This window comes from Paenibacillus sp. FSL E2-0190, assembly GCF_037992965.1.
Classification (GTDB): Bacteria; Bacillota; Bacilli; order Paenibacillales; family Paenibacillaceae; genus Paenibacillus_AQ; species Paenibacillus_AQ odorifer.
Genome location: NZ_CP150306.1, coordinates 691563 through 749233, shown reverse-complemented (window position 1 = coordinate 749233; position 57671 = coordinate 691563). Strand labels below are relative to the sequence as shown.

The 57671-nt window shown below is 46.7% G+C and carries 41 protein-coding genes, 3 rRNA genes and 3 riboswitches (2 of these 47 cut by a window edge); of the genes, 9 read left to right on the top strand and 35 right to left on the bottom strand.

All coding sequences use genetic code 11. From position 1 onward, the window contains the following. Window positions 1-1171, bottom strand: partial view of a DNA topoisomerase 3 gene (locus NST25_RS03255; RefSeq protein ID WP_340393301.1) — the 5' portion only. 965 nt of this gene lie to the left of the window's left edge; only the first 1171 of its 2136 coding nucleotides appear in the window; its start codon is at window positions 1169-1171; its stop codon lies off the left edge, out of view. Window positions 1172-1298: 127 nt separating this feature from the next. On the opposite strand from NST25_RS03255, the gene tsaA reads away from it, so the two are divergent. Both tsaA and NST25_RS03245 read left to right on the top strand, forming a co-directional pair. Beyond that, window positions 1299-1745: a tRNA (N6-threonylcarbamoyladenosine(37)-N6)-methyltransferase TrmO gene (gene tsaA / locus NST25_RS03250; RefSeq protein ID WP_076128454.1), complete on the top strand. Its 447-nt coding sequence runs from the start codon at window positions 1299-1301 to the stop codon at window positions 1743-1745. Window positions 1746-1795: 50 nt separating this feature from the next. Then, window positions 1796-2713: an AraC family transcriptional regulator gene (locus NST25_RS03245; protein ID WP_339189441.1), complete on the top strand. Its 918-nt coding sequence runs from the start codon at window positions 1796-1798 to the stop codon at window positions 2711-2713. A 106-nt stretch (window positions 2714-2819) separates the two neighbouring features. Here NST25_RS03245 and NST25_RS03240 read toward each other — a convergent pair whose 3' ends face one another. From NST25_RS03240 to NST25_RS03155, 18 genes are all read right to left on the bottom strand, one after another. Further along, on the bottom strand, window positions 2820-4007 hold the full coding sequence (locus NST25_RS03240) for a DUF4179 domain-containing protein (RefSeq protein ID WP_076128451.1): 1188 nt from the start codon (window positions 4005-4007) through the stop codon (window positions 2820-2822). Continuing rightward, window positions 3982-4569, bottom strand: a complete 588-nt coding sequence (locus tag NST25_RS03235) for an RNA polymerase sigma factor (protein WP_340393300.1) — start codon at window positions 4567-4569, stop codon at window positions 3982-3984. The genes NST25_RS03240 and NST25_RS03235 overlap by 26 nt, the downstream gene beginning before the upstream one ends. 195 nt (window positions 4570-4764) lie before the next feature. Further along, window positions 4765-5517, bottom strand: coding sequence for an acyl-ACP thioesterase domain-containing protein (locus NST25_RS03230; RefSeq protein ID WP_340393299.1), 753 nt, complete (start codon window positions 5515-5517; stop codon window positions 4765-4767). Between the two features lie 239 nt (window positions 5518-5756). Then, a 5S ribosomal RNA gene (gene rrf, locus NST25_RS03225) occupies window positions 5757-5873 on the bottom strand. A 128-nt stretch (window positions 5874-6001) separates the two neighbouring features. Beyond that, window positions 6002-8927: ribosomal RNA gene (locus tag NST25_RS03220) — 23S ribosomal RNA — on the bottom strand. Between the two features lie 262 nt (window positions 8928-9189). After that, window positions 9190-10747, bottom strand: a 16S ribosomal RNA gene (locus NST25_RS03215). Together the 16S, 23S and 5S rRNA genes form the textbook arrangement of a ribosomal RNA operon. A gap of 367 nt (window positions 10748-11114) precedes the next feature. Continuing rightward, window positions 11115-11924, bottom strand: coding sequence for a transglutaminase-like domain-containing protein (locus NST25_RS03210; protein ID WP_340393298.1), 810 nt, complete (start codon window positions 11922-11924; stop codon window positions 11115-11117). 13 nt (window positions 11925-11937) lie between these two features. After that, window positions 11938-12018, bottom strand: a riboswitch (cyclic di-GMP riboswitch). Between the two features lie 74 nt (window positions 12019-12092). After that, window positions 12093-12175, bottom strand: a riboswitch (cyclic di-GMP riboswitch). A 113-nt stretch (window positions 12176-12288) separates the two neighbouring features. Further along, window positions 12289-12954 carry a class D sortase gene (locus NST25_RS03205; RefSeq protein ID WP_254848855.1) on the bottom strand — a complete coding sequence of 222 codons (666 nt, stop codon included), beginning with the start codon at window positions 12952-12954 and terminating at the stop codon, window positions 12289-12291. 102 nt (window positions 12955-13056) lie between these two features. Further along, the gene (locus tag NST25_RS03200) at window positions 13057-13464 is read right to left on the bottom strand and encodes a GtrA family protein (protein WP_339281643.1); all 408 of its coding nucleotides are present in this window, start codon (window positions 13462-13464) and stop codon (window positions 13057-13059) included. Beyond that, window positions 13451-14431 (bottom strand): glycosyltransferase family 2 protein, encoded by a 981-nt coding sequence (locus tag NST25_RS03195; protein WP_038568643.1) that lies wholly within the window; start codon window positions 14429-14431, stop codon window positions 13451-13453. Before NST25_RS03195 ends, NST25_RS03200 begins: the two co-directional genes overlap by 14 nt. A gap of 97 nt (window positions 14432-14528) precedes the next feature. Continuing rightward, window positions 14529-16307 carry a phospholipid carrier-dependent glycosyltransferase gene (locus NST25_RS03190; RefSeq protein WP_076130537.1) on the bottom strand — a complete coding sequence of 593 codons (1779 nt, stop codon included), beginning with the start codon at window positions 16305-16307 and terminating at the stop codon, window positions 14529-14531. Then, window positions 16297-18552, bottom strand: a complete 2256-nt coding sequence (locus NST25_RS03185; protein WP_340393297.1) for a glycosyltransferase 87 family protein — start codon at window positions 18550-18552, stop codon at window positions 16297-16299. Before NST25_RS03185 ends, NST25_RS03190 begins: the two co-directional genes overlap by 11 nt. 400 nt (window positions 18553-18952) lie before the next feature. After that, window positions 18953-20353 carry an NCS2 family permease gene (locus NST25_RS03180; RefSeq protein ID WP_036679893.1) on the bottom strand — a complete coding sequence of 467 codons (1401 nt, stop codon included), beginning with the start codon at window positions 20351-20353 and terminating at the stop codon, window positions 18953-18955. Window positions 20354-20475: 122 nt separating this feature from the next. After that, a riboswitch (purine riboswitch) is annotated at window positions 20476-20575 on the bottom strand. Between the two features lie 202 nt (window positions 20576-20777). After that, window positions 20778-21242: a hypothetical protein gene (locus tag NST25_RS03175; RefSeq protein ID WP_076106071.1), complete on the bottom strand. Its 465-nt coding sequence runs from the start codon at window positions 21240-21242 to the stop codon at window positions 20778-20780. A gap of 145 nt (window positions 21243-21387) precedes the next feature. Next, window positions 21388-22926, bottom strand: coding sequence for a glutamine-hydrolyzing GMP synthase (guaA, locus tag NST25_RS03170; RefSeq protein ID WP_036679874.1), 1539 nt, complete (start codon window positions 22924-22926; stop codon window positions 21388-21390). A 162-nt stretch (window positions 22927-23088) separates the two neighbouring features. Beyond that, entirely contained in the window at window positions 23089-25428 is a 2340-nt protein-coding gene (locus tag NST25_RS03165) for a transglutaminase domain-containing protein (protein ID WP_076277882.1), read from the bottom strand. Beyond that, on the bottom strand, window positions 25397-26755 hold the full coding sequence (locus tag NST25_RS03160) for a DUF58 domain-containing protein (protein WP_076186321.1): 1359 nt from the start codon (window positions 26753-26755) through the stop codon (window positions 25397-25399). Before NST25_RS03160 ends, NST25_RS03165 begins: the two co-directional genes overlap by 32 nt. Window positions 26756-26887: 132 nt before the next feature. Beyond that, window positions 26888-28261, bottom strand: a complete 1374-nt coding sequence (locus NST25_RS03155; protein ID WP_340393296.1) for a polysaccharide deacetylase family protein — start codon at window positions 28259-28261, stop codon at window positions 26888-26890. 107 nt (window positions 28262-28368) lie between these two features. Between NST25_RS03155 and NST25_RS03150 the strand changes: the two genes are divergently transcribed. Beyond that, entirely contained in the window at window positions 28369-29037 is a 669-nt protein-coding gene (locus NST25_RS03150; protein WP_076106058.1) for a DedA family protein, read from the top strand. A gap of 14 nt (window positions 29038-29051) precedes the next feature. Here NST25_RS03150 and NST25_RS03145 read toward each other — a convergent pair whose 3' ends face one another. Continuing rightward, window positions 29052-30314: an MFS transporter gene (locus NST25_RS03145; protein WP_340393294.1), complete on the bottom strand. Its 1263-nt coding sequence runs from the start codon at window positions 30312-30314 to the stop codon at window positions 29052-29054. Between the two features lie 150 nt (window positions 30315-30464). Between NST25_RS03145 and NST25_RS03140 the strand changes: the two genes are divergently transcribed. Both NST25_RS03140 and NST25_RS03135 read left to right on the top strand, forming a co-directional pair. Continuing rightward, window positions 30465-31406: a YafY family protein gene (locus tag NST25_RS03140; protein ID WP_340393293.1), complete on the top strand. Its 942-nt coding sequence runs from the start codon at window positions 30465-30467 to the stop codon at window positions 31404-31406. Window positions 31407-31501: 95 nt separating this feature from the next. After that, the gene (locus tag NST25_RS03135; RefSeq protein WP_052096752.1) at window positions 31502-31807 is read left to right on the top strand and encodes a zinc ribbon domain-containing protein; all 306 of its coding nucleotides are present in this window, start codon (window positions 31502-31504) and stop codon (window positions 31805-31807) included. 84 nt (window positions 31808-31891) lie between these two features. On the opposite strand, the gene NST25_RS03130 is transcribed toward NST25_RS03135, so the two are convergent. From NST25_RS03130 to bcp, 4 genes are all read right to left on the bottom strand, one after another. Beyond that, entirely contained in the window at window positions 31892-33403 is a 1512-nt protein-coding gene (locus NST25_RS03130; protein WP_076106051.1) for a DHA2 family efflux MFS transporter permease subunit, read from the bottom strand. Beyond that, window positions 33400-33852 carry a MarR family transcriptional regulator gene (locus NST25_RS03125; RefSeq protein ID WP_076130529.1) on the bottom strand — a complete coding sequence of 151 codons (453 nt, stop codon included), beginning with the start codon at window positions 33850-33852 and terminating at the stop codon, window positions 33400-33402. Before NST25_RS03125 ends, NST25_RS03130 begins: the two co-directional genes overlap by 4 nt. A 216-nt stretch (window positions 33853-34068) precedes the next feature. Beyond that, a complete protein-coding gene (locus tag NST25_RS03120; RefSeq protein ID WP_340394353.1) occupies window positions 34069-38352 on the bottom strand; it encodes an acyl-CoA dehydratase activase-related protein in 4284 nt (1427 codons plus the stop codon). Window positions 38353-38475: 123 nt separating this feature from the next. Next, window positions 38476-38943 carry a thioredoxin-dependent thiol peroxidase gene (gene bcp, locus NST25_RS03115; RefSeq protein WP_076186308.1) on the bottom strand — a complete coding sequence of 156 codons (468 nt, stop codon included), beginning with the start codon at window positions 38941-38943 and terminating at the stop codon, window positions 38476-38478. Between the two features lie 105 nt (window positions 38944-39048). Between bcp and NST25_RS03110 the strand changes: the two genes are divergently transcribed. Both NST25_RS03110 and NST25_RS03105 read left to right on the top strand, forming a co-directional pair. Continuing rightward, on the top strand, window positions 39049-40095 hold the full coding sequence (locus tag NST25_RS03110; protein WP_340393292.1) for an LCP family protein: 1047 nt from the start codon (window positions 39049-39051) through the stop codon (window positions 40093-40095). 124 nt (window positions 40096-40219) lie between these two features. Beyond that, complete coding sequence (locus NST25_RS03105) at window positions 40220-41536, top strand: glutamate-1-semialdehyde 2,1-aminomutase (protein ID WP_340393291.1); 1317 nt, start codon at window positions 40220-40222, stop codon at window positions 41534-41536. A 454-nt stretch (window positions 41537-41990) separates the two neighbouring features. Here the strand turns inward: NST25_RS03105 and NST25_RS03100 are convergent, their stop codons facing one another. From NST25_RS03100 to NST25_RS03060, 9 genes are all read right to left on the bottom strand, one after another. After that, window positions 41991-42611 (bottom strand): hypothetical protein, encoded by a 621-nt coding sequence (locus tag NST25_RS03100; protein WP_076130525.1) that lies wholly within the window; start codon window positions 42609-42611, stop codon window positions 41991-41993. Between the two features lie 167 nt (window positions 42612-42778). Continuing rightward, on the bottom strand, window positions 42779-43330 hold the full coding sequence (gene def, locus NST25_RS03095) for a peptide deformylase (RefSeq protein ID WP_036679906.1): 552 nt from the start codon (window positions 43328-43330) through the stop codon (window positions 42779-42781). 101 nt (window positions 43331-43431) lie between these two features. Continuing rightward, window positions 43432-44724 carry a stalk domain-containing protein gene (locus NST25_RS03090; RefSeq protein ID WP_076130539.1) on the bottom strand — a complete coding sequence of 431 codons (1293 nt, stop codon included), beginning with the start codon at window positions 44722-44724 and terminating at the stop codon, window positions 43432-43434. Between the two features lie 95 nt (window positions 44725-44819). Further along, window positions 44820-45086, bottom strand: a complete 267-nt coding sequence (locus NST25_RS03085; protein ID WP_340393290.1) for a hypothetical protein — start codon at window positions 45084-45086, stop codon at window positions 44820-44822. Window positions 45087-45101: 15 nt separating this feature from the next. Next, window positions 45102-45986 carry an inositol monophosphatase family protein gene (locus NST25_RS03080; RefSeq protein WP_340393289.1) on the bottom strand — a complete coding sequence of 295 codons (885 nt, stop codon included), beginning with the start codon at window positions 45984-45986 and terminating at the stop codon, window positions 45102-45104. A gap of 268 nt (window positions 45987-46254) precedes the next feature. After that, window positions 46255-47262, bottom strand: coding sequence for a UV DNA damage repair endonuclease UvsE (gene uvsE, locus NST25_RS03075; RefSeq protein ID WP_248549058.1), 1008 nt, complete (start codon window positions 47260-47262; stop codon window positions 46255-46257). After that, window positions 47259-47576, bottom strand: a complete 318-nt coding sequence (locus NST25_RS03070) for a hypothetical protein (protein ID WP_036679853.1) — start codon at window positions 47574-47576, stop codon at window positions 47259-47261. Before NST25_RS03070 ends, uvsE begins: the two co-directional genes overlap by 4 nt. Before the next feature lie 45 nt (window positions 47577-47621). Continuing rightward, window positions 47622-48713 (bottom strand): D-alanine--D-alanine ligase, encoded by a 1092-nt coding sequence (locus NST25_RS03065; RefSeq protein ID WP_076130522.1) that lies wholly within the window; start codon window positions 48711-48713, stop codon window positions 47622-47624. A gap of 20 nt (window positions 48714-48733) precedes the next feature. Continuing rightward, the gene (locus NST25_RS03060; RefSeq protein ID WP_076305531.1) at window positions 48734-49768 is read right to left on the bottom strand and encodes an amidase domain-containing protein; all 1035 of its coding nucleotides are present in this window, start codon (window positions 49766-49768) and stop codon (window positions 48734-48736) included. Between the two features lie 451 nt (window positions 49769-50219). Here NST25_RS03060 and acnA point away from each other — a divergent pair, with 451 nt between their 5' ends. Next, window positions 50220-52961, top strand: a complete 2742-nt coding sequence (acnA, locus tag NST25_RS03055; protein ID WP_340393288.1) for an aconitate hydratase AcnA — start codon at window positions 50220-50222, stop codon at window positions 52959-52961. A 1386-nt stretch (window positions 52962-54347) separates the two neighbouring features. Here acnA and NST25_RS03050 read toward each other — a convergent pair. Continuing rightward, window positions 54348-55091, bottom strand: coding sequence for an IclR family transcriptional regulator (locus NST25_RS03050; protein WP_036676839.1), 744 nt, complete (start codon window positions 55089-55091; stop codon window positions 54348-54350). A 296-nt stretch (window positions 55092-55387) separates the two neighbouring features. On the opposite strand from NST25_RS03050, the gene NST25_RS03045 reads away from it, so the two are divergent. Continuing rightward, window positions 55388-56428, top strand: a complete 1041-nt coding sequence (locus tag NST25_RS03045) for an alpha/beta hydrolase (RefSeq protein ID WP_339189418.1) — start codon at window positions 55388-55390, stop codon at window positions 56426-56428. Here NST25_RS03045 and NST25_RS03040 read toward each other — a convergent pair whose 3' ends face one another. Next, window positions 56429-57671, bottom strand: partial view of an MATE family efflux transporter gene (locus NST25_RS03040; protein WP_339189416.1) — the 3' portion only. The gene runs 134 nt beyond the window's last position; the window shows 1243 of its 1377 coding nt (coding positions 135-1377); the start codon falls outside the window, past its right edge; its stop codon occupies window positions 56429-56431.

Below are 57671 nucleotides of genomic sequence, written 5' to 3'. Positions count from 1 at the left end.
GCACAATCAGATCATACAACTTACGTTCTTCAGTACTCAGACCATTTAACAATACGGTCTGTTCTGTAGGAATAATAGCGTGGTGATCACTGACTTTACTGTCATCCACGATTCGCTTCGTAATCGGCAGCTGCTTGCGCAGCAATGGACGTGCTAACGCTGCATATGGACCGACCGCAACACTATCCAGTCTTTCCTTGAGTGTGCCCGTCATATCTGAAGTTAAGTAACGACTGTCCGTACGCGGGTATGTGACAAGTTTATGCTGCTCATATAACCGCTGCAGCACACTGGAGGTCTGCTTCGCGGAGAAGCCGAACTTCCGGTTCGCATCACGCTGCAGTTCAGTCAGATCATAAGCCAGTGGATGAGGTTCACTTTTCTCACTCTTCTGTACCTTAATAATACGGCCGCTGCGTCCTGTAAGCTTATCCTTTAAGCTGGCTGTCTTATCCTTTTCGAATATTCGACCATCACCGTTACTGGCCCGCCATGCCGCTTGGAAATCCCCAAAATCAGCAGTCAGCGTCTCAAAATCGACGGAACGGAAACCCGTAATCTCCTGTTCACGATCCATGATCATCCCTAATGTCGGCGTTTGTACCCGTCCTGCTGAGAGCGGCGAACCGAACTTACAGGTCAAAGCTCTTGTGACATTCAGTCCAATCATCCAATCCGCCTCTGCGCGGCAACGTGCAGATTCATACAACCGATCAAATTCCCGGCCCGGACGGAGTTTTGCAAATCCCTCTTTAATTGCCTTATCAGTCTGCGAGGATATCCATAACCGCCGGAATGGCTTTTTCCACCCTGCCATATTCATAATCCAACGAGCCAGCAGCTCCCCTTCACGGGCAGCATCTGTAGCAACAATAAGCTCCTCAATGTCCTGACGCTTCATTAGGTGCTGGACAGCTTTATATTGCTGGTTGGTCTCCCGCAGCACCTTCAGCTTGGTCTTCTCCGGCAAAATCGGCAGATCCTCCAAGGCCCAAGTTGCAAACTTTTTATTATAATCCTCTGGCTCTGCCAGGCCGACCAAATGACCCAGCGCCCAGGTAACCACATATTTTGGACCTTCAATATAACTCTTCTGTTTATTATTGCATCCCATGACCCGTGCAATCTCGCGTGCAACAGACGGCTTCTCCGCCAATACTAGTGTCTTCATAATGCTCCCCTTTCCACATCAAATTTCATTATAGCATTAAATGAATGTTAGCAAATATCGTCAGGCTTTACCGTATGCCTCTGTTATACACTAGATCATATCTGATACCCGAAAGGAGTCATAGTCAATGAATGAACAAGAAAGCTATAATATATTATCTATAGGATCGGTTAGAGGTACAGCACATAATTTGCGGCTTGAAATCAACCCGGAATTCAGACCAGCGCTTAAAGGTTTATCTCAGTTTAGTCATTGCCAAGTACTTTGGTGGCTGCATGAGTTTGCAGAGGATCATTTCCGGCAGACTACACAGATTCAGCCTCCTTATGATGCGACCTTAACTGGAGTATTCGCTTCCCGTTCCCCTATTCGCCCTAATCCGATTGGGCTAAGTGTAGCAGCAATCCTGTCTGTCGATGTAGACTCTGGAATAGTAGAGGTGGCCGGGCTTGATGCCTATCCGGGCACACCGGTTCTCGACATCAAAGCCTATTTTCCTAGTGCAGATCGCGTAATGGAAGTGACTGTTCCCGATTGGGCTGCTGCTTGGGGCGACTGGACAGCAAATCATTGAAGTAATCGTGCTAGACACCATTTCTATTAACTGTTATGGGAGGACATCTCTTGAACAATCGCCAACTAATCATTCAAGCCTTAGATCTCATTGAGGATCGCTTAACCACGTTTCTTCCTGTAGCTGTCCTCTCCAAAGAAATGGGATACTCCCTTTATCATTTCACCCGTCTATTTCAAGCAGTCACTGGGATAGCACCCGGCGACTATATAGCCAGACGCAAAATCACTGAAGCAGCCTTAGACATTCATCGAATGCCAGAACGTTCACTCCAAGACATCTCCTTAGACTATAACTTTAGTAACTATGAGACCTTTACGCGTGCCTTCAAAAGAATGCTGCACACGACTCCCTCTCTTGTTCGAAAAAGACTTACTGAAACGAAACTCCCTTTGCTCCCTAGACTATATGAACAGGATCTACTTCAAGTCCTTTCTGATAGTGATCTCTCCCTTCAGCTCGTTGATTTCGGAGAAATTATACTTCAAGGACCCGTAGTTAAAGTAGACCTAGACTTCTCCGTCATTTCTGATACTTGGCCTTTGCTTTTCAATAAGGTAGCCACTATATCGGATAGAATACAGCCTGAAAAATATTATCAGCTTGGCTTCTGGCCAGATGACTATGAGAGTAATGGGTTTTCGATCATGTGTGCCTGCGAGCTTAGTCCTATAAAAGCAGACCACAATCAGACTTTCCCCCTTCAGATCTTACCACCCATACGTTATCTGAAATTCATCCATAAAGGCCGCTCTTGTGATATCCCTTCTACCTATAAATATATCTACGGAATCTGGCTGCCGAAAACAGAATACAGGATGTCCATTCCATTTGAATTGGAATATTATGGTGAATTGTACCTTGGACCAGATAACGAAAACTCGGTGAGTGAAATCTACATTCCATTAGAATTTTTACAAGAAGAGACTACGTTGTCGTCTTTTATAGATGACAACCGTTACTCTTAGAAATATAAAGATATTATAGTTTTGCAGCTTATAAATTCTCATTTTTTAACAAAAAGCCCGTATCTGCTATGCAGACACGGGCTTTTTTTGCTTATGGGATTAATAGTTACTTTTGCTCCACCTGAATCGTTTGTTCAAGCTCCGGATAATAATGTTTAACTTGTTTTCCTTCTTCATCCCTTAATGCTTTATGATTTTCATCAATGGAGTAAGTAAACGGCTTAACTGTAATTGTCTTTGGTGTTTGCGCGAACGGTATGAAATCTTTGTCTACCAAAGGATAGACTATAGCTGGCAAGTTAAATGAACCACCCGATGAGAACGCATTACCTAGTTCATCAACGATTTCATAGAACATTTCAGAGGTTGTGTATCCATCCTTTTCTTTCACAGTTGGCGCTTTACCTTCTTCGCTGAGCTGTAATCTGCTTGTGGCTGGAGTTAATTCCAGCTTGGTAATCGTATAACTGAATTCTTCTGCCTCTTTTGTTTGGTTCAGATCAAGCTTGATAATTCCTTCCGTTACTTTTTTCACCGGCACCTTGATTACAAAAGGCTCTGCAATTTGTGTAACCGGCACACTGATGCTTAATTCAAATTCATCCCCCAAAGCCTCTATATTATTTAGATTTCTGTAATCGTATAAAATAGCATTCTTTTTTCCCTCAACATCACCAAAAGATGACATTTGGCTCTCCAGTTTTTTCCCATTCGGCAATTTCACTTCTGCTGAACCCAACAACCCTTTTTCGGACTGGTTCATTGTCACTTTCGCATGTTGTTCTGTTAGCGATGGATCGAACTCAATCGGTTCAATAATCATCTCAGCCATCATCTTATCATTATCAATGCCTTCCCGTTCAATCGCAAAAGCCAACCGCGAGCCGTCATAATAGGCATCGGTAACCTTTAAGGTCACTCCATCATGGGTAACGCTTTGGTTAGGGGCAGTAGATAATCCTTTTTCCTCAGCAGCATTTAGACCTTTATCGTCAATCCCCTTAAAAATACTTCCTACAACAGGAATCTGCTTCAATGTTTCAGCCATGACCGGGGATACAAATCCGCTACCGATTATCCCCGCACCCAACACTGCTGCTGCCGAGGCAGCCACCAATGATTTTTTCAGAAACTTATTTCCATTCTTTCTTGACGCTCGTTTTTCCATTCCCTCGTCTCCTATTCGCTTCATAATTGAATCGCTGAAACTGTCTACCGGCATTTCATGATTTTGGAATGTTTGACGAATGTGCTCCATCTTCTGACTTTCAGTTCGATCTTGCCATTTCTCCATGAGGGCTGCCTCCTTCATTCATTCTTTGCCGGACTAACTTTTTGCGTAGACGTTCAAATTTCTTGCGTAAAGTAGCTGAATTACAATCCATAATCTGACCCATTTCTTCAAAGCTGTACTGCTCAACCACCTTAAGAATCAGGAGATTGCTCTCTTCGGCTGTCAGGTCATCCATAAATAACTTCTGCAATGGCTCCTCATCGTTAGGATTATAATAGGCTTTGGGCTGCTGCTCTTTATATAGCGACAACAGACGGTTTCTTCGCTTGCGTTTGCGAACCTGATCCAGACAATGATGATAGGCCACTTTATACAGCCATGCACTAAAAGAGACTCGTTTCTCATAACGTTTGAGTTCCTGATACACTTTTACAAATATATCTTGCACAGCATCCTCTGCTTCTTCATGACTTCTCAAAATATAATAGCAATACGTATAAATCTTTCTTTCATAGGCTTGTATTATAGTTCTATAGGCTTCGCGGTTACCCGCAAGAACCTGATCGATAGCCTCTTCAATTATTGTTTGATTCACTTGGACCCCGGGGCTGCGACGTTCCAAAGAATCACCTCCTTGTTATTGACTACAACTATATAACGAATGTGATCCCTTTAATTGTGACAGGCTCAAAAAAATTTTCCAAATATGTTAGAAACATCATCCGTTTTAATAAAAAAAGCGACTGCCCCGATTGATTTTCGGAGAAATCGCTTTTATAATAATATTCCATATTTATAAATTACTTACTTATTCGTACTATTTGACACTTTTTAACGCTATACATGCTTCAAAATATACAGTATCACTATTCTGACCGCGTACATATATACCATCATCCGTTACAGCTGAACGTAAAATAGTCAGTTCATCCCCAAACTTAGCTTCTTGTAGATAAGTAATCCGGAAGCGTGTGAACTCTGCATTATCCCATTCCGCTAAAGTGAGCGCATCACAACATAAATCCCCGTATCGGGCATTATTCAAATGTCCGTTGCTGTCAAGCCCACTATATCTTACCTGATACCGATAAGCTTCTTCCATAGTAATATCAGAAGGGATCGTTACCTTAACAGGCATATCGCCTACTGAATCGCCATTATAGTGCTTAACCTGAACTGGAAGGGCATTCGGTCTAAGTATCCTTCTCTTCTCAATATCTACTAAAGCCCATATGGATCGTGCTGTGGCGATTTCTATATGATCTGCATCGAAAATACGATAATCCCGTTGCCACAGAGCCCCTTTAGTGCCTTTACTCCAGGTATGTACGCTAAGCACATCATTCGGGCGGGGAATACGCTTAAAATCAAGATCTAACGTGATCATCATCCAGCCCATTCCTGCATTCAGAATTTCTTCCACACTTATCCCCAAATTACCCACTGCGAAGTCTGCCGCACATTGCATGATATCCAGAATAAAGGATAACTTACCCTGCGAACGATAATCCGTGTCGCTCGCATGTACAGAAAAATCTTCTATCCACACAAGATTGCTACTGTTGTCCATTGTTTATCCTCCTGCCATGCAAAATATCCTTGCATTTACTTGAAGTATCCACATATACCACTGCTCTATCCACATAAATTGGGGACTACTTTCATTTTTGAATATATTTTATTATTTCATCCACATGTTAGTAACTTTTATAATTTCGTTAATTCCCTATAACTTATCCACATTTTTTAAAATTAAGCGGTAAAGGGAACAAAAAAGCCATTGTTGATAAATCAACAATGGCTTCGTGTGCTTGGCAACGTCCTACTCTCCCAGGACCCTTCGGTCCAAGTACCATCGGCGCTGGAGGGCTTAACGGTCGTGTTCGGGATGGGTACGCGTGGAACCCCTCCGCTATCGCCACCAAACATGCGTCTGTGAAACAGACGCTGCCGCGTGAAATTCGGTTCATCACCAGAAGTGAGAATGAATTTCTAAGCGTGTTACAGGCTTGATGCCTGAAAACTGAATCCGAAACAAATCTGCATTCTACGTATAGGATAAGCCCTCGACCGATTAGTATTGGTCAGCTCCATGCATTGCTGCACTTCCACCTCCAACCTATCTACCTCGTCGTCTTCAAGGGGTCTTACTAATTGGGAAATCTCATCTTGAGGGGGGCTTCACGCTTAGATGCTTTCAGCGCTTATCCCGTCCGTACGTAGCTACCCAGCCATGCTCCTGGCGGAACAACTGGTGCACCAGCGGTACGTCCATCCCGGTCCTCTCGTACTAAGGACAGCTCCTCTCAAATTTCCTGCGCCCACGACAGATAGGGACCGAACTGTCTCACGACGTTCTGAACCCAGCTCGCGTACCGCTTTAATGGGCGAACAGCCCAACCCTTGGGACCTACTTCAGCCCCAGGATGCGATGAGCCGACATCGAGGTGCCAAACCTCCCCGTCGATGTGGACTCTTGGGGGAGATAAGCCTGTTATCCCCAGGGTAGCTTTTATCCGTTGAGCGATGGCCCTTCCATGCGGTACCACCGGATCACTAAGTCCGACTTTCGTCCCTGCTCGACTTGTAGGTCTCGCAGTCAAGCTCCCTTATGCCTTTGCACTCTGCGAATGATTTCCAACCATTCTGAGGGAACCTTGGAACGCCTCCGTTACTCTTTAGGAGGCGACCGCCCCAGTCAAACTGCCCGCCTGACACGGTCCCCGTACCCGATAAGGGCACTAGGTTAGAACCTAGATACGATCAGGGTGGTATCCCAACGGCGCCTCCACCGAAGCTTGCGCTCCGATTTCTACGGCTCCCACCTATCCTGTACAGATCGTACCCAAATTCAATATCAAGCTGCAGTAAAGCTCCATGGGGTCTTTCCGTCTTGTCGCGGGTAACCTGCATCTTCACAGGTATTAAAATTTCACCGGATCTCTCGTTGAGACAGCGCCCAAGTCGTTACGCCATTCGTGCGGGTCAGAATTTACCTGACAAGGAATTTCGCTACCTTAGGACCGTTATAGTTACGGCCGCCGTTTACTGGGGCTTCGGTTCATAGCTTCGGGTTACCCCTAACCACTCCCCTTAACCTTCCAGCACCGGGCAGGCGTCAGCCCGTATACTTCGCCTTGCGGCTTCGCACAGACCTGTGTTTTTGCTAAACAGTCGCTTGGGCCTTTTCACTGCGGCCCCCTCGTGCTATTCACACTACCGGGGCACCCCTTCTCCCGAAGTTACGGGGTCATTTTGCCGAGTTCCTTAACGAGAGTTCTTCCGCGCGCCTTAGAATTCTCTTCTCGCCTACCTGTGTCGGTTTGCGGTACGGGCACCTTCTCCTGGCTAGAGGCTTTTCTTGGCAGTGTGAGATCATGACCTTCGCTACTATAATTTTCGCTCCCCATCACAGCCCAGCCTTATCGATGTGCGGATTTGCCTACACATCAGCCTCACTGCTTAGACGGACATCCATCAGTCCGCGTCACTACCCTCCTGCGTCACCCCATCGCTCATAGCGGATTACGGTGGTACAGTAATTTCAAACTGTTGTCCTTCGACTACGCCTTTCGGCCTCGCCTTAGGTCCCGACTTACCCTGAGCGGACGAGCCTTCCTCAGGAAACCTTGGGCTTTCGGCGGATCAGATTCTCACTGATCTTTTCGTTACTCATACCGGCATTCTCACTTGTGTAGTGTCCAGCGCTCTTTTCAGTACACCTTCAACCCCTACACAACGCTCCCCTACCCCAGATACATAGTATCTAGCCATAGCTTCGGTGGTGTGTTTAGCCCCGTTACATTTTCGGCGCAGAGTCACTCGACCAGTGAGCTATTACGCACTCTTTCAATGGTGGCTGCTTCTAAGCCAACATCCTGGTTGTCTGTGCAACTCCACATCCTTTCCCACTTAACACACACTTGGGGACCTTAGCTGATGGTCTGGGCTGTTTCCCTTTTGACAATGGATCTTAGCACTCACTGTCTGACTCCCGGCAATAAGTATATGGCATTCGGAGTTTGACTGAGCTTGGTAATCCTTGCGGACCCCGCACCCAATCAGTGCTCTACCTCCACTACTCTTATACCGAGGCTAGCCCTAAAGCTATTTCGGGGAGAACCAGCTATCTCCGAGTTCGATTGGAATTTCTCCGCTACCCCCACCTCATCCCCGCACTTTTCAACGTACGTGGGTTCGGGCCTCCAGTGCGTGTTACCGCACCTTCACCCTGGACAGGGGTAGATCACACGGTTTCGGGTCTACGTCCACATACTAATTCGCCCTATTCAGACTCGCTTTCGCTGCGGCTCCACCTTCTCGGCTTAACCTTGCATGTTAAACGTAACTCGCCGGTTCATTCTACAAAAGGCACGCCATCACCCATTAATAGGGCTCTGACTTTTTGTAAGCACACGGTTTCAGGTTCTATTTCACTCCCCTTCCGGGGTGCTTTTCACCTTTCCCTCACGGTACTGTTTCACTATCGGTCGCCAGGTAGTATTTAGCCTTAGCAGATGGTCCTGCTGGATTCATACGGGGTTTCACGTGCCCCGCACTACTCGGGATCCGTCTCGGAGAGAACACAGTTTAGGTTACAGGGCTTTTACCTCTATCGCGGGCCTTTCCAGACCTCTTCACCTACCATATTCCTTTGTAACTCCATGTGAGACGTCCCACAACCCCTAAGAGCAAGCTCTTAGGTTTAGGCTGTTCCGCGTTCGCTCGCCGCTACTGACGGAATCACTATTGTTTTCTCTTCCTCAGGGTACTTAGATGTTTCAGTTCCCCTGGTCTGCCTCTACATTTCCTATGTATTCAGAAATGAGTAACTGCGAATTACCACAGCTGGGTTTCCCCATTCGGACACCCCCGGATCAAAGCTTGCTTACAGCTCCCCGAGGCAGTTTCGTTGTTCGCCACGTCCTTCGTCGGCTCCTGGCGCCTAGGCATCCTCCGTGTGCTCTTATTAGCTTAACCTTGATTCTTCCGTAGGAAAATATCATACGATGACATTCTCTTTGGAATCATCTCACTAATAACATTTACTTGTTTGCACAAGTTGCTAAAAGATGTTCTAAAACGCAAATTCGTTTCGGTATCCAGTTTTCAAGGATCAAGTCTTACTTGAGAGCTTAAACTCTCAAAACTGAGCAACGAGTGAGTAACAGGCCTAAACCTGAGTTTTGGAAGCTGAGCTTCCGATTTGAATGTTCTCATTGCAGAGAACGATTCTCCATAGAAAGGAGGTGATCCAGCCGCACCTTCCGATACGGCTACCTTGTTACGACTTCACCCCAATCATCTACCCCACCTTCGGCGGCTGGCTCCCTTGCGGGTTACCCCACCGACTTCGGGTGTTGTAAACTCTCGTGGTGTGACGGGCGGTGTGTACAAGACCCGGGAACGTATTCACCGCGGCATGCTGATCCGCGATTACTAGCAATTCCGACTTCATGCAGGCGAGTTGCAGCCTGCAATCCGAACTGAGACCGGCTTTGATGGGATTGGCTCCACCTCGCGGCTTCGCTTCCCGTTGTACCGGCCATTGTAGTACGTGTGTAGCCCAGGTCATAAGGGGCATGATGATTTGACGTCATCCCCACCTTCCTCCGGTTTGTCACCGGCAGTCACTCTAGAGTGCCCAGCATTACCTGCTGGCAACTAAAGTTAAGGGTTGCGCTCGTTGCGGGACTTAACCCAACATCTCACGACACGAGCTGACGACAACCATGCACCACCTGTCTCCTCTGTCCCGAAGGCCGCTGCTATCTCTAGCAGATTCAGAGGGATGTCAAGACCTGGTAAGGTTCTTCGCGTTGCTTCGAATTAAACCACATACTCCACTGCTTGTGCGGGTCCCCGTCAATTCCTTTGAGTTTCAGTCTTGCGACCGTACTCCCCAGGCGGAGTGCTTACTGTGTTAACTTCGGCACCAAGGGTATCGAAACCCCTAACACCTAGCACTCATCGTTTACGGCGTGGACTACCAGGGTATCTAATCCTGTTTGCTCCCCACGCTTTCGCGCCTCAGCGTCAGTTACAGCCCAGAAAGTCGCCTTCGCCACTGGTGTTCCTCCACATATCTACGCATTTCACCGCTACACGTGGAATTCCACTTTCCTCTTCTGTACTCAAGCCACCCAGTTTCCAGTGCGACCTCAGGTTGAGCCCAAGGTTTAAACACCAGACTTAAATAGCCGCCTGCGCGCGCTTTACGCCCAATAATTCCGGACAACGCTTGCCCCCTACGTATTACCGCGGCTGCTGGCACGTAGTTAGCCGGGGCTTTCTTCTCAGGTACCGTCACTCCGGTAGCAGTTACTCTACCGGACGTTCTTCCCTGGCAACAGAGCTTTACGATCCGAAAACCTTCATCACTCACGCGGCGTTGCTCCGTCAGGCTTTCGCCCATTGCGGAAGATTCCCTACTGCTGCCTCCCGTAGGAGTCTGGGCCGTGTCTCAGTCCCAGTGTGGCCGTTCACCCTCTCAGGTCGGCTACGCATCGTCGCCTTGGTGGGCCGTTACCCCACCAACTAGCTAATGCGCCGCAGGCCCATCCCTCAGTGACAGATTGCTCCGTCTTTCATTCTTCTCTCAGGAGAAAAAAGAAATTATCCGGTATTAGCTACCGTTTCCGGTAGTTATCCCAGTCTGAAGGGCAGGTTGCCTACGTGTTACTCACCCGTCCGCCGCTAAGTCACTTTGAAAGCAAGCTTTCAAAGTGACTCCGCTCGACTTGCATGTATTAGGCACGCCGCCAGCGTTCGTCCTGAGCCAGGATCAAACTCTCCAATTAGTATTGAAAAGAGCGATATGCTCATTTTGAAACATCTGACGAGAAAATTAATTCTCTAATTTTGGATTTCACTTGCGTGATTTCCTACTCACTCGTTGTTCAGTTTTCAAAGATCAAGTTCTCGTTGGCGCCGTTTAATGTCTCAGCAGCAACTCTTATAATATATCATGTTGTTTTCAGAAATGCAAGCTTTATTTTTCGAAGCTTTTTATCAGCCTCGTCTATATCGCCTGTACGCTGTCTAACAACGCTTACCTATAATACCCCAACTATTAATAGAAAAGCAACCCCTAATATAAAAATAAACAACTGGCTTAATAATTAAGCCAGTTGTTTATTTAATAGAGTTATGTTTCTAGCGACGAACTTAATAGTATTTTGCCGCAGTATATTTGGTTGAGGCTTTAATTAAATCGGTTTTCTTATCACTCTTTGCAAGTCCTGCATCCACTGTAGTATCAATGGTAACCCACTTCCCATTAAGCAACACTTCGTTCCATGCATGATATTGCGTAACGTAGCTTGTATTCCCCATTACCAACTTAGCAGGAACATCTACACTCCGCAGCATTGCGGCAAAAAGAGAAGCGTAATCATAGCAAATCCCTTTTTTAGTAGTCAATGTCTTATCGATGCTTGGAATATAATCAGTAGTTACACTATTAGCAAGAGAGTAATCATATTGTACATTCGCAACTACATAGTTATAGATCGCTTTAACTTTCTCTTCGTCTGTTGTTTTGCCTTGTACTAATTGTTTAGCTTTGACAATCGCTTTATCAGAAGAACTCCATTTCACATTCTGTACGGAGCCCAAATATACGGAATTCGAGTCACTCATGGTTACGTCTACTACTTCGGAATATAATGCTTTGTATTTATTGCCGGTTGTGTTCTCCAGAACAGAAACCTTATAAGTCCCATTTCCTTGTTGCAAAGGGAAGTCCTCAGCTTGTCCAGAAGCATACAAGTTATATGTATAGCTGCTGTTATCTTTGGTGATCATGAGTTTGATTCTTTTATCTTTCGGAATATCATAGTTAATACCAATAACACCTTGGGCCACTTTGGATGTAATCAACCAGCTGGCATCTGCACTTGCAGCTTGAGCTGTACTTACCGGAACTGAAGTCATTAGGACGAACAACGCCACCAGCATAAAATAAACCTTTTTCACGGATAAAACTCCTTTCGGTAGCTGGCTGCCATCCTTTCGGGAAGGCCCTTTAGCTTTGCGTCCCTACCTTTCGATAGGTTTGCCGTTATCGTATAAGCTCTATCTGTTCTAGCTTTACTAGATATAATTGATAGAATCCATTTGAAACAAACAAAAAAAGCCTCTTCATTCGGTAGCTGGCTGCCATCCTTTTGGGAAAAGGCCCTTTAGCTTTGCGTCCCTACCTTTCGGAAGGTTTGCCGTTATCGTGTTTAGCTTTCATAGTATAATACTATCATATTTATAGGTGTGAACAAGACCTAATTTACTAGATTACCCATTATTTTATAAATATCTCCCGGTATTTGTGTTTTCTTGTCATTCACTATTCTCCTTTTGTTAATTTGGCATGAACAATCAGCCGATGCGTTGGATTCACTAGCGGATCACATGTAATCAGAGTAAGAATCTTATCCTTGTCATTCCCGTCAAGAACGGAGACATCACTCGGATCTACAACAGAAATATCATACACCTCATAGTTAAACACCTGATCACTAGTCTTTACCGTGATAACATCCCCCACAACAACCTCATTCAATCTGTTAAACAAACGACCCGTAGTTCGAGCCCGATGCGCCGCGATTGCAGCATTCCCGATCTCTCCAAGGGGTGCCGTTTCTTTCATATGGGCTGCAGCATGTTTCATATTAGCTTTTGTAGCCCCTTCTAATACAGGCAGCTTCAAATCAATCTTATCGATTTCAATTAGTGCGATTACTTTGCCACCGACTGCAATCTCCGGTTCAGGCTTTTCTGTCTCTTGGGGTTGGGGCTGTGCCTGGGCATCCAGAACCGATTCCTCTGCTAACAGCTGAGTAACTTCAGCATACCTGCTCTTCAGATCTGGCTGGGGAGTACTATCGGCAGTGCTTAGTTCAGCCGTTTCTAATAACTTCTCCTGCTGCCTGTCGTTGTACCACTCGTTAGCTGTCGGATATAACATGATAAGTATCCCAGCCAGTATGAGTAGATAGGAGAATTTACGCAATGTTATTCACCTCCGTATATTGTTTCTATGGTTATATACAAATCAAGCAGAAACAGCTACTTGCCTTTAAGCATAGCAACTCCTTCTGCCTGAAATTAATGTTTAAAATACCCATTTACGACTTCCAAAGAAATTGATGATCACCGTGATAAAGGTAACCAGCACCTTGGAGATCAAGACTTGAATGCCTAGTTTGTCTGTCAACAGATGCATTAGCAGCAGTGATATTCCGAGCACTACCAGATTCAGCACGATAAACTTGACCAGCTGCACGCGGTCGAAGCCTTCTTTATTCCCCCGGTTGCGATCACGAAAGGTTACTTTTTTATTCAAAATAAAGCTATTCGCCGTGCCTGCACTATAGGAGATCACCTGCGCCAATGCGTATACCATCCCTAGTGAATTCAACAATGTAAAAATCACAAAATCAATAAGCGTATTGAGCAAACCTACGGCATTAAATTTGAGGAACTGTATGAATGCAGCGCGCAAGTTCTTATCTAACATCATTGTGGTCCTTCCGGCGGTCCAGTTGTTCTTCGTTCTGGTAGCCTTTAGTCTCACTAACAATATATAGCGGTCTATCTTTAGACTCGTCATAAATCCGTCCGATATACTCCCCAATCACACCCAACAGCATCAGAACGATACCGTTAAAGAGCAGATTAACGCCTACAATGGAAGCCCAGCCCGGAACCGTCCAGGAGGTAAAAAATATCTTTTGAAACAAGACGAAAAATAAATAGAGAAAGCTAGAGAATGAAAGGAAGAATCCAATATACGTAGCAATCTTAAGCGGCTTATGTGAAAAAGAGGTGATGCCATCTAACGCAAAACGAATCATTTTCTTCAGCGGATATTTGGTTTCTCCGGCAAAACGTTCTTCCCGTTCATATTCCACCATAGTCTGCTTGAAGCCAACCCAGCTCACCAAACCTCTGACATAGCGGTTCTTTTCTTTAAGTCCCCGCAGGACATCACATACCTTACGGTCAATAAGACGGAAATCGCCTGTATCCGTAGGAATATCCACACTTGTCATACTGCTGAGCAGGCGGTAAAAAAGCTTCGCGGTGACCTTTTTGAACATCGTTTCTCCGTGGCGCTTCAGGCGTTTCGCATATACAACGTCGTAGCCCTCTTTCCACTTCTCGATCATTTGCAAAATGACCTCCGGAGGATCCTGAAGATCAGCGTCAATAACAACAACCGCTTGACCTTCGGCATAGTCCATGCCAGCTGTAATCGCTACCTGATGTCCGAAATTACGCGAGAAGTCAATCAGCTTGACATGCTCGTCTCGTTCACAGATCTCCCGAATCATCTGGGCGGAACGATCACGACTGCCGTCATTGACGAAGACCAGCTCATAAGTATCGCCGCACTCGTCCATTACTTTTTTCAAACGTTCATAAGTATGGCTAATTACTTGCTCCTCATTGAACATGGGTACAATCACACTATATCTGGCTTTCACCTTTATTCCTCCTACAAGCTTTTTGGAGCGTTACATCCATCTACACTTCATAATAACGCTGCATTCATAAACTTATTTTATAGATTTTTATTAAATCCTAGAAAACCCAAGTTGGGAACCAACGCAGCATATCTTTCACGTAATCTCCACTGACCTGCATCCCTGACAGTACCGGGTAGAAAGCGATAAAGAGCAGCAAAGCAACGGCTACATAGACATACTGTACGTAACGGGCCTCAGGGAATTTACTATCCAGCAACTTCATTATATATACAATACCAAGAATCATAAATGGTACCATAGCAAAATAATGGTAAATAAATGTTTCTCTTGGGACAAGCATCCACGGAACATATTGCGAGAAGAAGGCGATCCAGATCATGTAGAGGTTCTTATCTTTACGTTTCAGCGTAATCCACAGCGTTGCCAGCATCGCAAAAATACCCGTCCACCAGATAAGAGGATTCCCCATAGTCACTATACTGCTGACCTGACCTTCCGGCAAACCTTCACCGCCGCTAAAGAACCAGACCGGTCTCTTCATAAACGGCCATTGCCACCATGAGGAAGCAAAAGGATGTGTAGCTACAAGCTGGCTGTGGTAGTTGTACATATTCTTTTGGGAATCAATCAAACCTTTTATAGTGAAGCCCTCTGCTGATGCAGATAACCCCGGCACAAAAGATAAGCTATAAATAATTACTGGAATAATTACAAAGAACCCGATACAACTAGCCAACGTAATAATAGTCTTTTTCCAAAAAGAATCTACTGCTTCACGACAGGTGCCCAGCAATTCCTTATCTTTAATCTTCCCCTCTGCCAGCAGGCGTCCGGAGGCTTGGTATTCTCTGTAGCGTTCAAAAAGGGAGATAGCCAGCATAATGGCCAGCCCTGCTCCTCCATAGAGCACAATCCATTTCGAAGCTACGCCGATTCCGAAGAATAAGCCAGACCAGAATAACGGAATTAATGTTTTTCTTAAAGGCTGCTTGTAGAAATTCATTGTGTAATACCGCTGCATAAAATAGAACATCAACATAATGAAGAATACTCCGTATACGTCAATCGTGGAGATTCTTGTCTGTGTGAAATGCATGAAATCCAGCGCAAACAATCCTGCCGCGAGGGCGGCGTATTTGCTTTTCTTAAACAAACGCAGCGCCATTACATATATAAGAGGTAACATGGCAACTCCGAACAATGTTCCGATAATACGCCAGCCGAATGGATTGACTCCGAACAGCTCCATACCTATGGCAATCAACAGCTTGCCAAGCGGTGGATGCGTATTCTCGTAAGGCACAATCCCGTGTGTATATTCATAAGCTGTTCGCGCATGATAGATCTCGTCAAAATAAGTACTATTCATAAAGTTAGAATATTCCGGAATGAGCGCCTGCTCGTCAAAAAGATTGGCCGCTGCTCCTCTTTTAGGTACAGCGTTAGCATCCGGTGTCACACCGGCAATAGGAAGGGGGATTCTTTCTCCCCCCTGCTCATAAAAGGCCATTTCGTTCAAAGTGAACCCTGGAGAGGTAACTGTAAACTTCACATATCTCGCAGTAACGTTCAGGGGTTGGCTTTTCCAGATGAAGACATTCCCGACATCCTCACTGACATCCATCGGACTGCTCCAGACCTCAGGATTGTCGCTGAATTCCAGCTTGAACTTACCCGTGCCCACGCCACCAAAGATATTGACCCGTTCCAATGGTTTACTCTGCCCCAAATCTACATAGAAGCTTTCACCACTGGCAGCAGGCTCCCATAAGGTCTCTGGAGATTTAGTAGAGCCAAGATTATATAAAGCAAGCGCTGCGTAAACGGCCGTAATAGCTATTATGCATATCCAATCTATACGCTTAAACTTCATCGTTAAATCGCCCTCCCTTCTGATGCGGTTTAATTTGCCCGACAACTCTCAAATCTTCTTCATACTGTTCTTCCGGTGTAATTGGCGCTGGAAGAGGTTTTATTCCCTTGCGGACATACACATCGTATCCGATATTCAGCATATAAAGCAGCAATGCTAAATTAGCTATAGCAGTCACTAATACGATTCCGTCTGCACCCGGGCTAACATCTGCATTCAGGTGGGATAAGGTGTACGCCACATTGATGTATTGCGTTAAGCTGAATCCGAGAAATAGCGATAAAAAGCGGCGGTCCCGACTTTCTATATAAGTAAACAAACAAAGAATAAGAGCAGGGAACATATAACGTTCATGCATTTTGGTGCCAAGCACAAAGACCACTACTATAAGCACCATCCCGATAAAATAGGATTTGGTCAGGTCCAAGCGATCCTTTTTAAAGGAATAAAATGCCGCAACAGCTACAGCCACTAAAATAAATATGAAGCCCCATACACGGTATGGAATGCCAAGCCAGGTTAGATCAAGGGATGACCACATCGGATCAGTCAGTGCATACAGATTAAATGCATTCACTGAAGAATACGGATAGGAAGATAACGTACTCTTGTAAAGATCAATAACCCCTACCAATCCTCCGTTATTCCAGAAAAACGGTGCCGCAAGCAATCCGAAGATCCCTAATCCATACAAAGCTCCGAATCCAAGCTGCTTCCAAGCGCGGTGATGATAAAAAGCAAACAACAATACCGGCGTGAATATCAACGCTTGCGGTTTAATTAGCGTCGCTAAGGCAAACAAAATTGCGGAGCGGACAAACTTTTTGTTCGCAGCGCCATGGATACTGAGCAGCAGGAAGATCAAAAAGAATGAATCTGCTTGTCCCCAAGCCGCTGAATTAATAAGTACCGCTGGGTTAAACAGAAACAACAACATTAAGCCGAAAGCTATTCCTGTGCCGAGTTTTTTGCGTGACATTTGATAAATGAAGTAGCCGAGCACCAAATCAGAAAGGATCGCAGGGAGCTTGAAGAGCAAATTCTCTCCACCTGAGCCCTGAGTGAATCCTAAAACGCCACGAATGGCGCTAAGCACGTACAATATGTACAAATAGCCAGGAGGATAATCGGCAAAATAACCTTCTTCATAAAATTTGCAAGGACCTAAATCCACCATACGCTGTCCCCAAGAAATAAAGGTATTCATATCATTCTGATAACCTTGCGCGGTAAGACCAATCCACACCCTCAGGATAAAAGCAATTCCGATGGCAATGCTCAGCCATTTGGAATAAATATTCTCAGGCTGCTTCATAAGCTTCTCACTACGGAATGCCTTAGTATAAAGCACTGCAAAAAACACGCTAAACAGCGCTGAAATCAGCAACATCTTAGTTGGAGATACTTTATGTGGAGTGTCTGCCTTTTTGTCGCCGGCATCTGGACTAACCGCTGAACTATCCAGCGAAATAACGTTAGCCCCTTCGGGAGCTGCGTCTAATTTTTCTACAGCAAAATCATCAAAATAAGCCTTACCTTGAATCAAGCTAGAGTAGCCGCCCAAACTTGCGCCTATACCAAATGACTTCTGCTCCGGTCCTGTCTGGCCGATATATTCAAGATAGTGCCATTCACCTGCCGTATCAGTTACGCTGGGATACCCCCCGCCTACTCCAACGGCAAGAATGTTGGCGCCCATTCCCTCCCCTGCTGTACTTACTACTTTGATCCATCCAGAGATTTTATAATAACTATTCGGCGTAGCCTCAATCGTCTGCACCCATTTCGAATGATTGGGCTCGATATTCTCAATGACTGCCGCCTTGCTGCCGGAATGAACTTCCTCCGATTGGATTGAAAGTAGAGCTGAGTTGTCTCCTGAAATCCACATATCCTTAGTCCAGTTAGAAGGCGCATCATCTCCCCCCTCCTCAAAGCCAGGGTTCTGCAATAGATTCCCCTCTGCATAAATGCTTGTTACAGGAAGCACAAACAATAACAGCATCAATACAGTCATTACGGCCGCACGTGTACTCTTGATCATCGTCCCAACCTCACCTCGTCCTATATTCATCTTAGTCCAGCCAAAAGCATATCCCTTCTGAAAAACAACTCCCGAATTAGTGTATTTCACCGTTGCTAAGAAATCATTTGGATTGATTTTCTCATAAAAGAGCATATAAATATAGGGTATGTTAACCTTATCTGGATCGCAGACCCTTCCATCCACAATATTCCATTCCATAGGATCGCCCTAAGCTTCAAGGCTCTTATATAGACTCTTATATAGAATAGAAGAATCGCAGTGGCTAAAGCAAATACCGGAGCAAAAAAACAGGCCATTCTATCAGCATAAAGCGAGAGAACTAACAAAATGGTAAGACCATAGGACCATCTAGGGGTTTGAAGTATTTTCAGTACAAAATCAACAGAGATCAGGATCAAGGAGGGAACAAATTGGACTCTAACGCCAAGGCTGCCTCGTCCTGAACATCACCTCTTCAACAATATAATCTAAATCATAGATGATGAAAAGCTAGAAACATAGACTAGCCTGAATGGTTAAGTGCCAACAAAAATATAAAAAAAGGGCCCCCTCAGTTATGAAGGAGCCGTTGAATGCACATCTGTATGCTATATATGAGTTAGCCCGCACTACCAAGAAATACATAACGGAGAATAATCAGAATAGCAAGTACCCACATCATCCAGTGAATATCGTATTTTTTCTTGCCAGCAAGGTTAGCTACACAAGCAAGGATTACATAAGTTACGATACCAAAGGAAATACCATTAGCAATATTATAAGTGAAAGGCATGATTACTAGAGTAAGGAACGCTGGAATCGCAACAACCATATCTTGAAAATCAATTTCGCGAATCGATTGTGCCATGAGCACACCTACGACAATCAATGCTGCGGCTGTAGCAGATCCAGGGATCAGAGCCACTATTGGTGCAAGGAATAACGCAAGCAAGAAGCACACACCCGTTGTTACAGCTGTAAGACCTGTACGTCCACCTTCAGCAACACCTGCCGCGCTTTCTACAAAAGCAGTAGTAGTGGAAGTACCCAATGCCGCACCACCAGCTACAGCGATGGCATCGACAAACATTGCATTACCTACACGTTTGTTACCTTCTTCAGGGTTGTCCATAATACCAGCGCGTTGAGCAGTACCTACAAGTGTACCAAATGTATCGAACAATTCTACAAAAGTGAATGTTGCGATTGCTGAAACAATACCGGTGTGCAGGATACCATCCCAGTCAAATTCGAAAAAGTTCAATTGCGTCAGGTCAGGCACCCAAGGGGTTGTCGGACTGGACAAAGAGCCAAAATCAACTACACCCATCAGTATACCCGCGAGGGTTGTACCCAAGATACCGAATAAAATCGCACCTTTAACTTGCAGTACCATCAGGATGGAAATAAGAAGCAATCCGATAATTACCAATTGTACATCAGTGTTCTCTAGGCTACCCATATGAATAATTGTTTCAAAGGATAGGACATCTGTGAATGTATTGGCGGAAATATCTTTACCAGCTTCGACACCAATCGTCATCAAACCACTGTTCTTAAGCCCAAGGATTGTAATGAACATCCCGATACCTACGGTAATGGCATGCTTCAAGCTGTCAGGAATGGCTGTCAGTAAGATCTGCCGCACTCGGGTAACCGTAAGCAGGATGAAGATCAAACCGGAAATAAATACTGCGGTCAGACCCATTTGCCAAGTGAATGGATGTTCTGAGGTTGCAGAAGACAAAATTACGGAAGCAAAGTATGCATTAAGTCCCATACCTGGTGCCAATGCTACTGGAAAGTTTATAAACACGCCCATTGCAATGGTGAAAATACCTGCTGCCAGCGCAGTCGCTAGAAATACAGAGTACCAGCCCATATCGATGCGGCCAAATGCTGTTAATGTGCTCGGATTAACCGACAGGATGTAAGCCATAGCCATGAACGTAGTCAAGCCGGCCATTATCTCTGTACGTACTGTAGTGCCGTTCTCTTTCAACTTGAAAAACCGATTCAAATTGTTCTCCCCCTAAGGTATGTTGTGGCTGACAGCAACAAAAAGCCGGTATCTGATCGACACCGGCTCGAAAAAAAGAGTAGCACCCATGACTATAGCCCTAGATTCAGGACAATACGGGTTGCTCAGCTCTTCTTAATCGTAGCCAGGTCATTACGGTGACCTCGTAGAAACTTCCAGGCCTATTCCCAGAAATATACGAAAGAATTATGTTGTTGTGCTTTATCATTTTAGGGGGACATCACATAAGTTGTCAATGAAAAAAGCGAACATTTTCGACTTTATTTTTTCTATTGTTCGTAATTCATACATTTTTATCTTTAACTTCAACCCCAAAATCCTTTAAATCATGCAGCTTATTAACTATCAAAAGCCTTATCAAATGGGTATTTTTCCCTATAAAACAATTTCGATGTTCCCTGGCTTATTGCCCTTTGGAATACTGATAGCTATGCCAAGAATTAGCAAAATGCCCTATAGCTAAACAAATCACTGCAATACCCAACCAGAAAGATCTGCCCCATATAGCCGCAAATCCAAATGCACAAACAGGGAGAACTGCCATGGGAATCGGAAGAAACAATAATGGAGCCCATAATAATCTGAATTGCTGTCCCTTAACCATATAACGAATCCATAAACCGTAATAAATCGTGATAAACACAAAGATAAGTGCAGCCCAGATCCCGAATTCTACATTTTCAAAGTTATCCTTTGAAATCGCAAGAATGGCTATACATCCCAACTGCCCTACTCTCTCCAAAAGAGTGTAGACGATGCCGGCATCTTTTAAACCGCTGGGAACATGATCGGGCGGAAACTTAATCATCAGTAAACTTGGGGCAAGAATAACCATAGCTATTAGTGTTCCAATAAGTGAGAATCCCATTCTAATGGCTCCTGTAAGTTTATTTTTCCCAGTTTATCACATTCTCTAAAGTTGCTATATAGGGTCCGTCACAAGCTTCACGGTTAATAAAAAAACCTGCAGTCCCTTAATAAATAAGGAACTGCAGGTTTCTTATTGTTATATGCTATTCCCACTCAATCGTTGCAGGTGGTTTCGAAGTAATGTCATACACTACGCGGTTTACATTCTCAACTTCGTTGACAATACGTACAGAGATTTTTTCAAGAACATCCCATGGGATACGTGCCCAGTCAGCGGTCATGCCATCGATGGAAGTTACTGCACGAACACCTACTGTGTAGGAATACGTACGAGCATCACCCATAACTCCGACACTCTTCATGTTAGGCAGGGCAGTGAAGTATTGCCAAATTTCACGGTCTAATCCCGCTTTAGCAATTTCTTCTTGCAGAATGTAGTCAGAATCACGAACGATGGTAAGCTTGTCCTCTGTTACTTCACCCAAGACACGAATAGCAAGACCTGGACCTGGGAAAGGCTGACGCCATACGATCGCACGTGGCATGCCAAGCTCTTCACCGAGTTTACGAACTTCGTCCTTAAACAAGGTGTTTAGCGGCTCGATCAAGCTGAATTTCATATCTTCTGGCAGGCCGCCCACATTGTGGTGGGATTTAATGGTTTGCGCTGTAGCTGTTCCACTCTCAACGATATCCGTATAAAGCGTACCTTGTGCAAGGAATGAAAAATCTCCGAGCTTAGCTGACTCTTCGTCGAAGCAGTAGATAAACTCGTTACCAATGATTTTACGTTTTTGCTCAGGGTCTTCAACACCTGCAAGTTTGCTCATGAAGCGATCGCGTGCATCGATTTTCACTACATGAATATCGAATTTGCCTACGAAAGTCTCCATAACGCTTTCTGCTTCACCTTTACGCAGAAGGCCGTGGTCAATAAACATACAGGTCAATTGATCTCCGATTGCACGGTGGATAAGCATAGCCACAACGGAAGAATCCACTCCGCCACTAAGAGCGCAGAGTACTTTTTTATCTCCGACTTGATTGCGAATATCTTGAACGGCTTCATCGATAAACGATTCCATTGTCCATTTGCCGTCGCAACCACAAACTTGGTATAAGAAGTTCGAGATCATCTCGTTACCTTGAACGGAGTGACGTACTTCTGGGTGGAATTGCACAGCGAACAGTTTGCGCTCCGCGTTGCTCATTGCTGCAATTGGAGCACTTTCTGTACCTGCATCCAGCTTGAAGCCTGTTGGAAGCTCAACTACATGGTCACCGTGGCTCATCCATACAGTCTGGCGGTTCTCCAATCCTGCAACTAAAGCAGTTCCTTCTGCAAAGTCAACATCAGCTTTACCATATTCCCGTTTAGCCGAACGTTCTACTTTACCATCAAGCTGATGAGCCATCAGCTGCATCCCATAACAAATACCGAAGATCGGCACTCCTAGATCATAAATAGCCGGATCTACGTGTGGTGCATCTTCAGCGTATACACTGCTAGGTCCGCCGGAGAAGACAATTCCTTTAGGCGAAAGTGCTTTAATCTTGTCAACTGGCGTATTGTACGGCAAAAGTTCGCTGTATACTCCCAGGTCCCGAATTCTGCGCGCGATAAGTTGGTTGTATTGTCCCCCAAAATCGAGAACGACGATAATTTCATTTGGCTTGTTCATTACGTGCCTCCCTTGATTATTGGATTCATTATACTCATGGTTAATTCTCATCGTCAAGGAAAGGAGGACACGCCTCTCATAATCAGAGAGTGATAAAACTTCATGCAGAACCTTCCTTGCTATGGCATAAATTAGATAGCGGATCTAAGCGTTCTTAGCCGTTTATGTTAAACGGAAGGTAATGAGCAGACATTCGCGAATAAACGCGGCCGCATCAGAAGCCGCAGGTTCGCCGCCAAGGGCGGGAGCGGAGTCTACGGGATTGTCGCGGGCAGAGATCACGGCTGTGGAGGCCGAAGCTGGCGCGTACGCCAGGGTCTCCCACTGGCGGACAAACTGCCGGACGGCTACATCTAGTCCGGCATCGTAAATCCGCAGGGAGTCCACATACTCCCTGCCAGTAACGCCGGGCGGCGGCGGTCCAAACCGCTCCGCCAGCCCGTGCCAAGCCAGAGAGGCCGCGCGCAGCTGCCTCTCACGGCTCAAGCTGCTGCCGCGACGCGCGGCCAGCAGCAGAGCCAGGCTGCGCCGCCAGCGCCAAGCGGCGGCGGGAAGCAGCGCCGCGGCAGCGAGCGGCGCTGAAAAGGGCCCGCCCGCCAGCGGCAGGGCGGGCAGTTCCGCGCTGCGCGTTGCTTGCGGTGCGACTGCTGCGGCCGCAGGCCGTGCCGGCGCAGGGAAGCCAGCCGCAAGCGCAGGACCCGGCGTCGGATCGAAAGGAACCCAACCTGCGCCGGCAAAATAAACCTCTACCCAAGCATGCGCATCCCCTTGGGTGACTAAATACTTCGCCGGCATGGCTTCCTCCTGCTGGGTTCCAGGTCCGTAGCCTTGAACATACCGCGCTGGAATACCTGTGCTTCGCAGCAATACGGTCATCGCTGTGGCAAAATGCACACAGTAACCTTGTTTGGTCTCAAACAGGAAATGATCCACAAAATCAGCCCCAGCTGGCGGAACCATGGTATCCAGCGTGTAAGAATACCCGTTTTGCAAATAATCCCGAATGGCGGTTGCGGAGTCATATCGGTTGCCCGAGGAAGCTGTGAGCTTCTCTGCCAGAGCTTTCACTCGCTCAGGTAATAAATCAGGCAGCTGTAAATATTTGTTCTTTATCTCTTGAGGATCAGCATCACCCAACCCGCGCAGCAGTACTGGATTACTCTCGGGAAGTATAGAATCAACTATATACTCAGTGATCCGAGTTGACCCCACCGAATCTGGCAGACGAAAGGTATCCCTGTCCTTATTCGCCAGAACATAACCAAGCTGGCTGCCATTGGATAGTTGAACTGTCTCAACATCTGTTAGGGTACCCGCATTGAATACAGGAATTCCACCGGAAGAGGGAATAGCAAATTGTATCCGCTGTTGCAAAGTCCGCCCCCCATTAGTGGTGGTTACCGTCGCCGGAATCTGAGGCAGGCTGGACAAGTTAAGCGGAGTAAACTCCTCACCACCTCTGATCCAACGGCGACCGTCATAGTAGGCAATGCTCTCCCCGCGCCAATAGGTACGCTGACTGGTCAACGCTGTGAAGACTGGCTCGGTATTGCGTGATAATGGAGCACCCAGTTCTCCATCATTGGTACTATACCCTGTTGTTCCTGCAGGTATAGCCTCATTATCTTCGGGCATATGGCCCGAAGCCCATTCCTGCAGCTTTTCAAAGGTTGACTGGAGTGTAGTTTGGTTAGGCGGTCGTACTTCATATACCTGCCCACCAAACCATGCTGTCATCATGACGAATATAGCAGCCGCTAATGCCAAAACTCCCCATCGGGCATACGGCAGGTGAATGCTGCCCACCCGTTCCCGCAGACGGAGCAAACCACTCATTGCTTGCATCCATACAATAAGCCCGACTGATATTACAACATCCGTTGTCGTATTAACGCCAAAGCCAATATCCAGAACTAATAGATAAATGAGGGTCACCGCTGTAAACAGCAGCGTACTACCTCTGAAAAGTGCAAGCTGCTGCACCGAAGATACCAGCAGCCCCCAGCCAACAATCAAAATCAAAAGTCTGCTGATCTCGCTTAGCTGAGAAACATGCCCGGAAAAGAGCAAAATCAGATCATTTGGAATTTCTACTGCATAAATGCCCAGCCATCCTGTCCCTACGCTCTCGCTGCATAGATATAGCCAAGCTGTTCCGATCATCAAACATTGGATACTTAGCAATAGCCACCCGGGAATCTGAAGGATTCCCCACATCAACAGCACGGCAGCAGAAATCATCAGAATCTGCAGCAATCTAGCAGTATCTTCCAATGAAGTCGTTCTATATAAAGGGAGCAGCCATTCTAAAAACAGCCCCAAAATAGCCAAAGAGAACAGCATGCGATAATACAGAGGTATCTTTCTCTGTTTACCGGCATGACTGTTCTCCAGTTTTTCCAAATGGAGCTGCTTTGGTTCCTTCCCACTGTGCTCATTCATAGAGAAGCTTGTGTCACCCGGTATCCGCTTACCGTAGCGTTGGTTTTCCGGATGATTCATGGTACTCTACCTCCCTGAGCCTGTAAGCTGGCAATGCATCATCCAGACAAAACATCCGTGCTCCCAGACGACCCAGACTATCCCCGACCGTTCCCCGCACAGGCTGGCGGATCTCCTGCAGCATTACCTCAGCAGGCAGCGGAGCTGGCTGATCCCAAGCATAATAGAGCTCAACTTTTACACCTTGCACTAAGAATTTAGCGATAACCTTAGCGGATTGTTCCTCTAATCTTCCGGTCACTATAGCAACGGTCATTCCCGGAATCCAGCCTCTAGAAGCATCCTCCAACAGCTCGGACAGGGTTCTTGTTCCATTCGGAGAAATATCAGTTAGAATATCCAGCACTCTCCCTGGGATTTTACCCAGTCCTTCATGCCTAGCCATTCCTTCCGGCCAGCCTCCGCTAAATAACTGGACATAAGCACCTGACTGCTCAGCAAAGAGCATCAGCCCCATCGCCGTTGACACCGCCTTCTCAAATACCGGAGGCTGCTCCTCCCGACTGCCACGAGGTGTAAGTGCATTGGCTGGAATCTCATAGCTTTTGGGATCATTAGCCAACACGATACAGCTCATTCTTGCCTTTTCACGCTCTGGAACTTTGCTCTGCAGATTTCCTAGCCGGGCGCTGTTCTTCCAATGAATTCGGCTAAGCGGATCACCGGGCTCATATTCCCGCGATTCCATGGTCTCATCATTGCTGCTTCTTCCCCTTCTGGAATAGAGCGAATTACCGCTAATAAAGCCGCTGTCCGGGACTGCTCCGCCATAATATAGGGGGGCAGGCAGCACTTTAACGCTATGCTCTTCAGCAGGCTCAGATCGGCCTGTGAACCAGCCGGGCAAATCTCCCCAAGTTACTCTACAGCCCTGCAAATGATGATGTCCCCGCGGCATGTTCTCAAGAAGGTAGGTGTATTCAAAAGAGCGTCTGAATCCCGGAAACAGTAGCTTGTGATGTCCTCTGTCCCCCCAAAAATCAGCGATAGTCAGCCATGGCAGTGGAAGCCGGGCAGAGAAATTCACCCGCACCTTCACAAGCAGTGTACTTCCAGCTATCGGTCTTACTGGAGTGATTGTCCGTTCAATCTTTATCGCCCGTGGACCTGAAAGTTGAACAATCAGTCCGCCAACCATGATAACGCCTACAGCGATCAGCAGAAATAAGAGTGATGCGCCTCCGCGCCATGCATATAAAACACCTATAATTCCAGCCACAGTCAGCATCCGCAGCCATTCAGCCAACGCACTACGGCTACGCGGATAGCTTCTAACTCTTTCAGTCTTGTTATTTAATTTGTGTTCTACTTTTTTTGAAGAGGACAATGGAACGAACACCCTTCCTTTGGGTCTAGACTTGTTCCCAGCTGAGGAACTTATTACTATCTATTCTTCCCATGAAAAAGGGTGCCCAGACATTGTTTTTTTCTTTTAAAAAAACTGCCTGAGCGCTAAATCTCAGAAGGCTATTACCCGGCGCTCACCTTCCGTCACGCTTATATTTAAAGGAGGATGATCGGCTGTCTCCAGCAGCTCACGCAGCGATACCCAGATAGAACCGCCAATCATCTCCACACTGGCACCGTTTATCTTTTGAACATGATCAGGAAGATTTAACAGGAGTTCCTTGTTCGCCACATCCGCGATGATATCTTTGCCGTTCCAGGCAATCTTCCCACTGCGACTGCCCGCATCCCAACTAATCTGCCCTCCCAGCCGTTCGATCACAGCGCGAAGTGGCACCATATATTTCCCTTTTTGCAGAGCATATTCACCTGGCGCCAGCTTCGTCTCCAGCTTTCCAACCTCCAGCACTAAAGGTTTGCCGGGCGCAAACAGCTCTGCATTCGGTATGATATTCGAGGTGATCCAAGCTTCCGAAGGTTTCACTCTGCCCAAGCTATTTGCTTTTGAGGAGACTCTGAATTGTACAGGCTCCACCGTCTCATCTAAAAGGCCAAAGCTGTACCCAGCAGCCTTATAACGCGCAATAATATCAGGCAGTGCTTTAACACTCTCCTGATGGCCGCCGCCATCATGCAGCAGCAGAATAACCCGAGAGGACTTCAGATCTGCAGTTGACTCTTTTAAGATTTCTGACGCCGGTACCCCTTTGCGTTTAGAATCCCCGCTGTCCACCGTCCAATCCGTAACGATATAACCGGCTTGCTTCAACAAATTGAAGTAGGTATTATCAAAGTGATCAAAGGTTCCGCCCGGGGCGCGGATAAGTTGTGGGCGAACCCCTGTAATGCCCCGAACAATTTCTTCGGTCTTTTTAATCTGGCTCCAAAATTCAGTGAATCCACTATATAAATCATGGTAATTATGATTATAGGTATGATTGCCAATAGCATGTCCTTGTTCCCATATGGCATTAATTAGCTCTGGATGGCTTTTCGCTTGATTACCAAGGACAAAAAAGGTCGCCTTCACACCTTGCTGCTGTAAAATTTTTAGAACGTTGAAGGTATTGTCACTCGGTCCGTCGTCAAATGTAATATAGACCGTTTTTGAAGCTTTCTTTGCGGCCGTAATTGCTGAATATGTTGTCGACACCTTGGATACTTGTGCCGTACTGGAATTCAATTTAACTTCTGGAGAAGCAGTCACAATGGACTCTGCTTTAGGAAGCAATTCTTGCATCGCCACTAACGGGAGATTATTCTTAACAGAGACAGACTCCGCGCTTGCGGAATGTAATGAACGATTCATCCAAGAATCTACACTCTCCCCTGCGTTCCATCCCAGCATTACGATGACGATTACAACCATAACAAGCAATCCGCTTATCAAGTTTCGGCGGCCGTGAGTGTTTTTGTTACCTTTCATCTTCTCTACCTCCAGCATTCTATTGGCTCAAAAGCCATTTGGTAGATTGTATGAAGACAAGCTTCAAAATAGAATAAGGCAACTGCCCCTTGGAGAGTGAGAATCTTATGGAAATGCTGAACTTTATACAAGAATTATTCAGCAAATATGGATATAGCGTATTGTTTTTTGGATTGCTGCTCGAATTCGTTGCCTTGCCGTTTCCCGGAGAAACTACCATGGCTTTTGCAGGTTTTCTTTCCTATACGGGAAGACTTGATTTCATAACGTTGATTCTAGTGGCGTTTGCTGGGACCACAGCCGGGATGACCCTCACCTATTTTGTCGGCTTAAAAGCCGGAATGCCCTTCATCCAGCGATACGGAAAGTGGTTGCTGTTCTCCCCTGCCAAGCTGGATAAAACGCAAAAATGGTTCGAGAAATACGGCAGTATCCTTATTTCCATCGGATATTTTATTCCAGGCGTTCGTCACTTTACCGGCTATTTTGCTGGTATAGTTGCGCTGCCCTTCCGTAAATTCGCCCTCTACGCTTATAGTGGAGCATTATTCTGGGTAGTGCTGTTTCTTGGCATAGGACGGGTATTTGGTCCGCAGTGGATGGGTATTTTCCATTTATTCGAGTTATATGCACTATGGATTATCTCTGGCGGTGTAGCTATAGCTGCCCTTGTAATCCTGTATCGCTACCGCAAAAAGATAAGCATCCGCCTGTTCCCGCGCAAAGCTGCCATTAAGCTACAGACTCAGGTTAAAAAAACTTCCAAGGGACGGTGAAGCCACCGCCCTTTTTAAGTACGTTTTTTCTTGCTGCGTACCCCCGCGTATCCTGCGAGTAAAAGCGCAACTATGGCAAATCCCGCTCCCCCAGCAAACCCTACCATTCTTGGTTCTACCCCTTCTAATAGCCACCCGGCGAACAGCATAGATAATCCCAGCAGCGTATTTCCTACTGCAGACAGGAGTCCAAACACAAAGGGCTGCATAGCAGATGGGGTTTCCTGCATAACGAGCGTATCCAGACAGGCATTCCCCGTCCCCCCGGCAAATGACAGCAGGATGTATAACATAAATGCTGCTGCAAAATGATTGCTGACACTGATGCCCATCAATAATACTCCTTCTAGTAAAAGCCCTCCGATGGCTACAATCAGCAGCCCCTTTTTTAAATAACGTGAGGTAAAAAAACTAAGGCTAAGACCGATGCCAAGCGCCGCATAAAATGCCCCCACTCCAATATCCCCCGCGTGAAATACCTGTATCGCATAGACACTGATCAGTACATTATCCAGACCATTTAGCAACGGCACCAACAGCTCATAACCGAAAATGACCTGCAACGTTAAGCTTCCGCCAATTACCATTCCCAGAGCACGCAGCCGACCGTATTGTGCTTCTTTATCGGATTTTTCTAAGTCCCCCTCAGGAGAATATGTAGCCTTCTTAGCCACCGTCACCATTTCCGTATGTTGTGGAAAATCGATACCGTAAATTAACATCGCTGCGATTAAAAAAGACACTGCATTCATAATGAACGCTGCCTCCTGACCAAACCACATCGACACCACCCCTCCACTGAACGCTCCAAGGATCAGCACGCAGCCGCTCATTAACTGCTCTAGTCCGTTGACGGTCAGCAGAGAATCTTTGGTGACGAGCAAGGGGATAGTGGACCTACGAACAGGGCTGTAAATGGCTTCACCCGCTGCCAGCAAAAAACTTGCCATATATAACAACCACAGCTTCTCCTCCCCATCCACCCATAAAAAGGCTAAGGCTACTGGGACCCTCAGCATATCTGTAGCTATCATGATATATTTGCGTGGAATTTTGCTGCTAAGTATGCCTCCAAGCGGGGCCAGAAATAAATAAGGAAACAGTCTCACACCTAACGAAATCCCTACCGCCATGCCTGATCCCGTCAACTGCAGAACCAGCGCCAGTACTGCAACGCTAGTAAAACGATCACCAATTCCATTGATCAAGCCGGCTGTGAACAATCGTGAATATCCCTTATGACTCCTAAACATCGCAACAGCTGAGTGATTATTCATAAAATAAACCTCATTTCATCTATTTATACACATATCTAATTAGATATTAATCGAATCATTAATTTATGACAATGCTTTATTTTCAAGGATTTGCTAAGATGAAATACAGCATTACTTCACGGAAATCTCCGGGAAAGAAGGAATTGTCTTTTGAAAATAGATCGATTGCTCTCTATCGTTATCCTGCTAATGAACCGCCGCCTAATTCAGGCGAAGGAGCTAGCCGATATGTTCGAGGTATCTGTGCGCACGATTTATCGTGATATTGAAAGCATTAATGGAGCCGGAATTCCTATCGTCACCTATCAGGGAGCGAACGGTGGGATCGGGCTTATGGAAGGATACCGGCTGGACCGCAATGTTTTGACGGATCGTGAGCTGGCGGATATTTTCACGGCTCTGCAGAGCGTCTCGTCTTATGGAGGAAATGAACATACTCTGCTCATGGAAAAAATCAGCAGCGTAATCCCGCCCTCCCAATCCGCCGCCTTCCGCAGCAAAACGACTCAGCTCATCATCGACTTCTCCCCATGGGGTCTTCAACGTATTCTGGAAGAAAAGCTTGCCACTCTAAAAGAAGCACTTGAGGAAAGCGTGACCGTAAACTTTGATTATGTGGATGCTGCGGGTCAGACAAGCCAGCGTTCGGTAGAGCCCTATACTTTAGTGCTAAAGGGGCAAGCATGGTACTTATATGGATTTTGTCTCAATCGTCAGGATTTCCGTCTATTTAAGCTGTTGCGCATGAAAGAGCTCGTTAAGAATACCCAAGTTTTTATTGCAAAAGATGTGGGTGCAAGCGAGCTGCCTTGGAGCAACGAGTATCAGAGATCAACCGTAACAACAGCAACACCCATCGTTTTGCAGTTTAAGGCTGAAAGCAAACATCTAGCGGAAGAGCGGTTTGATTCTACCGAGCTACTGCCCGACGGTAATGGAGGTTACAAGGTAACCATCAACTATCCTGAGGATGGATGGCTGTATGGTTTCCTGCTAAGCTTCGGGATGCATGTAGAAATCTTAGAGCCACCGCATATTCGGCAAAAGCTGGGGCAGCTTGCAGCAGGCATAGCAGCAAAATATACAACCTAACAATAAACCTGACGGAATGCCGTCAGGTTTATTGTTCTATACTGAACTTAAAGCGGGCGCTCGAGAGCTTGCATACCTTTAAAGGAGTGTTAAATATGGGACATGAACATGTAGAGCAAGGAGATCTTAAAATTTGTCAAAGCTGTGGGATGCCAATGCCTACGGCGGAATTGCTTGGAACGGACCAGAATGGCAACAAGATCGAAGATTACTGCGTGTACTGCTATGAGAATGGCGCATTCAAACAGCCTAACATCACGTTGCAAGAAATGGCTGACATTTGTACAGGCTATATGGTCGAAGAAGGAATGGATGAGAATGTTGCCCGTAAACTTCTCGCGGAGCAGCTGCCACATCTGAAACGTTGGAGCGATCCTGCAGCTGTGTCTCCAGCTAACTAATAGCATCACAACAAAAGAAGCGCCCTACGGAACCATAACAGTTCGTAGGACGCTCCTTTTTCCATTCTTTGTTAACCCAGTTTTTTATTGATTGTCCTGCTGTGGCTGCACTTCTTCCGTCTTCAGGAAGTCTGGCTGCGGTGAAGTCTTTTTAATAAAGAAAGCCAATACCAAAGCAACTACAGTGATCCAGGTAGCAATGTTAAAGGCATGCGTAACCCCGCTAATTGTAGCCTCTTGCGTAAGCTTAAGCATCGCTGCTTTATCGTTTAACGAAACCGTTCCGCTCATAAGCGTATCAGTGATTGTGCTCTTCGTCTTATTGGTCATTAGACTGACGAACAACGCCATTCCCAGCGCGCCTCCGACCGTCCGCAACGTATTCGACATTGCTGTACCATGCGAGCTTAAACGCTGTGGAAGCTGGTTAAGTCCAGCCGTTACAATCGGCATCGATAACATCGACATGCCTAACATCCGAACCGTGTAAGTAATAATCATATGCGTATACGTCGTACTGTCTGTAAGCTGGCTGAATTGCCAGGTCGTAATTACTGTAATAATCAGGCCTACCACAGACAGCCATCTTGCCCCGATTTTATCAAATATAATCCCCGTGATTGGAGACATAATTCCCATTAGAATGGCTCCCGGCAACAGCATAAGACCGGACTCCATTGGCGTAAAGCCACGGATCGTCTGCAAATAAATCGGCAGCAAAATCATACCCGAATATAAAGCCATCGTAATGATGATATTGATTAATGTCGTGAGTGAATACATATTGTATCTGAAAATCCGGAACTCAAGCAGTGGTGTCTCAGCCTTAAGCTCTCTCCATACGAATAAAGCCAGTGCAATCACACCCACAATGAGGCAGGTAATGACTGTTGCACTTCCCCAACCATCGGTTCCAGCATCACTGAAGCCGTACAACAATCCCCCAAAACCAATGGTAGACAGGATAACACCCGTTTTATCCAGCTTCGGAGAGGTTGTTTGCCCTACATTTTGCATTGTTTTCATACCTAGCAAGGTAGAAAGAATAGCCAGCGGAAGAACGATAAAGAACAATACACGCCAAGAATAGTTCTGAACTACCCACCCTGACAACGTTGGACCTACAGCTGGAGCAAAAATCATGGCTACCGCCATTAGCCCCATCGCTTTCCCCCGCTCTTCAATTGGGAAGATGCGAAGAAACACAATATTCATTAACGGCATCAAAATCCCTGCGCCAACCGCCTGAATGACTCTGCCGACCATGATCATTTCAAAGCCTGTTCCGATTCCGCAGACAAGTGTACCTAACGAAAAAAGTGACATCGCGGTGATGAATAGCTGGCGGGTCGTAAACTTTTCCACCAGAAACGCACTAATCGGTATCAGCACACCGTTCACGAGCATAAATCCCGTTGTTAGCCACTGTGCCGTATTCGTTGCGATTTTTAGATCGTCCATTATGCTCGGCAATGCCACATTAAGAAGTGTTTGGTTCAAAAGTGCGACAAATGCACCTATTAAGAGCGCTGCAATAATCGGTCCTCTACGTATTCCCTTAGTTGCCGCTGCAGCGTTACCTGTAATTGTACTCATAAATTCTGTTTGTCTCTCCCCTGCTCTAAGATCTGAATGATTTCGGTATGAATCCTAAGTAATTCGCCTGCATCCTCGGCAGGTATATTGGATAGTGGAAGTAAGTGTCTTCTGAGCGATTGCTTACTTCTTTCCCTGATTTCTCTGCCCTTTTCAGTAATCGCCAAGTTGTATATACGCCGATCTACCTCAGAGCGCTGTCTTGTGATCAAATCGGCTTTCACCATCCGGTCCACTACGCCGCTCGCTGCACTGTTCCCCAAATGTAATAGCTCGGCAAGATCTGTAATGCCAATATCGGGATTTGCAGATATTTTGCGGAGAACCATCAACTGTGTTGGTGTGATGTCCAGCTCTTCGGCATCCTTCCACAGCAGCTGCTGGAATGCATGGCTAATCCGGCGAAAAGAGGAGAAAATATCATCTAATTGCTGCTCCTTATCTTCCAAATCTTCACCTCCAAAGATTTAATTAGTTAGATCATCTAATAGTTCGCATGCGTACTATTTTACACCTTAACTAAATTTCGGTCAATAATTTGCTGTAACTTTCTGAAAGATAATTTTATATTGCAGGAAAAACATGAAAATCATACATAAGTGCACAAAGCATAAAAAAAGCGAACCAAGGTGGATCCTTGGCCCGCTTTTTCGTCTGAACAATGCTCAGGTTAAGCTGTATGAACTTTCAGGTAAAGTCTGCTGCTGAGGCTTATCCTGCAGTTTTAAATTAGATGGCTTAGTCTCTTCCTGGCTGCTGGCAATTGACATCATCAGCTTGATCCGATTCGCTTGGTTGACTACGCTGACTCCAGCATCATAGTCAATCGCCACGATATTTGCACCCGGATATAATTCCTTAAGACCTTTAATCATCCCACGCCCGGTGATATGGTTGGGCAGGCACGCGAACGGTTGAATACAGGCGATGTTGTTCACACCATTATCCATCAAATCCATCATTTCTGCGGTTAAAAACCAGCCCTCACCCATCTGATTCCCTACGGACACCAGTCGGCTGGCCTTCTCGGCAAGACCATAAATATTCTCCCGTCCTTTAGCCAGCCCCGCATCCTCAAGGGCAACCTTAATCGGCTTACGGTAAATTTCCAGATAAGAGATCAGCATGGGATTGATATAGCCGAGCCGTTTGCTTTTGCCGAATTGCTCAGCTTTGTAGATCGGATTATATACACAATAGAAAATGAAATCCAGGAAGTCCGGCATTACCGCTTCCCCGCCCTCTGCCTCGATCATCTCTATAATGCGGTTATTGGCATCCGGATGGAATTTGATCAGGATCTCACCGACAATGCCTACTCTTGGTTTAGTAATACCTGTAACGGGCAGCTTGCAGAACTCTGCAACAATCTCACGAATCAGGCGTTTGTATTCTCGGAATGAAAAGTTGGATAAGCTTGCCTTGCAACGCTCCATCCCTTTGCGGAATAGAACTTCCGCACTTCCTGAAACAACCTCATGCGGCCTAAAGTGATTTAACATCCGCATCATAAGATCACCATAACAAGCGGCAGCTATCAACCGATTCGCCAGCTTAAGACTGATACGGAAACCCGGCTGATTCTCCATCCCTGAAGCGTTGAGTGAAATCACCGGAATTTGTTCTAGGTCTGAATCCTTTAAGGCTTTGCGCAGCAAAGAAATATAATTCGTAGCCCGGCAGCCGCCACCCGTCTGTGACATAATCACAGCAGTACGATCCGGATCGTATTCCCCACTTTTCAGCGCCGACAGAATCTGGCCAATCGTCACAATTGCCGGATAACACGCATCATTATTAACGTATCTCAGACCTTCTTCTGTCTCTTCGGGTCCGGTCGTCTCAAGTATCTTCAGACGGTATCCGGCATCGCGAAACACCTGCTCAAACAATTCAAAATGAATAGGCGACATCTGTGGTGCAAGAATGGTATAGGTCTCTTTCATTTCCTTCGTAAATAACACATTAGCCTGCACTTTTGGCGGCTTTTGCGGCACTACCTTACCTTTTTCACGCTCACGCATTGCCGCCAGCAATGAACGAAGCCGAATGCGCGCTGCACCAAGATTGCTGATCTCATCGATTTTGATCAATGTATATACCTTGTTATGTCTTTCCATAATATCCTGTACGGCATCACAAGTGATCGCATCGATCCCACAGCCGAAGGAAGTCAATTGAACAAGCTCCAGATCCGAGCGGACTGCAGCAAGGCGGGCTGCACGGTACATCCGGGCATGGTAGGTCCACTGATTAACAACAGCCACATCCCCTTCGCTGTGGTCCAGATGGCAGACAGAATCTTCTGTCAGCACGGCGAGTCCCATCCCGGTTATCATATCCGCTATCCCGTGATTAATCTCAGGATCGGCATGATAAGGGTGCCCACAGAGCAGGATTCCTTTGGTTCCAGTATCAGCTAGGTACACAAGGGTCTCTTCCCCTTTGGTACGCACATCACCTTTGGCGTTATCAGCCTCTGTAAGTCCCGCTTGCACCGCGGACGCAATCTCTTCTCGCGGAATGCTGGTAAATGTCTTCACCAGCCCTTTGGTCAGCGCAGAAATATCATCGAAGGTCAGGAATGGACTGACAAGCTTGATTCCATTGTCCTTTAACCCATCCATATTGTTGCGAATGACTTCGGGATAAGAGGCGACTACTGGACAATTGAAGTGGTTATCCGCAGCTTCATCTTCTTTTTTCTCATACACCACCGCTGGATAAAAAATAAAATCGACACCTTTACCGATCAGGCTTTGCACATGTCCATGGGCCATTTTCGCAGGATAACATATCGATTCTGAAGGAATCGTATCCATGCCGCTTTCGAAGAGCTTCTTGCTTGATTTAGGGGAGAGAATCACCCGATAGCCCAGTTTGGTGAAAAAAGTGTGCCAGAACGGGTAATTCTCAAACATATTCATGGTACGCGGAATCCCGACGGTCCCCCGCCATGCCCCTGTTTCCGGTAAACTCTCGTACTCAAAAAACCGTTCATATTTATACTGCATCAGATTCGGCAGGACATTTTTCTCTTTTTTGACTCCTGCTCCGCGTTCGCAGCGATTGCCGGTCACATAAAAGCTCTTATCCGGAAAACGACTGATCGTCAGCGCACAGTTATTCCCACAGCGGCCACAGCGGCCTGAGGAGACCTCATATTTAAAGCTGGCAAGCTCCTCTGCTCCAAGCAGCGTACTGGATCCGTTAACCCCTGCTTGCTCACGCGCAATCAGTGCACAGCCGTAAGCTCCCATAACGCCAGCTATATCCGGTCTAACCACCGTCCGCCCCGTCAAGGACTCAAAGGCGCGCAATACAGCTTCATTATAGAAGGTACCGCCCTGAACGATGATATTTCGCCCTAAGTCCTCCGGATTGCGGATTTTAATTACCTTTTGCAGAGCATTCTTGATCACAGAGTAGGCAAGACCCGCCGATAAATCCGCTAATGATGCGCCCTCCTTCTGAACCTGCTTGACCTTAGAGTTCATGAACACCGTGCAGCGCGAGCCCAAATTAACAGGCTGAGTCGCTTCGAGTGCAGTTTTGGCAAATTCCTCGATCCCAAGTCCGAGGGCAGAGGCAAAGCTCTCCAGAAAAGAGCCACAACCGGCTGAACAAGCTTCATTGAGCATAAGGCTGTCGATAGCACCGCCACGGATTTTGATGCACTTCATGTCCTGACCACCGATATCCAGTATGAAATCTACTTCTGGCATGAACTTGGAAGCTGCCTTGTAGTGTGCAACAGTCTCTACTTCTCCGCCATCTGTCCGCAGAGCGGCCTTGATTAACCCCTCACCGTACCCTGTCACATATGATCCTGCGATATGGCAGCCTTCAGGCAGAACCCGGTAGATCTCCTTCAGTGCATCGCTGACCGAATGCAGCGGGTTGCCTTTGTTGCTGCCATAAAAGGTATAGAGAATTTCGTCAGCCGAACCGGTTAACACGAGTTTAGTTGTGGTTGAGCCGGCATCAATTCCTAGATAACAAGGTCCACGATATAAGGCTAAATCTGATCTCGCTGCAGAGGCTTTGCCGTGACGAAGCCGAAATTCTGCAAGCTCAGCGGCATTCTCAAAAAGCGGAGGCAATTCAGCATCCGCAGCTCGATCCGCAGTAAAATCAACCGCCGCAATTCGCGTGATCCAGCTTGAAAGTGGCAATACGACTGGATCAGCTTCGGAGAGCGCAGCTCCAATCGCCACGAAATACTGTGAGCGTTCCGGGAACAGGATATCCTCCTCCGCCAGCTCCAGCGTTTCCGCAAAACGCTGCCGCAAGGCAGGCAGGAAGGTCAGCGGGCCGCCAAGAAAAGCCACCCGTCCTCGAATCGGACGTCCACAAGCAAGACCGCTAATCGTCTGATTAACGATACTCTGAAAGATCGAAGCCGCCACATCCTCCCGGCGTGCTCCTTCATTAAGCAGCGGCTGTACATCGCTTTTGGCAAATACACCACAGCGTGAAGCTATGGGATAGATTCGCTCATGCTTCTCCGCCAAAACATTTAAGCCTGCCGGATCGGTCTGCAGCAGCGCTGCCATCTGATCGATGAACGCTCCCGTTCCGCCCGCGCAGGCTGTATTCATACGCTGCTCAATGCCGCCCCGAAGATATATTATCTTAGCGTCCTCTCCACCCAGTTCAATCGCCGTGTCACATTCCGGGATCAGCGCACTGATCGCCTTCGTACAGGCAATCACCTCCTGAATAAAGGGAACTCCACCTAATTTGGATAAAGACAACCCCGAGGAACCGCTTACAGTAAGCCTAGCTCCCCTCTCTGGGAATCTGTCGCGTACATCAGACAGAAGAGAGAGGGCCGCTTTTTTAATATCGCTATAATGTCTTACATAGTCTTGATAAACAATGATGTCCCGCTCTATGACAACTAATTTAGCAGTAGTTGATCCGATATCAAGCCCAATATGCAGCATTATCACTCCACCACCTCTTCTTGCTCTAAATTTGAAGCAATTATGAGGAAACTATATCATGACAACACCTTATATAAGCTGTTAAAAATGTAATAGACATCAATAAAAAGTAATTAGTAAAATTTATGATTCGCTTATTCCTGCTATCGTGTTTGCGACATGCCCTTTTACCCGTACCTTCCGCCATTCTTCCACTAATATCCCCTGCTCATCAATCAGAAAAGTAGATCGCACAATTCCCATAAATTCTTTGCCGTAAAGTTTCTTGAGCTGCCATACGCCGAACATTTCACTTACCTTATGATCCTCATCAGACAGCAGTGGAAAGGGCAGACTATGCTTCTCTGTAAATTTAGCGTGTGATGCCAAAGAGTCCGGACTAATGCCCAGAACAACCGCACCTACCGCCGTGATTTGATCAAAAGCGTCACGAAATTCGCAGGCCTCCTGCGTGCAGGCTGGTGTCATATTTTTAGGGTAAAAATATAAGATGACCTTTCGGCCCAAGAAATCACTCAAACTAACCTCATGCCCATTGGAAGAGGGAAGGGTGAAATTGGGTACTTTTTGTCCAATAGCTACTTCGATCAAGATATATCCACTCCTTCTTAAGATTGGGGAATTATTCCTAAATTGCACGTATCCCCAAAAGAAATTATAATGTAGTCAACGTGAATGCGAAAGGAAGAACGAGAAATGCCACCTAGAAAGAAAAGGCACGCAAAGACTGGTAAGTCAAAAAAGAAACCGCTGCTTTGGACGCTGGCCATTATACTCCTCCTTATTATCGGTGGGGCCATTTTCTACATTACAACCATTTACAATGAGCTTGGTAGCATGTCGAATACTGAAGATTCACCTTTTCAAAATGCAGAGACCGTTGATGTCGATACCCCTGAGCCTCCTAAGTGGGAGGGTACAGAGCCTGTTAATATCCTATTAATGGGTGTAGATGCCCGAGGTGTGAAGAAAGGGGAAATCCCCCGTTCAGATACAATGCTCGTCGCTTCTCTTGACCCTGTGAAGAAGAAAATCAGTGTATTTTCAATACTGAGAGATACGTACGTTCCGATTCCAGATCATGGCGAGAAACGTATTAATACAGCGATTATTTATGGACCTAATACTGCGATGCAGACCGTCAGCGATCTGCTCGGTATCCCAATTCAATATTATGTCTACACGGACTTCCAAGGATTCATCAAGCTGGTTGATGCCGTTGGGGGTGTGGATTATGAAGTCGAAAAAGATATGGTCTACAAAACCGTTGCAGACGGTCCGGAATATGATATTGATCTAAAAAAAGGATATCAGCATCTTGACGGCAACATGGCGCTACAATATGTTCGCTTTCGGCATGACGCTACCTCCGATTTCACTCGAACCGAGCGCCAACGCGGTTTTCTCAAGGCTGTGGCTGATAAGCTGATCAGCACCACCTCCATTGTCAAGCTGCCAAATATCCTGTCGCAGGTTACGCCTTATATTGAAACCAATATGTCAGTTAATGATATGTGGAAGCTGGCAAGCGTAGGGTATAATAGCAGTATGGGTGGCAGTGAGCAAATTCCGCCAATGGATCTGCTCACTGAGGAGACTACAAGTGACGGATCACAGGTTATCGGAATTCGTAGCGAAAAGAAGCTAAAAGAATTTATACAGGATACCATAAATGGTCCTGAGCCAACACCAACCCCTACACCGGAGAACACCTCCAATAGCAGTTCTGGCGGGACCAATTAAGGGCCTGACAAGCAAAGTTCACATGTACACAAAGCAGTGACTTGGTATAATACGGGCGAACAACGGAAAACACCGTTGTTCGCCCGTTCCCTTGAGCACCAACAATCGAAAGGATGATCACATTATGAATCGCTCCACATCTGAACAACTTTATCACGAAGCCCTCCAGCATATCGTTGGGGGTGTAAATAGCCCTTCCCGCTCCTTCAAAGCCGTTGGCGGCGGAGCACCTGTATTTATGAAACGTGCCAGTGGATCTCACTTCTGGGATGAAGACGGCAATGAATATATCGATTATCTCCAAGCCTATGGACCGATCATTACCGGCCATGCCCACCCTCATATTACCAAAGCAATTACGACAGCAGCAGAAAATGGTGTTCTTTACGGAACCCCAACCCAGCTCGAAATTAAACTTGCTAAAATGCTAAAAGAAGCCATTCCATCTATGGATAAAGTACGTTTCGTCAATTCTGGAACCGAAGCGGTTATGACAACGATCCGTGTAGCCCGTGCCTATACAAAACGCAGCAAAATCGTAAAATTCGCTGGCTGTTACCACGGCCACTCTGATCTGGTGCTTGTAGCAGCAGGATCCGGACCTTCTACACTTGGCATTCCAGATAGTGCCGGTGTTCCAAGCAGTATCGCCCAGGAGGTAATCACCGTTCCCTTTAATGATCTGGACAGCCTGAAAGAGGCGCTGGAGAAATGGGGCAAAGATGTCGCAGCTGTTATGGTTGAACCGATTGTGGGGAATTTCGGCATGGTGATGCCTAAGCCTGGTTTCCTCGAAGGACTTTGCAAGCTGGCTCACGATAATGGCTCCCTTGTTATTTATGACGAAGTCATTACTGCCTTCCGCTTCCATTATGGTTCTACACAAACCTATGCGGGGCTGGATAATCATGAGGACATTACTCCTGACCTTACTGCACTTGGTAAAATCATCGGTGGCGGCCTGCCTATTGGCGCTTACGGCGGCCGCAAGCATGTTATGGAACAGGTAGCTCCACTTGGACCGGCATATCAAGCCGGCACAATGGCGGGCAATCCTGCGTCTATCTCTGCAGGGATTGCTTGTTTAGAGGTTCTGAGTGCAGAGGGTGTATACGAAGAAATGGATCGGCTTGCAATCCGCCTCGCCGATGGACTTCAAGCATCTGCAGACCGTCATGGCATTCCACTGACAATCAACCGCATCCGTGGTTCGTTTTCCACTCATTTCTGTAATCATCCGGTTACGAATTATGACGAGGCTCAGGATACAGACGGCGAATTGTTCGCCAGCTTCTTCCGGCATATGCTGAACCGTGGCATTAACCTTGCCCCTTCGAAATACGAAGCTTGGTTCCTGACCACAGCACATACTGATGCAGATATTGATGCTACACTTGTCGCAGCTGAAGAATCCTTCCGCGCTATGGCGGCTGAGAAATAAGATTGTTTTGAAACGGCAGTGCTTCATAAGCTAAAAAAAGCTGAATAGATTAAGGAGCTGTCCCAGTCCCATAAACCGCAAATGTTAAAAGAGCAGCGATTCTCCTATATTGGAGGATCGCTGCTCTGCATTTTTACTCATCCACGGCCTGCATCTGTAGCTTGTGGCAAGCTTAAGCCAGCCGATCTCAAGCGTCAATTTCTATATGCTGCGTAACAGGTATCGCCAGACCTTCCCGGAGTTTAGTACAAGGGTTAGGGAGCTTGAATAGATAATTAGGGAAACCCTCCCTATAATTTAGCTAATTTAGTGGAAAACAAGGAACTTACCCTTTTTTTTAGGGAGAAAATCCCTAATTCTGTTCATTTACAGAGAATATAGGTTGATAGTGACCACCTTTATCTACGGATTTCATCCGCTAACAGCGTTTGGAAGTCCAAATATTCTACTGCTCTCATGTAAAATCCACCTGCTTGTCCAACGTAATCTCAGTCATTAACGGTCTTAACATTTGCTCGCTCCCAGGTACTAGTGAAAACTCTACACCCTCCAGATGCTCCGGCAGCGTTGGGGCGACCAAGAATTGCATTTGTGTATGCGCTCCACCTCCATGACCACCATGCGGCTGCACTTCATATTCATTCTCACCCACCACTTCAAGCGTTAAAGCCGTTCGAAGATGGATATGTCCTACAGCTTCTTTTAAATATTTGATTTCCACAGTAACTATGCTGAAGGCTTCATACTGCATAGCATGCGTAAGTATATATTCACATTCTTCAACGACCGTCCGCTTCACAATCGGAAGCACTCCCAGCAATAAACCAGGCTCCTCCCAATATTGTCTTCTGGGTACAGTTTCATTCATAAGATGCAAATGCTGCACAATCTGAGTAGTGTTCATCTCAAATCTAGTTACCCATTCCTCAAGTAGCTTACTATCAGGGGATAATCGTTTCTTGCCTGTTATAGCTTTACGTTCCTGAATCAGACTCAAAATCTGCTCATCAATCTTTTTAACCTCATCATTGTATTCGTTGGCGAATCCTCTAATTGGCATTCTGCTCCAGTTCATTTAACGCCTCCTCTTATTACTAATTTAAATCCATTAATTGTAAGGGTACATCCTTTCGATTGATTTGTAAAATATTTGAAATATCATAATCTTGCCGATAGGTAAAAAAAAGCGACCATTAGCTTTACGCTGTAAGGTCGCCCGCTTTTTAATTCAGAGTTACTCTCCTACTCATATAAGTTCCGGATCTCCACGCCCTGAGGCAGCTTAAACGGGTTCTCCTTGTTAATTCGGTCATAGAACATAATCCCATCGAGATGGTCTATTTCATGCTGGATGATGATAGCTTGGTAGCCCTTAAATTTAAGGACAACCTCCTTGCCCTCCAGATCATAACCCTTCACCTTCACGGTTTCATACCGAGGTACAAAGCCATGCACGGGACGATCAACGGACAGACAGCCCTCGCTTTCTGGTAAGTACACCATAGACAAGGAGTGGCTTATGATCTTAGGGTTAACCCAAGCATGCTCTACAGCCCGCCCTCTCTCGTCTGTAAGATACATCGCGAACATACGCTTCTCCAGTCCGATTTGATTCGCCGACAGACCTACGCCAGAGCGCAGCTTATATTCTTCGGAAATCTCCGGGTCCTGACTGTTCTTCAGAAATTGAAGCATACATTGCAAAGCCTCACGATCTTCCGCCTGTAATGGAAGCTCCACTGGTTGTGCTACGGTACGAAGTACGGGATGACCCTCCCGCACTATATCATCCATGGTGATGATATATTCAGCATTATATTTTGAACTAGACAATATTCCATCCACCTTTTCCTTACGGGCTTAATTTAATTTCTTATGATGTATAGTATGCAGCTTTATGGATTTATGAAAGCAGTTCGCAGTTGGCTGCTGTAATTAACATCGAATCCAAGTCCTGTCGCCAAAGCGGCAAGGGGTAAGTAGGTTTTGTCCTCCTTGCCTACCTTTTGCAGAAAAGCTGGAGTATCAATAGCCACGTTCTCTCCATTCACCTTAATAAATTTCGAGCCAATGGTGATCACAACGGTTCTTCCACCATACACGATGGTAGCGCTGGAGGTTTTGTTATCCCACTTCCCGCTTGCGCCCACGGCATTTAGAATATCTTTTAGCGCCAAAAAGTTCTGGCCATTTTTAAGGATAGGCTTATTGGGTGTATTCAACTCCACGCCCTTCACTACAATCGACATCGGTACCGATGCAGTAGCCATTGTAGCTACAGTAGGAACGCGATACTCTCCCCATTGTAACTCCGCAAAGACCTTAGCAATAGTCTCGTATCCAAGCTGCGTCGGGTGAAAATCAGTTTGCCCTGCTCCAATAATATGAGTCAGCGAGCCTTCTACCCCGGCAAACTTAGCCGCAACATGAGCTACAAGCACCTTCGCTCCCTCTTGGTTCACGCTTGCAGCTACACTATCCGCTGCTTCCGTAAATTTGCCCGCTGCCGTCATTAATCTGTTGTACATTTGACCAAGCGCAACCTTAGGGGCAGGCTGATATTGATCAGCCAGTATAATCGTCGTTTGCGGACTTACCGCACGAATATTCTCCAGCACTGCCTTCACATTTGTTTGATAATCCGCTAGCCGCTGGTCCAGCTGTGTTTGGAAATCCGCATCCGTCAGCTCCTTGAACTGCAAGAACAGACTGCTTACATCATTCCCACCAATCGTAATGGTAATCAGATCAGCTTCCTTAAGCTCTGCTGCGATCTGCGGAGTTAGCTTCACGAACTGCTCTATTCGTGGATCTGGGAGACCTGCCTGAACTCCTTCAGCAGTAATCACTGAACCATCCTTGATCGCTCCTGTGTAATTACGTAATCCGGCCGTAGTCAGCCCTAGAATACCATAATTAGTAAGTGCACTTCTGCCATGATACCAGCCCTGCTCAAGCAATCTCTCCGCATAGCCGTATGGCTTAGTATTCACGTCCGTCATTCCTGGCTCGTAGCCAGCAGTAATGGAATCACCTAGAGCTACGATGCGAAAGACATCTTGCCCAGAGTCTTGTATTGCAGTCGTGTCAGCCGCATTTGCCGTGCCTGCTCCTACGCTAATCAGCGCAGATAACAAAAGCAGGCTGCTTATGCCAGCTGCCCAAATTTTTTTCCAATTGCCTAGCATCGTATCCCTCCCAAATTGTTCTAATTCCATTCTACCATCCCAGGATAGCAACGCAAAAGAGCGGCCTCCTATATTCAGGAAACCGCCCTCGCAAATCACCGGCTATTATTGTCTGAATCTTCATCTGACTCTAACTTCTGCCCTGCACGCTCCAGATATTTATCATAACGGTCATCCAGCTCATATCCAATCTTACGATAACGTAATGTTTCTTCCACAATAGGATCGAGCGTAGTCTGAATACGAATTTCATATTTAGGTGAGATTTCCCGAATTTCCTTAGCCGTACGATCGCCTTGTTCCATCTCACCATCTACCAACATTTCGCTCAGCTTGCGTTCCAAATCACCCTTCTCACTCATGCTGTATCGTCCTCCCTAAAGCTTATATCCTGTTGCTTCAGCATTCTTCAGTGACGAAACCAAATATTCGTGAATGTGGCCATTACTTGCTACTACATGGCGTGTACCAATATCATATGAACGTCCTAGGGTATCCGTAATCTTGCCTCCTGATTCAAGTACAAGCAGTACTCCTGCTGCACAGTCCCAAGGGCTTAAGCCCACTTCCCAATAGCCATCTACACGGCCTGCCGCCACATAAGCTAAATGTAGAGCAGCCGCGCCTCCGGCACGAATACCACGAATCTGCGGAAGAATACTTTGCAGTCCTGCCATATTCACAGGTTGTGCAAACTCACGATCCGGCGGAAAGCCCATAGCAATCAGGCTGTCCCCAAAATCAGTCTCCGTAGAGACCGAGGTAGGAACACCGTGCATGTAAGCTCCCTTTCCTTTTTCAGCGACGAACATTTCATCACGAGTCGGATCATAAATAACGCCTACAGTTAGTTCACCGCGAATCACCAATGCTATGGAGACACAGTAAAAAGGAAATCCGTGTACGAAATTAGTCGTACCATCTACAGGATCTACAATCCACAAATATTCATGCTCACGAGCTTCTTCCAATGCAGCGGTAGCCGCTGCTGCTCCCGGGGAAACCCCTTCTTCCCCGAGAATGGCATGGTCGGGAAAATGTGTCAGGATCAGCCTGCGGATCATTTGCTCAACGCCTTTATCAACTTCCGTAACCAGATCTTGTGCTGAAGTTTTTGTTTTCAGCTCCTTCACGAGACCCTGTCTGCTCTTTATCCATTCTCCTGCTTTGGCAGCCGCATTAATGGCCACCGCCGTATGTCCCTTGCTTGTTACTACATAGGGTTCACGTTCATTCTTACCCTCTGGATTTAAAGGACTCATATCTTCACTCCACTTTCTTGAACATAATCGCCAATGGCTTTAATTCTAAAGCAATCCTATTCACAATACCGTGCAATACGTCAAAACGTTCCCCAAGTTCCCAAAGTTCCGCCAAAAGAGGACCCAATTCTCACCTGCGAGCATAAATGCCCCAGGTCCATATAAAGACGATAAGCGATTAAAGTTTCATTCAACGTACCCTATTTCAAGTTACATATCAAGTCATGATAGGACCCGTATTCGGGACCTATCTCCTTATTTTCATTGTTTAAGGTTCAATATTCACGCTTGCCCCATTTAATAAGGAAATTCCGTTACCGGCCTCAGCCAGCTCCTTCATAGCCTCCATCAATCCAAATAACGCGCCATCTTTTAGTTTCGCCTCAATCATAACATCGACAGCAGGCGTATCTGCGGCAATACGTTTCAGAAAAGCCAGCAAAGGCGCAGGTTCCACGCCATCCGCATGGCTGCGCGGATCAGACGGGCTGCGCGGACTGGATACATGAATCTTAGGCGGCAAAAGCTCTCCCGAAGGAACGTCCTTCTGTGCTAGCTCACTTTGCCATGTCTGCAAAATGTCAGGCCACAGCTCCCAAGGGAGCTCTCCTTCATTATTCACCCATTGGTGGTGAATATCCAGCACCATCGGTAACCCTACGCTCTGACTGACTGCCAGTGTCTCCGGAGCTGTAAATGTCTTATCGTCATTCTCCAGCGTTATACGCTCCTGCAGCGCTGCCGGCAGCGCGCGGAAATGCTCCTCGAATCGCTTCGCCGCTACAGGCTTATCCCCATAAGCTCCGCCAATATGGATATTGTTCTTCGCCATGGCAGGAAGCCCCATAGCAACCAGCATGTCCACATGGTACTGCAAATCCCGTACGGAGTTTATCAGCACCTCCGGACGGGGTGTACTAAGTACTGTAAAGTGATCTGGATGAAAAGAAACGCGCAGCCCGTGCTTTTTCACATATTGGCCCACTTCCGCAAATTCCTCGGCGAGCACCGCAAACGGATTCCAGTCCTGCAAATCCGGATGCGTCGCCAGAGGAATGATTTTGGAAGTGAGACGGTACACCATGATGTCCGAAGCCACATTATGCTTCATCAACCGCAGCGTATTATGCAGATTCATTCTAGCGATGTTCTCCAAACGCCGAAGTGCCGCTTCACGGTCATCAAGCTTCTTAAAAGAGGCCATCGTCATTGTCTTAGATGGGGAGCAGTCTTTGATAACGGTGGACATCGCTACATATCCGAAGCGGACAATCATCCCTGTGCTCCAAAAAACATTTCCTCAGCCAAAGCTGTCTGCACTCTGGACTCTTCTTCATTCAGCTTACGCACAAGCTCCATCTCGACCGCGGTAACCTCATGCCCTTGAAAATTAATCTCTGCAATCGAGGCTGAAATTTTGACAATGGCTACAGCTACATTCTCAGGGGTGTAAGCAATAACCTTTTGACCCGTCGGATACACACGAAAGCCTTGCTTCACCATTTTGGTGCGCCCATATTCCAGCAGCTCGTACAGCTCTTGTTCACTCTTGAATTTGCAGACGGAGTTGAATTCTGTTTGAAAACCCATGTTTCTTCTCTCCTTCCAGTCGGGATATTCCCGCTATAGCTTCTATTACTCGTTGTCGTACTTAAGACCTTGTTTAAAATTATAGCGCTCCAAGGCTAACTCAATCATTCGGTCTAACAGAGCTCTATAAGATACACCCGTCTCACGCCACAATAGCGGATACATGCTGTAAGGAGTGAAACCAGGCATCGTGTTCACTTCGTTAATTAGAATTTTACCATCCGATTTTCGCAAGAAGAAGTCTGCCCGGGTAATTCCACTGCCCTCAATCGCTCGAAAAGCAACTATCGCGGACTCCCGCAAACGATCGGCCACTTCAGAATCCACTGGTGCAGGAATCATCATTTGCGATTTGCCGTCCGTATATTTGGCTGCGTAATCATAATATTCACCAGAAGAAACGATTTCACCCGGAACAGAGGCTTCTGGTTCATCATTTCCAAGCACGCCAACCTCTACCTCACGCGCATCCACAAACTCCTCAATAATAACTTTGGTATCATAGCGGAAAGCAAAATCAATGGCTTTTACAAGACTATCCTTATCGGCAGCCTTAGAAATACCTACACTTGAGCCTAGATTGGCAGGCTTCACGAATACCGGATACCCCAGTTTATCCTCTACACCAACAATCAACTCATGACGTTTTCTTTTCCAAGCGCTGATATTGAAATAACAAAACTCGCATTGATCCAGGCCGGCATCAGCGAACAGCTTCTTCATGACCACCTTATCCATACCTGCCGAAGAGGCAAGAACACCAGCACCGATGTAAGGAATATTCGCCATTTCGAACAACCCTTGAATCGTTCCGTCCTCACCATACGTGCCGTGCAGCAGCGGGAACATTACGTCCACTGTTTGGTCAGCACCGGATAATCCACTAAATACCACGTTCAGGGCTGTGCCCATATCTTCGGTCGCTTCTGCAAGCTTGAGCTGCTCCACTTGGCTGTAAGGAGCTGATAACTTCTCTCCAACCTTCCACAATCCCTGTTTTGAAATGTAAAAAGGTATAATCTCATATTTATCATAATCAAATGAGTTCATCACGGCAAAAGCCGTCTGTAGCGATACCTCATGTTCTCCTGATTTGCCCCCGTACACCAGCCCTACGGTTAGTTTTGCGTTCCCCATTCCCTTAACCTCTTTCTGTACTATAAGTAGTCGTTAATATGAAAAAAACGGTATTTTGTTTGATCAGTCCATGCGTAGGAATCACGATAATCCCAATACCGATGACGGCTGCTAACGGTACGTGCATTCACAAGCGGCATGCCTCCTGCATCAAAGGCTGTGACGATTGTGCTGTGCTGATACTGCCCGTTGCCATCCCAGTCATATTGAATGATATCGCCCAGCATCAATTGCTCCGGCCGCTCCATGACTTCCGCACGCAAGCCACTGCTCCGACTTCCGCTCAAATAGCGTTGCAGACTGTCTGATACAGCCCAGCTATAGCTCCACCATTCTTGTTTGCCTTGGTAACCTTTGTACCACCAGCCCGTTTCTCTTTTACCAGTATAGTTGATAGGTGCTCCCCCTGCAAAGAGACATTGGGAGACATAATTTGTGCAATCCACCTCGAAAGTTTCGAACTCCGGATTGCCGTCTTTCCACCAGCGGTCGGCATACGCCACAGCTTCTTCACGGTTATAACGAACCTCTCTTGAACCCGCAATTTCTCCGAGAACATTCCGGTTAAGCAGGGGCTGTGATGGCAGCGGTGCCGGCAAAGCCTCTCCCCATTTGGATAGTCTGCCCGATAGCTCTACCTCTGCCCGATGAACCGTATTTCTTTCAGGGACACTTCGTTCCACACCAGCAATCTCCCAGCCCCCACCGTCCCGTAGAAAGGTTAGCCGCTCCAGCTCGATAATATCCTCGCGGTGGTTAACGCCGCCTTTTTCATAATAAAGCGCACTATGCAGTGTAACCTCTGCTACTACCTCGGTCGGAGTCTGCCGGACGGTCCGCAAAGTCTTAACCCCTGTCTCTCCGCGCAAAGGAGTTATCCCACGTTCTTTATACCACTCCGCAAGACGTCTTGAACGCTCCCCTTGTTCTACCAGAAAACGCGGATCTTTAACGGATACGGAAACGGTATGCGATGATGACTTAGGCTCCACCCTGGCCTTATTCACTTGATCAACATATACATAAAGACTTTGCTTCCACTGTTGTTCCATTATACTCGCGCCCCTTCTTTCCCTTTTAACTGCTGTTCTATGTATATGAAAGGAAACAGGCCGCTATACAGATCGGTTGAATAGTTAAGGATGTTTCAGGCAAAAACTCTAACCCCAAGTCCGACATCTCAATCCAACATGGACAACGAGGACCCTATCACCTAATGACTGAGGAAGAGAAATTCAGTGTGTATTTCGCCTAATAATTAAGTAAAACCAAGGATTCCGGTGAATTCTTTCGAATTATCTCCTTTAAATGGCTCTTTTTGAGGTAAAAAGAATATCCCGAAACGATACAATATAACAATGGAAGGGTAGCTTGGGCATTTTCTCAGGCATAATTCGGGCTTTAGATGTAGGAAAAAAAACTTTACTCCCCACTTTGTAACCGTTATAATTAAGCTAGAAGCAATTTGAAATTGGGTTTCATTAGACGAAACAAGGAGGCGCATATATGCCAAGCAAGGATCATTTTTCATTGGCTCGGACCCTGGAATCAGGCGGCAAATCTTATCGCTATTACGATCTGAAGTCCCTTGAGGAACAAGGATTGGGCTCTATTTCTTCCCTGCCTTTTTCGATCAAAGTCCTACTAGAGGCTGCTGTACGTCAGTTTGACGGACGTGCAATTACTGAAGAACATGTGAAACAACTGGCCGATTGGTCAGGTGACATTGACCGTAATAAAGAAATTCCATTTATCCCTGCTCGTATCGTGCTTCAGGATTTCACCGGAGTTCCGGTAGTCGTGGATCTCGCAGCTATGCGTGATACTGTAAAAAAAGCCGGAGGAGATCCTAAACAGATCAATCCGCTTGTCCCGGTTGACCTTGTAATTGACCACTCTGTCATGGTTGATGCTTTCGGTACAGCAGACGCCTTGGAATACAATATGAACGTTGAGTTCGAACGCAACGAGGAGCGTTACCGTTTCCTTCGTTGGGCACAGACAGCTTTTAACAACTTCCGTGCAGTTCCACCAGCAACAGGTATCGTGCACCAGGTAAATCTAGAGTATTTAGCTTCCGTTGCCACTACTAAAACTATCGATGGTGAAACTGTCGTTTATCCAGATTCCCTTGTAGGAACGGATTCCCATACCACGATGATCAATGGTCTGGGTGTTGTGGGCTGGGGTGTAGGCGGTATTGAGGCTGAAGCAGGAATGCTTGGACAACCGCTCTATTTTGTTACACCTGATGTAGTGGGCTTCAAGCTTACAGGCAGCCTTATCGAAGGAGCTACAGCAACGGATTTGGCACTGACAGTAACTGAAATGTTGCGTAAAAAGGGTGTAGTCGGCAAATTCGTCGAATTCTACGGACCTGGCCTTGCTAACATCAGTCTGGCTGACCGGGCAACTGTTGCCAACATGGCGCCAGAATACGGAGCAACTATCGGTTTCTTCCCTGTAGATGACGAGACACTCGCTTATCTTCGCAGCACGGGCCGTCCGGATGATCTGGTGGCGTTGGTTGAATCTTATTACAAAGCACAAGGGATGTTCCGTACCTCGGATACGCCAGACCCTGAGTTCAGCGATGTGATTGAGCTTGACTTAGCTTCTGTCGTTCCTAGCTTGGCTGGACCAAAACGTCCACAAGACCGGATCGAACTTACGCATATGAAGGAAAATTTCGAAGGTATTATCCGTACACCTGTAGACAAAGGCGGTTATGGTCTCAGCGATGAGAAAATCGCTCAAGTCGTAGAAGTACAGCACAAAAACGATACTACCAGCAAGCTCAGCACAGGTGCAGTCGTAATCGCAGCTATTACTAGCTGTACGAATACTTCCAACCCAAGCGTTATGCTTGGAGCAGGTCTTTTGGCGAAAAAAGCTGTGGAACGTGTTCTGACCAAACCAGCTTACGTTAAGAGCAGCTTGACTCCAGGATCCTTGGTGGTTACTGAATACCTGCAAAAAGCAGACTTGCTGAAACCACTTGAAGCACTGGGCTTCTACTTGGCTGGTTATGGCTGTGCCACTTGTATCGGTAACTCCGGTCCATTGCCTGAAGAAGTTAGTCAAGCCATTACTGACAATGACATGACCGTAGCCGCAGTCATCTCCGGTAACCGGAACTTTGAAGGCCGCGTACATGCTCAGGTAAAAGCAAACTACTTGGCTTCACCGCCGCTCGTAGTTGCTTACGCACTGGCTGGTACAGTAAATATCGATTTGCAAACTGAGCCACTTGGATTTGATCCGCAAGGTGAGCCAGTATTCCTGAAAGATATCTGGCCAACCACTGCTGAAATTCGTGAAGCCATTGGTCTCTCCCTTAGTCCGGAGATGTTCCGTAGCAAATACGAAAATGTATTCACCGCTAACGAACGTTGGAATTCGATTCCTGTTCCGCAAGGCGAGCTGTATGAGTGGGATGATAATTCCACGTACATCCAGAATCCGCCATTCTTCGAACATCTGGCAGACGGTCTAGGAGACATTAAGGATATCAAAGATGCACGCGTTCTAGCGCTGCTTGCTGATTCCGTGACAACCGACCATATCTCACCAGCGGGTAATATCTCTACCTCTGGTCCTGCTGGCGAATATTTGCGCGATCATGGTGTAGAACGTGCAGACTTCAACTCCTACGGCTCACGCCGCGGAAACCACGAAGTCATGATGCGCGGTACGTTCGCTAACATTCGGATTCGTAACGCAGTAGCTCCTGGTACAGAAGGCGGCGTTACTACCTTCTTGCCAAGCGACGAGGTTATGTCCATCTATGATGCTTCCATGCTCTATCAGGATGCTGGACAAAATCTGATCGTCATCGCTGGTAAGGAGTACGGTACAGGAAGCTCACGTGACTGGGCGGCTAAGGGTACGCTTCTACTTGGCGTTAAAGCAGTTATCGCTGAGAGTTTTGAGCGGATTCACCGCAGCAATCTGGTCGGTATGGGTGTACTCCCTCTTCAATTCCAAGAAGGCCACGGCTGGAGCAGCTTGGGACTGACCGGACGCGAGACCTTCAACATTACTGGTCTCGATAACAACGTGGCACCAAGTCAAGAGCTAACTGTCACGGCTACCCGTGAAGACGGCACACAATTCGATTTCCCTGTCATTGCACGACTCGACAGTACAGTCGATATTGATTACTATCGCAACGGCGGTATCCTGCAGACTGTTCTTCGCCAGATGCTGGCAGATGCTACAGACTCTTCCACGGTGTCGGTAGAATAGATTTAAAGTAACTTAAAAAGGGACTGTTTCACGGCCATGAGTGGCTGTGAGCAGTCCCTTTTTTATGGAGTCGTTCCAGCAGCCAATTTGTGGCGGGTGGGGTGCCACTGTCTGTTGTCTTTGGGATCTTCACCATTGCTGCGTGAGGCTCAGGGGACATTTAGGATTCCGCGCGCCTCAGGGGACGCCTAGGATTCCATGCTATCGGACTCAGATGACTCTATTCGCTCGATTATCCGACTTTTGGCGTGTGATCGGACTCCATAGTCGCTATTGGCATGAAAAATACGCTGAATGAGCCCATTTTTGCTTAATAGCTGCACTGGGGTCCGAAACTCTGCCCAAAAGGCTTTAAATGGGCAAATAGCGTCTTCTGAGTCCGGAAGCCTCAGGGGACGCCTAGGATTCCGCACGATCGGACACAGATGACTCTATTCGCTCGATTATCCAACTTATGGCGTGCGATCGGACTCCATAGTCGCTATTGGCATGAAAAACACGCTACAGGAGCCCATTTTTGCCGAATAGCTGCACTGGGATCCGAAACTCTGCCAAAAAGGCTTTAAATGGGCAAATAGCGCCTTCTGAGTCCGGAAGCCTCAGGGAATATCTAAATAACAACCCGAGATTACTTGTGTACGAGTTATGAGATACGTGAGTTCGCGGGTTCATGGATTTGTGAGTTCATTGGCTCGTGGGTTCGTGGGTTCGTGGGTTCGTGGGTTTCTGCGTTCCTGGGTTCCCGGGTTTGCACGTTCGCGGGAACCCGGGTTCCTGGGCTCGTGAGTTCGTGGGTTTCTGTGTTCCTGGGTTCGGTGAGTTCGTGGGTTTCTGCGTTCCTGGGTTCATGAGTTCGTGGGTTTCTGCGTTCCTAGGTTCCTGGGTTCGTGCATTCGTGGATTCTAGCCTCCCCTCTCTGTGGCTCTGCCTTTCCGCCTATCTAGACCCGGGGTTCAAACGCTCGAGCCTCAGCATTACGAGTTACTGAGGCTTCCAAAGAAACGTATATTCACTGAAGCTCACCAAACCAACGCAAGGTAGGGGAGCCGTTAGCCATTAGCTATCCGTCAGTCAGCCGTTAATTACCAATCAGTCAGCCGTCAGTTACCCATCAGTCACTCATCAGCCACTCGTCAGTCACTCATCAGTCACTCATCAGTCACTCATCAGTCACTCATCAGCCACTCGTCAGTCAGTCATCACTCACTCATCAGTCACCCATCAGTCACTCATCAGTCAACCAGCAATTATCCATCAGTTACCCATCGTTTCCTGCCACTTACCCACAATCAGCTAAGTCCCTCCCCAAAAAAGCAAAGCAGCGATCCTCCAGTAACGGAGAGATCGCTGCTTCGCTGTTTAACAAGGTATGTCTCAGCCAGCGAATTAAGGAATCATCATGCCCATTTCACTAGCCGCTTCCTTCAGTACTGCGGCATATTCCACTAGCGTATCTCGGGATAAGCGACTAACTGGGCCGGACAGTGATAACGCCGCGATCACATTTCCACTGCGGCCCGTAACAGGCACCGCCACCGCGGCCGCGCCGGGCTCGCGTTCCTCGAAACTGGTGGCATATCCGAGCCGGATAATATCATTAAGCTGCTCTTGATAGACATCCTTCTCAACGTAGTCCGGCCATCCCGAACTCTCCAGCAATTCTTTCAGCACCTCTGGAGGAGCATAGGCTGCCAGCACTTTGCTTGATGCCCCCACAGATAAAGGCAATCTCGCACCGATCTGCGCCACTCGCCGGATGGCCTGCTGGCTCTGAACCGCCTGAATCCGCACACGTTCTATGCCGTCGCGTAAATATAAACTAACAGTCTCCCCTAGCCGATCCCGCAGCCGTTCCATTGACGGCAATAATACCGCGGCCGACTCATCAAAAGCAGGCAAATGCGTAGACAATTCCCAAATTCGTATACCCAAACTGTATTTCTCAGTGGCCGGATTACGAATGAGGAAGCCCTTTTCCTCCAAGGTTGCCAGCAGCCGATGGACGGTACTTTTATGTAAATCAATCTTTGAAGCGATCTCCGTCAACCCTAAATCTCTGTCCTGCGTAAAACAAAGCAATATATCAAGCGCACGTTCTACCGCACGCACTGTAAGCTTTCGGTCCTCCATGACAATCTCCCCCTCGTGTTTCATCAAATGAAACTCGGTTACATTATAACTAACTCTATCTTAGTGCAAAACTCTATGGAAAGTCCAGTATATTCACTCCGCCGGAGTTGTGCCAAAAATGTGCCGGAAAAGGTTGGGCCGCACTTTACAGTTACATTACAAAAGCATCTAATTCATTGACTTTGTAAGGGCTTTTTCATACGATTAACATATTAAATTATCTACTGATGCTTTAGAATCATTTTTACAAATTCTTCTAGGCACTAGTACTCACATCATTCTTAGGAGGGGACCATATGGATCTGGCAACTCGCCAAACCGGCACAATCGTCTCCCGTCGACCTAAACTACCTAAACAAGGCAGTTCATCCCGGCTATCGCTGCGGATGATTCGTGTGAAGCATATTATCGTTGCACTGCTATTATCTATTTTTTTCTTCTTAGCCTTCTGCTTTGTCTCACTTCATGGCTATATCGCCTGGGTATTATCTAATCCAACGGTCGCACCTCTGTATTCCAATCCCATGCAGGCCAAAGGTCTCGCATACGAGGATGTGACGTTTCCAGCTAAAGATGGAAGTCGGATGATGAGCGGCTGGTATATTCCCTCCGAAGGGGCTACCAAAACTATCGTGTTCAGCCATGGCTATGGCGCCAACCGGGAAGAATCTTGGGTACCTATGTACGATCTCGCTCACTATGCACACAGTCTGAATTTCAATGTCGTGATGTTTGATTACGGCTTTGCTGCCCAAGGCAACAAGGATATTGCAACCGGAGGTAAAAAAGAATCCCAGCAGCTTCTAGGCGCTATTGATTTTGCTAAGGAACGTGGAGCTGAGGAGTTAGTGGTATGGGGCTTCTCCATGGGAGCAGGCACAGCACTGCAAACAGGATTAGTATCAGAGGACATTGACGCGATGATTCTGGACAGCACCTTTTTGTTAGAGCCAGATACGCTGTATCATAATATTAAGCAAAATATTGATCTGCCCCGCCAGCCTTCCCTGGCGATTATGGAAATGCTGTTCCCAGTTCTAAACGGTACGGGGCTGAATCAAATTCCTTATGCGAAGGTCAAATCCGAAGATTATCCTTTCCCTATTCTACTCATGCATGGAACCGAAGATGATAAAGCTCCTTATCCTATTGCCGAAAAGCTGGCCGCGAACCAAAGCAATCCGTTCTCAGATTCCTGGGTCGTAGAGGGCAGCCATCATGAATTGCTATTCCGTGAGCACCCGCGTGAGTATTTGCGGCGAGTCTCTGCTTTCTTAGGAAATGTTCAACTAGCCAAAACCTACAATGGCAACCAGCCGGCGATGGCAAGTAACTAGTTAAGCACTACAATCCGCCTCTGTCCCCTGATGGGTCAGCTGCTTCAACCATTTACCACGGCGAAAACGCACGTAACCTATAACCAATCGAACAGCCTCTTCCAGGGACAGAAAGAAGTATACCCAGGGAAGAGGCTGTTTCCATCCCCATGACAACAGTAGCCCTAGAGGCACCCCAAGCAACCAAGTTGTCGAGCCTTCCATAATAAAGACGAATTTACTATCGCCACCACTCTGCAGGATCCCTCCCGCAATCATCATATTGCCCACCTTTATCCATAAAAAAAGAGCAAAAAAGCAGATAACGGAAGTGGCCATTCGGCGCTCTTCCACTGTTAAGTTAAAGGCTGAGACGTAGAGCGGGGCAAGAACAGCAATAAGAACACCAAGCAGCAATGAAATCCCTACTCCTATTCGAACAAAAAAACGAGCATACTGAAAAGCACCTGCATTATTATTCTCTCCCAGCTTATGTCCGACCATAATGCCAGCTGCACCAGAAAGCCCTGCCAGAAGCCCAATCGTCAACCCCTGCAGCGGAAAGGTCACTGTCATAGCGGTCATCTCTGCTGTGCCCATACGGCTATATATTACGGAATAACAAGCCTCCCCTAAGACCCAAACCAATTCCGTTAAAACAATAGGTGCTATCGTTCTTAAAAAAGGTATGCACAGCGCTTTCGAAAACGAACTGAGTTCCTTAATACCTCCGGCACCCGGCAGCTTTCCACGATATACGGCTCCGACAATCAAAGCACTTTCGACTATACGTGAGATTAACGTTGCATATGCCGCACCTGCAAGTCCAAGCTCTGGAAATCCCCAATGCCCAAAAATAAGCGCATAGTTTAAAATAATATTCATTCCTACAGCAGCTATGCTAACAATCATTGGATACTTTACATGTCCTGAACTTCGTAGAACCGCCGAATAGAGCATCGTCAACATCGTTGGAATATAACTGAGGGCAACGATTTTCAGAAAAATGTACCCATTCTCCAACACTTCTTTATCCGTTGTAAAAATAGACAGACATAGCCGAGGGTTGAAAAAAACAAATATCGTAAATGAACCCGACAAGATCAGGCCAATTCCAAGACTTAATCCCAGTAGTGGTGTGATGCTCTTTCGGTCTTTACTCCCCCAATATTGAGCCGCGTATATAGCAAGACCCGTAGCAAGACCCGCCAGTACCACTGAAATCACGCTATAGATTTTACTAGCCATCCCAACCGAAGCGATT

Bases quoted from the DNA above. Each gene is read 5' to 3' on its own strand.
- tsaA (WP_076128454.1), top strand. From the start codon at position 1,299: ATGAATGAACAAGAAAGCTATAATATATTATCTATAGGATCGGTTAGA.
- NST25_RS03240 (WP_076128451.1), bottom strand. From the start codon at position 4,007: ATGGAGAAATGGCAAGATCGAACTGAAAGTCAGAAGATGGAGCACATT.
- NST25_RS03230 (WP_340393299.1), bottom strand. From the start codon at position 5,517: ATGGACAACAGTAGCAATCTTGTGTGGATAGAAGATTTTTCTGTACAT.
- NST25_RS03200 (WP_339281643.1), bottom strand. From the start codon at position 13,464: ATGATGTTAGATAAGAACTTGCGCGCTGCATTCATACAGTTCCTCAAA.
- NST25_RS03190 (WP_076130537.1), bottom strand. From the start codon at position 16,307: ATGAAGTTTAAGCGTATAGATTGGATATGCATAATAGCTATTACGGCC.
- NST25_RS03185 (WP_340393297.1), bottom strand. From the start codon at position 18,552: ATGGAATGGAATATTGTGGATGGAAGGGTCTGCGATCCAGATAAGGTT.
- NST25_RS03175 (WP_076106071.1), bottom strand. From the start codon at position 21,242: ATGGGATTCTCACTTATTGGAACACTAATAGCTATGGTTATTCTTGCC.
- guaA (WP_036679874.1), bottom strand. From the start codon at position 22,926: ATGAACAAGCCAAATGAAATTATCGTCGTTCTCGATTTTGGGGGACAA.
- NST25_RS03165 (WP_076277882.1), bottom strand. From the start codon at position 25,428: ATGAATCATCCGGAAAACCAACGCTACGGTAAGCGGATACCGGGTGAC.
- NST25_RS03155 (WP_340393296.1), bottom strand. From the start codon at position 28,261: ATGAAAGGTAACAAAAACACTCACGGCCGCCGAAACTTGATAAGCGGA.
- NST25_RS03150 (WP_076106058.1), top strand. From the start codon at position 28,369: ATGGAAATGCTGAACTTTATACAAGAATTATTCAGCAAATATGGATAT.
- NST25_RS03145 (WP_340393294.1), bottom strand. From the start codon at position 30,314: ATGAATAATCACTCAGCTGTTGCGATGTTTAGGAGTCATAAGGGATAT.
- NST25_RS03135 (WP_052096752.1), top strand. From the start codon at position 31,502: ATGGGACATGAACATGTAGAGCAAGGAGATCTTAAAATTTGTCAAAGC.
- NST25_RS03130 (WP_076106051.1), bottom strand. From the start codon at position 33,403: ATGAGTACAATTACAGGTAACGCTGCAGCGGCAACTAAGGGAATACGT.
- NST25_RS03120 (WP_340394353.1), bottom strand. From the start codon at position 38,352: ATGCTGCATATTGGGCTTGATATCGGATCAACTACTGCTAAATTAGTT.
- NST25_RS03110 (WP_340393292.1), top strand. From the start codon at position 39,049: ATGCCACCTAGAAAGAAAAGGCACGCAAAGACTGGTAAGTCAAAAAAG.
- NST25_RS03105 (WP_340393291.1), top strand. From the start codon at position 40,220: ATGAATCGCTCCACATCTGAACAACTTTATCACGAAGCCCTCCAGCAT.
- NST25_RS03100 (WP_076130525.1), bottom strand. From the start codon at position 42,611: ATGAACTGGAGCAGAATGCCAATTAGAGGATTCGCCAACGAATACAAT.
- def (WP_036679906.1), bottom strand. From the start codon at position 43,330: ATGGATGATATAGTGCGGGAGGGTCATCCCGTACTTCGTACCGTAGCA.
- NST25_RS03090 (WP_076130539.1), bottom strand. From the start codon at position 44,724: ATGCTAGGCAATTGGAAAAAAATTTGGGCAGCTGGCATAAGCAGCCTG.
- NST25_RS03085 (WP_340393290.1), bottom strand. From the start codon at position 45,086: ATGAGTGAGAAGGGTGATTTGGAACGCAAGCTGAGCGAAATGTTGGTA.
- NST25_RS03080 (WP_340393289.1), bottom strand. From the start codon at position 45,986: ATGAGTCCTTTAAATCCAGAGGGTAAGAATGAACGTGAACCCTATGTA.
- uvsE (WP_248549058.1), bottom strand. From the start codon at position 47,262: ATGATTGTCCGCTTCGGATATGTAGCGATGTCCACCGTTATCAAAGAC.
- NST25_RS03070 (WP_036679853.1), bottom strand. From the start codon at position 47,576: ATGGGTTTTCAAACAGAATTCAACTCCGTCTGCAAATTCAAGAGTGAA.
- NST25_RS03065 (WP_076130522.1), bottom strand. From the start codon at position 48,713: ATGGGGAACGCAAAACTAACCGTAGGGCTGGTGTACGGGGGCAAATCA.
- acnA (WP_340393288.1), top strand. From the start codon at position 50,220: ATGCCAAGCAAGGATCATTTTTCATTGGCTCGGACCCTGGAATCAGGC.
- NST25_RS03050 (WP_036676839.1), bottom strand. From the start codon at position 55,091: ATGGAGGACCGAAAGCTTACAGTGCGTGCGGTAGAACGTGCGCTTGAT.
- NST25_RS03045 (WP_339189418.1), top strand. From the start codon at position 55,388: ATGGATCTGGCAACTCGCCAAACCGGCACAATCGTCTCCCGTCGACCT.